A 40,873-nucleotide genomic window follows, 5' to 3' on the forward strand; every position below is an offset into this window, starting at 1 on the left:
CCGTCCGGATGGATGTACGACCCGAAGGGCGTGATGTACCAGCGGTTGTCGTAGTACTGGTCCGCTGCGAACGTGGTCTGCGCAAGGCAGGCGCCATACGGGAGGGCAAGCACGCAGCAAGCTGCGAAGGTGCGTCGGTCGAACATGAAAGCCTCACTTTCTTGACGTTGATGAGAGCCTCAGCCGGAGCCAGTTGAGCTAGGCACCATAGGTGCGGCCACGCCCGCCGGTTCGTACACGCGTAACCGGGCGTATCGGCACCCCGGCGCAGCCACCTTCGGTTTCATTTCTTTCAGCCGAAAGCGGCGCGATTTGCGCAACGGCAACACCGCGGCCCGATCAGGGCGGAGAGATGCCCTCGCCGGACCGCGCTTCAAGGCCTGGAGCAAGCCCTGCGACAACCTCGTCAAGTGGCTGCTGTTCGGCGGCCTGTTCTACCTGCTGCTCCCGTGACGCCGCGCCATCTCGGATCCGGGCGCGAAGTGGCGCACACGCCAGCCGCGCTCGACCCTCACGACTTCAATTCCGCCTCCAGTGCATCGATGAACATCGCCGGCACATCGAAGCCGGTCTGCTCGGTGATCTCCTGGAAGCAGGTCGGGCTGGTGACGTTGATCTCGGTCAGCGAGCCGCCGATCACGTCGAGGCCGATCAGCAGCAAGCCGCGCTGGCTCAGCACCGGCCCGATCGCCTCGGCGATGCGGCGGTCGTCGTCGGTCAGCGGCTGCGCCACGCCCTTGCCGCCGGCCGCGAGGTTGCCGCGCACCTCGGTGCCCTGCGGGATGCGCGCCAGGCTGAAGGGCACGGGGCGGCCGCCGATCACGAGCACGCGCTTGTCGCCCTCGGAGATCTGCGGCACGAAGCGTTGCACCATGATGGTCTCGGCGCCGTTCTTGTTGAGCGTCTCGACGATCGAGCCGAGGTTCAGCGCGTCGCCTTTGACCCGGAAGATGCCCATGCCGCCCATGCCGTCGAGCGGCTTCAGGATGATGTCCTGGTGCTCGGCATGGAAGGCGCGCACGGACGCCGCATCGCGCGTCACCAGCGTCGGCGTGGTGAATTCCGAGAACTCCATGATCGCCAGCTTCTCGGGGTGGTCGCGCAGCGCCCGCGGCTTGTTGACCACGCGGGCGCCTTCGCGCTCGGCCTGCTCGAGCAGGTGGGTGGCGTAGATGTACTCGGCGTCGAAGGGCGGGTCCTTGCGCATCAGCACGACGTCGTAGTCCTTGAGCGGTCGCTCCGCGGCCGGCTCCTCGCGGTACCAGTCGTCGGGATCGCCCGTCAGCACGATCGCACGCGCCATCGCGGTCACCGGCCGGCCGCGCTGCCAGCCCAGGTGGCGCGGCTCGCAGACCGAGAGCGTGTGGCCGCGCCGCTGGGCCTCGCGCATCATCGAGAAGGTGGTGTCCTTGTAGATCTTGAACTGATCCAGCGGGTCGGCAACGAAGAGGATGTGCATGTCAGGAAGTCTTTCCGGTGGCGGGAGCCGAAGCCGTGGAGGAGGATGCCGCGACCGGCCGCTCGGGCGCCGGTTGCTCGTCGAGCCTGATCTTGCAGGCAGGCGCGATGTCCTTGCCGGTGTGGGGTTTGCGGCCGAGTTGCTGGACCCCGAGCGCCAGGGCGCCGGCCACCACGCCCCAGAAGGCCGAGCCGATGCCCGCCAGCGTGACGCCCGAGAGCGTGACCAGGAAGGTGATCAGCGCCGCCTCGCGATGCGATTCGTCGCGCACCGCGGCCGCCAGCCCGCCGCCGATGGTGCCCAGCAGCGCCAGGCCGGCAATGGCGGCGACCAGCTCCTTCGGGAAGGCGGTGAGCAGCCCCGTGACGGCGGCGCCGAACAGGCCGATCACCACGTAGATCGCGCCGCAGCTGACCGCGGCGGTGTAGCGCCGCGCCGGGTCCTCGTGGGCTTCGCGGCCCATGCAGATCGCGGCCGTGATCGCGCTCAGGTTCAGCGCAAAGGCGCCGAAGGGCGCCAGCACCAGCGTGAAGAGGCCGCTGATCGTGATCAGCTTCGACACCGGCAGCTCGTAGCCCGCGGCGCGGATCGCGGCGACGCCCGGCAGGTTCTGCGAGGCCATCGTCACCACGAACAAAGGCAGCGCCAGGCTCACCGCCGCCTGCCAGGTGAAGACCGGCATCGTGAACACCGGCAGCGCGATGCTGAAATGCACCGCTTCCCAGGCCAGTTCGCCGCGCGCCGCCACATAGGCGATCGCGACCCCCAGCGTCAGCGGCACCGCGTAGCGAGGCAACGCGCGCTTGGCCGCAAGGTAGGTGCCGAGCATCAGCAGCACCAGCGGCAGCGCGGTCTGGGCGGCCATGAAGGCCTGCAGGCCGAAGCGCGCCAGCACGCCGGCCAGCAGTGCCGAGGCCAGCGCCATCGGGATCTTGTTCATCACGCGCTCGAACCAGCCGGTGGCGCCGGCCAGGGTCATCAGCAGCGCGCAGACGATGAAGGCGCCGACCGCCTCGTTCATGCTGTAGCCGGCCCCCGCGACCGCCAGCACCGCGGCGCCGGGCGTGCTCCAGGCAATCATCACGGGCTTGCGCCACCACAGCGAGGGCAGCGCCGAGGCCAGGCCCATGCCCAGGCCCAGCGCCCACATCCAGGAGGAAATCATCTCGGGCGTGGCGCCGAAGGCCTGCGCGGCCTGGAACACGATCGCCACGGAACTCGTGAAGCCCACGAGCACCGCGACGAAGCCCGCGGTGAAGGCCGAGAGGCTGAGATCCTTGAAAAAACGCATCGCCGGATTGTGCCGGGATGTTGGCGCACCCTTCCAGGAACACCGCGGAACCGGCTTTGCCGGGCCGCTGGTGTTGCCCCCGGTGGGGGGGCGGCTACACGAAGTGAGCCAACCTTGGGGGCGAGCTAGATCTCTATTTTCGAGCCAAGCTCCACCACGGCGTTGTTCGGAAGTCCAAGGAAGTCCGCCGCCCCGCTCGCGTTGTGGTGCATCTGCGCGAACAGCTTCTCGCGCCAGGGCGCCATGCCGCTGCCCAGCGTCGGGATCACGACGTCGCGCGACAGGAAATAGCTGGTCGCCATCGCCTCGAGCTGGCAGCCGCGCAGGCGCGCGTTCTCGAGTGCCCGCGGCAGGTCGATCTCGTTCTTGAAGCCGTAGTGCACGATCACCTGCCAGCAATGATGGCCCAGCGGCTCCATCTCGATGCGCTTGTCCATCGGGATCCACGGCACCTCGTGGTTGCGCACCGTGACGAACAGGTTCTGGTCGTGCAGCACCTTGTTGTGCTTGAGGTTGTGCAGCAGCGCATTGGGCACCACGCCCGGCTCGGCGGTCATGAAGACCGCCGTGCCGTCGACCCGCGCCGGCGGGCTCACGAAGACCGAGTCGAGGAAGCCGCGCAGGTCGATCGCCTCGGCCAGCTGGGTCTCGCCCATCAGCCTGCGCCCTTCCTTCCAGGTGATCATCAGCATGAAGATCGAGCCGCCGATCAGGAGCGGGAACCATCCGCCTTCGAACAGTTTGAGCAGGTTCGAGGCGAAGAACAGGAAGTCGACCACGAAGAAGGCGCCGGTCGCCGCGATGCACAGGAACAGCGGGTACTTCCAGGCGTAGCGGATCACGAAGAAGGTCAGTACCGTGGTGATCAGCATGTCGGTGGTCACGGCGATGCCATAGGCCGCCGCGAGATTGCTCGACGAGCGGAACATCACGACCGCCAGCACGATCGCGACGAACAACCCCCAGTTGACGAACGGGATGTAGATCTGGCCCGCCGTGCGGACGCTGGTGTGCTCGATGTTCATGCGCGGCAGGTAGCCGAGCTGGATCACCTGGCGCGTGACGCTGAAGGCGCCGGTGATCAGGGCCTGCGAAGCGATCACGGTGGCCGCCGTCGCGAGGAACACCAGCGGCAGCAGCGCCCACTCGGGCGCCATCATGAAGAAGGGGTTCTTGACCGCCAGCGGATTCTCCAGCAGCAGGGCGCCCTGGCCGAAGTAGTTGAGCGTGAGCGCCGGCATGACGACCGAGAACCAGGCGATGCGGATCGGGCGCTTGCCGAAGTGGCCCAGGTCGGCGTAGAGCGCCTCGGCGCCGGTCACGCACAGCACGGTGGCGCCCAGGATGATGAAGCTGGTGCCCGGGTTGTCCCACATGAAGCGCAGCGCGTAATACGGGCTCATCGCCTTGAGGATCTCGGGATGGGTCATGATCTGCGACACGCCGAGCAGCGAGATCGCGAGGAACCAGGCCAGCGTCACCGGGCCGAAGAAGCGGCCGATGCCCGCCGTGCCCCGCTTCTGGACCACGAACAGGCAGAACAGCACGACCAGCGTGATCGGGATCACGTAGTGGCGGAACTGCGGCGACACCACCTCCAGGCCCTCGACCGCCGACAGCACCGAGATCGCCGGCGTGATGACGCCGTCGCCATAGAAGAGCGAGGTGCCGAAGATGCCCACCACCAGCAGCACCTGCCGCAGCCGCGGCTTGTCGACCACCGCCTGCGAGGCCAGCGCGAGCATCGCCACCAGCCCGCCCTCGCCCTCGTTGTCGGCCCTGAGCACCAGCACCACGTATTTCAACGAGACGATCACCGTCAGCGTCCAGAAGAACATCGACAGGATGCCGTAGACGTTCTCGACCGTGAACGGGACGTGACCGTGGCCGAACACCTCCTTGACCGCGTACAGGACGCTCGTGCCGATGTCGCCGTAGACGACACCAATGGCCGCGAGGATCAGCGCAGCGGAGGAGGATTTAGGGGCGGACACGGGCTCGGTGCAAAGGGTCGCGGGCGTGCAGCACGCCGCGCGGCGCATCGGAGGCCCGCTTCGGCCGCTTCGTCGCCTTCCACCCTGTCGTTTGCGTTGTTATGGGGTCGCTATTTTGCCGTTGTAGCGATCGCCTGCAAGCGATAAGCCGGAATCATTCATAAACTTCGGCGTCCGGATCGGTGGCCTCGAGTTCGTAGCTGGCCGCCACCATCGCGAGCCGGCCGATCACGCCATACATGTAGAAGCGGTTGGGCGCGCTCGCGCCGGGCTTGGCGCCGGGTTGCGGTAAGTGCGCACTCTCCGAAAATGCCAGCGGCACGAAGCTGGCACCCGGCAGGTTGAGGTTCTCGTCCGGCTTGCGCTCCGCATGCACCCGGTAGAAGCCGCCGACCACGTAGCGGTCCATCATGTAGACCACCGGCTCGGCGACGCCGTTGTGCACCCGCTCGTTGGTCAGCACGCCTTCCTGGACGATCAGGTCGCCGAGTTCCTGGCCCTCCCTGGAGACGCCCGACTTGCTGGCGCGCGGACGGCGCACCAGGGCTTCGATCTCCTTGGCGTCGCGCACCGTCATGACGCCCAGGCCGGCGGTGCCGTTGTCGGTCTTGACGACCACGAAGGGCTTCTCGTTGATCCCGTATTCCTTGTACTTGCGGCGGACCTTGGTCAGCAGCGCGTCGACGTGGCTGGTCAGCACGTCGATGCCCTGGCCGGTGGCGAAGCTGACGTCGGCGGCCTTGGCGTACATCGGGTTGATGAGCCAGGGGTCGATGCCCAGCAGCTTGCCGAAGCGCTTCGACACTTCCTCATAGCTGTGGAAGTGGTTGCTCTTGCGGCGCACCGACCAGCCCGCGTGCAGCGGCGGCAGCAGGTACTGCTCGTGCAGGTCTTCCAGGATGCCCGGCGTGCCGGCCGACAGGTCGGTGTTGAGCAGGATCGTGCAGGGGTCGAAGTGCTTCAGCCCCAGGCGGCGCTTGCTGCGCACCACCGGCTCCAGGCAGACCGTCTCGCCGTTGGGCAACTCGATCTTCTTCGGCGACTTGATCGCCGGGTCGATCGAGCCCACGCGCACGTTGAGCCCGGCCATGTGGAAGATCCGAACCAGCTGGGCCACGTTGGCCAGGTAGAAGGTGTTGCGTGAATGGTTCTCGGGAATCACCAGCAGGTTGCGCGCCTCGGGGCAGATCTTCTCGATCGCGGCCTGGGCCGCCTGCACCGCCAGCGGCAGCATCTCCTGCGTCAGGTTGTTCCAGCCGCCCGGATAGAGGTTGGTGTCGACCGGCGCCAGCTTGAAGCCGGCATTGCGGATGTCGACCGAGCTGTAGAAGGGCGGCGTGTGCTCCATCCATTCGAGCCGGAACCAGCGCTCGATGGCGGGCGTCGAGTCGAGGACGCGCTGCTCGAGTTCATTGATGGGGCCGGTCAGGGCGGTGACGAGATGGGGGACCATGCGGCGGCCTTGTTGGATTTGTATCTGGAGCTAGCTAGGCGGAATTGTAGATTTTGGGGCTTTGCTTCCAATGACAAGCTTCATATGTGGCTCGCCCCCAGGTTTCCCGGCACTTCGTGTCCGGGCGCCCCCCTGCCGGGGCAACACCAGTGGCCCGGCGAAGCCGGTTCCACGGTGTCTCACCAAGGGGCCCGGCTGCGCCGGCCGGTCGCCCGGGCTAGGTCCGGACTTCGCCTTGCCCCAGGACCACGTACTTGAGAGACGTCAGTCCCTCGATTCCCACCGGGCCGCGCGCATGGAACTTGTCCGTGCTGATGCCGATTTCGGCGCCGAGGCCGAACTCGAAGCCGTCGGCGAAACGGGTGCTGGCGTTGACCATCACGCTGGCCGAATCCACCTCGCGCAGGAAGCGCTGGGCGTTCATGTGGTCGCGCGTGATGATCGCATCCGTGTGGTGGCTCGAGTAGCGGTTGATGTGCGCGATGGCTTCGTCCACGCCCTCGACCACCTTGATGCTGATGACCGCGGCCAGGTATTCCTCGGACCAGTCCGACTCGACCGCGTCGATCACCTTGCCGGCCGGCAGGTGCGCGCTCTCGGCGCGCAGGATGTGCGCGGCCGCCGGGTCGCAGCGCATCTCCACGCCCTTGGCCGCGAAGATCGCGCCGATCTCCGGCAGGAAGGTCTCGGCGATCGAGGAGGCCACCAGCAGGCCTTCGGCCGCGTTGCAGGGGCTGTACTTCTGGGTCTTGGCGTTGTCGACGATCTTCAGCGCCATGTCGAGCTCGGCCGTGTGGTCCACATAGACGTGGCAGTTGCCGTCCAGGTGCTTGATCACCGGCACCCGGGCGTCGCGGCTGATGCGCTCGATCAGCCCCTTGCCGCCACGCGGAATGATGACGTCGACGAACTCGGGCATCGCGATCAACTGGCCGACGGCCTCGCGGTCGGTGGTGCCGACCAGTTGCACCGCATCGATCGGCAGGCCGGCCTCCTCGAGCGATTCGGCCACCAGCCGGGCCAGCGCCTTGTTCGACTCGATCGCCTCCGAGCCGCCGCGCAGGATCGCCGCGTTGCCGCTCTTGATCGCCAGGCTCGCGGCCTCGATGGTCACGTTGGGCCGGCTCTCGTAGATCATGCCGAAGACCCCGATCGGCACTCGCATCTGGCCGACCCGGATGCCGCTGGGCTGCTGTTTCATGCCGATGACCTCGCCGATCACGTCGGACATCGCGGCCAGCTGCTCGCAGCCCTGGGCGACGGTCTCGATGACCTTCGGCGTGAGCCTGAGGCGGTCGACCATCGGCGCCGACAGGCCGGCGCCCACCGCGCGCGCCAGATCCTTCTCATTGGCCTCGGCCAGCGGCTCGCCCGCGGCCCGCAGTCGGCGCGCCAGCGCCTTGAGTGCCTTGTTCTTGGTAGCGGCATCGGCCCGCGCCATCAGGGCCGAGGCCAGCTTGGCCTGCAGCCCGAGCGACTGGACGTACTCGGAGACATTCAACGTATTCATCCCCGGATTGTGCCGCGAGGGCGGAAAGTAGCTCGCCCCCAGGTTGCCCGGCACTTCGTGTCCCGGCGCCCACCCCCTGCCGGGGGCGCTGCGCGCAGCCAAAGAAAACGTACGCAGTCGCCTGTTTATCGGTCACTGGTGTTGCCCACTTGGAGGAAGCGCTACGACGCGCTTCGGAGGGTCATCCCCTGGGTGCGCAGGCCCGGCACAGCATGAATGCCAGCCGCTGCAGCGCCTGCCAGCCATTGGCCGGCCAGTCGGGCTGCTTGAGCCCCTTGACGATGCCGTCGACCAGGTGCGCGGCGCGCAGCATGCGCGCCAGTGCCCGGTCGTCCAAGCGCGGCAGCACCCGCTCGAAGGCACGCTCGCGCGGCCCCCAGATGCGGTTCTCGCGCAGTGCCATCGGCAGCGGCCGGCCGGCCGCCATCGCGTCCTTCACGCGCTTCAGCGCCCGGATGTCCTCGGCCAGCGTGTAGTGCACCAGCACCTCGGCCTCGCCCTCGGCCTGCAGGCCGTCGAGCATGCGCGCCACGCGCTGCGGGTTGCCGGCCAGCACCGCTTCCGACAGCTTGAAGACGTCGTAGCGCGCGACGTTGTTGACCGCGCCCTCGACCTGTTCCCAGCCGAGCTCGCCCTCGGGATGCAGCAGCGCGAGCTTCTGGATCTCCTGGTGCGCGGCCAGCAGGTTGCCCTCCACGCGGTCGGCGAAGAACTGCAGCGTGCGCTGGCCCTCCTCGCCGGCCTTCACGCGCTGGCCCTGCAGAGCAAGCCGTTGCGCGATCCATGGGGGCAGCGCGGCGCGCTCGATGGTCTCGATCTGCAGGCTGACGCCGTGGTTCTCGAGCGCCGCGAACCAGGCGGCGCTGCGGGTCGCCTTGTCCAGCCGCGGCAGCAGCACCAGCGTGAGGGTGCTGTCGTTGCCGGGCGCGGCCTCGGCGATCTGCTGCAGCGCGGCGCTGCCGTCCTTGCCGGGCTTGCCCGAGGGGATGCGGATCTCGACGATCTGGCGGTCGGCGAACAGGCTCAGGGAGCCGCCCGCCGCAAGCACCGCGCTCCAGTCGAAGTGCGCGCCGGCCACGGTGTACGAACTGCGTTCGGTATAGCCCTGGGTGCGCGCCGCGGCGCGGATCGCATCGGCCGCCTCCTGCGCCAGCAGCGGCTCGTCGCCATGGATGGCGTAGAGCGGCGCCACCCGCTTCGCGAGGTGGGCGGAGAGTTGCGAGGTCGCCAGTTGCACGGCGGCTTTCAGAAGGCCTTGATGGCGGCCAGGCGGCGCAGTACTTGCTGGGCGATGTCGCTCTGCATGTCGCGATACAGCAGCTCGGCCTCGCCTTCCTTGGCGAGTGCGGCGGTCTCGTTGTAGGTGATGTCGCGCGACTGCTGGATCTCGGTCGGTCCGAGCAGTTCCTTGCCGCCCTGGCCTCGCACCCTGAAGCGCAGGGTCAGGATCAGTTGCAGTTCGCGCACCTGGCCGTCGGGCGTGGTGGACAGCACGACGTTGTTGCGGCTCTCGCCGAGGAGCTCCAGCACCGCGTCGGCCTTTTCGGCCTGGTCGGCGGGCAACACCTCCACGGTCCCGGCGGCCCTGAGCTGGCGCCGCAGGTAGTTCGAGAACGGGGAATTGCCCATCACGGCAATGCTGTTGAAGGCAAACGTCGGTGCCTTGCGCAATTCGAAGCCGCAGCCCGCCAGGGCCAGGGCTGCCCCGACGGCCAGAAAGCCGCGCCGCGGCAGCGGCGAGCGTCCGATCGCCCGACTCATAGCACCACGTTGACCAGCCGGCCCGGCACCACGATCACGCGCTTGGCGGCCACGCCCGCAGCATGCTGCACGAAGGCCTCGCAGGCGAGCGCGATGTCCTCGATCTCCTGCTTGCTGGCGCCGGCCGGCACCCGCAGCGCGCCGCGCAGCTTGCCGTTGATCTGCAGCATCAGCTCGATCTCGTCCTGTGCGAGCGCGCCGACGTCGACCACCGGCCAGGCGGCGTCGAGCAGCCCACCCTGGTCCTTGTCATAGCCGAGCTCGTGCCAGAGCTGGTGCGTGATGTGCGGCGTCGCCGGGTAGAGGCAGCGCAGCAGGAGCCCGAAGCCCTCGCGCAGCGCCGCGCGGTCGCCCGCATCGGCCGCCGCCGGCTTGAAGCCTTCGAGCGCGTTGAGCAGCTTCATCGCGCCCGACACCACGGTGTTGTACTGCATGCGCTGGTAGTCGTAGTCGATCTGCCGCAGCACGGTGTGCAGCTCGCGCCGCAGGGCCTTGGCCTCCTTGCCGTAGACCGGCGGCTGGGCCGCGTGGCCGGCATCGGCCGCCGCGCCATGCTGCGCGACGCCGAAATTCCAGACCCGGCGCAGGAAGCGGTAGCTGCCCTCGACCGCGGCATCGTTCCACTCCAGGGTGGCCTCGGGCGGCGCGGTGAACATGGTGTAGAGCCGCGCCGTGTCGGCGCCGTACTTCTCGATCAGGTCCTGCGGATCGACGCCGTTGCGCTCGCTCTTGCCCATCTTGCCGACGCCGCCGTAGTCGACCTGCGTGCCGTCGGCCGTGGTGCCGCCGCTGATGCGGCCCTGGGCGTCGAGCACCGGCGTCACCTCGGAGGGCGGGAAGTAGTCCTTGCCGCCCTTCTCGTTGCGCTTGTAGAAGATGTGGTTGAGCACCATGCCCTGCGTCAGCAGCTTGCTGAAGGGCTCGTCGACCTTCACCAGGCCGAGGTCGCGCATCACCTTGGTCCAGAAGCGGGCGTAGAGCAGGTGCAGGATCGCGTGCTCGATGCCCCCGATGTACTGGTCCATCGGCATCCAGTACTTTGCGCCGTCGGCCACCATGGCCTCGTCGTTGGTCGGATCGCAGTAGCGCATGAAGTACCACGAGCTGTCGACGAAGGTATCCATCGTGTCGGTCTCGCGGCGCGATGGCTTGCCGCAGACCGGGCAGACGACGCCGGCATGGAAGCCCTCGTGCTTGGCCAGCGGATTGCCCGAGCCGTCGGGCACGCAGTCGGTCGGCAGCACGACCGGCAGGTCCTTCTCGGGCACCGGCACCGCGCCATGCTCCTCGCAATGGATGATCGGGATCGGCGTGCCCCAGTAGCGCTGGCGGCTCACGCCCCAGTCGCGCAGTCGCCAGGTGGTCTGCATCTCGCCCAGGCCCTTCTGGCCGAGCGCATGGGCCACCGCCTTGACCGCCTCGGCGTAGTGCATGCCGCTGAAGTTGTCGGAGTTGATGGTCACGCCGCGCTGCTTGTCGGCGTACCAGTCCTGCCAGCGGTGGTAGTCGAAGTGCGGCTCGTCGTCGACCAGCACGACCTGGATGATCTCGATGCCGTACTTGTTGGCGAAGGCGAAGTCGCGCTCGTCGTGCGCCGGCACGCCCATCACGGCGCCGTCGCCGTAGCCGATCAGCACGTAGTTGCCGACCCAAACCGGGATCGGCTCCTCGGTGATCGGATGGATCACGGTCAGGCCGGTGGGGACGCCCTTCTTCTCCTGCGTGGCGAGCTCGGCCTCGGTGGTGCCGCCGCCCTTGCATTCGGCGATGAAGGCCGCAACCGCGGGGTTCGACTTCGCGGCGTGCGCGGCCAGCGGGTGCTCCGGCGCCACGGCGCAGAAGGTGACGCCCATGATGGTGTCGGCACGGGTTGTGAAGACGTACATGCGGCCGCCCTGGATCAGCGCGCCCTTCTCGTCCTTGATCTTGTGCGTGAACGCGAAGCGCACGCCTTCGCTCTTGCCGATCCAATTCTCCTGCATCAGCTTGACGCGCTCGGGCCAGCCCGGCAGCTTGTGCTGGGTGTGCTCGAGCAGTTCTTCGGCGTAGTCGCTGATCTTGAGGTAATAGCCCGGGATCTCGCGCCGCTCCACGGTGGCGCCGGTGCGCCAGCCCTTGCCGTCGATCACCTGCTCGTTGGCCAGCACGGTCTGGTCGACCGGGTCCCAGTTGACGACCTGCGTCTTGCGATAGGCGATGCCCTTCTCGAGCATCTTGAGGAACAGCCACTGGTTCCACTTGTAGTAGCTCGGATCGCAGGTCGCGATCTCGCGGCTCCAGTCGATCGCCAGCCCCATGGCCTGCAGCTGGCCCTTCATGTAGCCGATGTTCTCGTAGGTCCACTTGGCCGGCGGCACGCCGTTCTTGAGTGCCGCGTTCTCGGCCGGCAGGCCGAAGGCGTCCCAGCCCATCGGCATCAGGACGTTGTAACCGCTCATGCGCAGGTAGCGCGTGAGCATGTCGTTGATGGTGTAGTTGCGCACGTGGCCCATGTGCAGCTTGCCGCTGGGGTAGGGCAGCATCGAACAGGCGTAGTACTTCTTCTTGCGCGCGTCCTCGGTCACGCGGTAGGCGTCGGCCGCGTTCCAGTGGGCCTGGGCGGCGGACTCGACGTCGGCGGGTTTGTAGCTGGGGTTCATTGGCACTCTTGGCACTCGGCAACGGCCCGGCGCCAGGCGGCCGGGGGAATGGGATTATCGCGGTTGCGGGGATGGCCCAGTTCTCGCATGCCACAATGTTTTCGAACCCGAGAGGCAGGCATGGTCAATGACTGGTGGCGGGGCGCGGCGATCTACCAGATCTACCCGCGCAGCTTCATGGACAGCAACGGCGACGGCATCGGCGACCTGCCGGGCATCACCGCCCGGCTCGACCACGTGGCCGAACTGGGGGCGGACGCGATCTGGATCTCGCCTTTCTTCCGGTCGCCGATGAAGGATTTCGGCTACGACGTGTCCGACTACCGGTCGGTCGACCCGATGTTCGGCACCCTGGACGACTTCGACGCCCTGCTGGCGCGGGCTCACGCGCTCGGCCTCAGGCTGATCATCGACCAGGTGCTCTCCCACACCTCCGACCAGCACGCCTGGTTCACGGCCAGCCGCGCCAGCCGCACGAATCCGCAGGCCGACTGGTATGTCTGGGCCGACCCGAAGCCCGACGGCACGCCGCCCAACAACTGGCTGTCGGTGTTCGGCGGCACGGCCTGGCAGTGGGACTCGCGTCGGCGCCAGTACTACCTGCACAGCTTCCTGGCCGAGCAGCCCGACCTCAATTTCCACTGCCCGGCGGTGCGGGACGCGCTGCTCGACGAGGTGCGCTTCTGGTGCGAGCGAGGCGTCGACGGCTTCCGCTTCGACGCCTGCAACCACCAGTTCCACGATGCGCAATTGCGCGACAACCCGCCGGCCGGCGGCGGCGCCGTGAGCACGGTGCGCGCCGACAACCCCTATGCGATGCAGCAGCACCTGCACGACAAGAGCCAGCCCGAGAACCTGCTGTTCCTCGAGCGGCTGCGCCGCCTGCTCGACGGCTACGGCGCGGTCGCGCTGGGCGAGGTCGGCGACGAGAACGCGCCGCCCGTGATGGCCCGCTACACCGAGCGCGGCAAGCGGCTGCACCTGGCCTACAGCTTCAGCCTGCTGACCAGCGAGCACAGTGCGCGCCACCTGCGGGAGCAGGTCGAGGCGCTGGACAGCGCGCTGGCGGCCACCGACGGCTGGGGCTGCTGGGCGGTCTCGAACCACGACGTCCCGCGGGTCGCCAGCCGCTGGAACACCAGCGGCTCGGCCGATACCCGGCGCGATCGGCTGTGGCTGGCGCTGCTGCTGTCGCTGCGCGGGAGCGCCAGCATCTACCAGGGCGAGGAACTCGGCCTGCCCGAGGCGGAGGTGCCGTTCGAGCGGCTGCAGGATCCGTACGGGCTCGCCTTCTGGCCCGAATTCAAGGGCCGCGACGGCTGCCGCACCCCGATACCGTGGCTGGCCGGCCAGGCGCACGCGGGCTTCACGGACGGCCAGCCCTGGCTGCCGGTGTCCGAGACCCACCTGCCGCTGGCGATCGACCGCCAGGCCGGCGATCCGCAGTCGATGCTCGCCTTCAGCCGTGCGCTGCTGCACTGGCGCCGCGGCCAGCCGCTGCTGCGCACCGGCGCCATCAGGTTCCTCGACGCGCCGGAGCCGCTCCTGTGGTTCGAGCGCCGCGATGGCGACCGGGCGCTGCAGGCGGTGTTCAACCTCTCGGACGAACCGGCCGTGCTGGCCCTGCACCAGCCGCTCGCGGCGCCGGCCGGGTCGCCGTTCGACGGCGCGCGGCTCGATGGGCGCACACTCTCGCTGCCACCGTTCGGCGTCTTCTTCGGAGAACCACGCGATGCTGCCTGAAGCCGAAGTCCGCGCCCTGATGCGGGCCGAGCACGGCGATCCCTTCGCCGTGCTCGGCCCGCACCAGGACGACGAGGGCCTGTGGGTGCGGGCGCTGCTGCCGGGCGCGCAGGCCGTGGCGGTGCTGCACTCGGGCTCGGGCTGGCCGCTGGCCCAGCTCGACCGCCAGGGCGACAGCGACCTGTTCGCGGCCCTGGTCCCGGCCTCGGAGGCCCGGCTCGGCTATCGCCTCGAGGTCGACTGGGGCTCGCACGGCTCGATGCTCGAGGATCCTTACCGCTTTCCGCCGGTGCTCGGCGCCACCGACGTCTGGCTGCTGGCCGAGGGCACGCACCTGCGGCCCTTCGAGCAACTCGGCGCCCACCTGCGCGAGATCGAGGGGGTGCGCGGCGTCGCGTTCGCGGTCTGGGCGCCGAATGCACGCCGGGTCTCGGTGGTCGGCGACTTCAACCAATGGGACGGCCGGCGCCACATGATGCGGCTGCGCCGCGAGTGCGGCGTCTGGGAGATCTTCGCGCCCCAGGTGGCACCGGGCGACGCCTACGAGTTCGAGATCCTGTCGGCCGAGGGCCAGGTGCTGCGCAAGACCGACCCCTTCGGATTCTCGGCCCGCCTGCGGCCCGATACCGCCTGCGTCGTGCAACCGCTGCCGACGCCGGTGCCGCTCCCGCCCGGACGCGCCGAAGCCAATGCGCGCGATGCGCCGGTCAGCATCTACGAGGTTCACCTGGGCTCGTGGCGGCGCAAGAACGGCCATGAATGGCTCGACTACCGCGAGCTAGCCGCGACGCTGGTGCCCTACGCGCGCGACATGGGCTTCACTCATATCGAGCTGCTGCCGGTCAGCGAGCATCCCTTCGACGGCTCCTGGGGCTACCAGCCGATCGGGCTCTATGCGCCGACCTCGCGCTTCGGCACGCCGGGAGATTTCCGCGCCTTCGTCGAGGCCGCGCATGCGGCGGGGCTGGGCGTGATCCTCGACTGGGTGCCGGCGCACTTCCCGACCGACGCGCACGGCCTCGCGGGCTTCGACGGCACCGCGCTCTACGAATACGCCGACCCGCGCGAGGGCTTCCACAACGACTGGCAGACGCTGATCTTCAACTACGCCCGGGTCGAGGTGCGCAACTACCTGGTCGGCAACGCGCTCTACTGGCTCGAGCGCTACGGCATCGACGGCCTGCGGGTCGATGCGGTGGCCTCGATGCTCTACCGCGACTACAGCCGCAAGCCCGGCGAATGGGTACCCAACGCCGAGGGCGGGCGCGAGAACCTCGAGGCGATCGAGTTCCTGCGCCGCATGAACCGCGTGGTCGGCGTCGAGCGTCCAGGAGCCGTCACCATCGCCGAGGAGTCGACCAGCTTCCCCGGCGTCACGCAACCGCCGGAGCACGGCGGCCTCGGCTTCCACTACAAATGGAACATGGGCTGGATGAACGACACGCTGGCCTACACCGGCATCAACCCGATCTACCGCAAGCATCATCACCAGAAGATCACCTTCGGCCTGATGTACGCCCACAGCGAGAACTTCGTGCTGCCGCTCTCGCACGACGAGGTGGTGCACGGCAAGGGTTCGATGCTCGGGCGCATGCCGGGCGACAGCTGGCAGAAGTTCGCCGGGCTGCGCAACCTCTACGGCTACCTCTGGGCCTATCCCGGCAAGAAGCTGCTGTTCATGGGCGGCGAGTTCGCGCAGGACGCCGAATGGAATGCCGACCAGAGCCTCGACTGGCACCTGCTGGAGCAGGCGCCGCACCAGGGCGTCCGGCGGCTGGTGCGCGACCTCAACAACGTGTACCGCCACTACCCGGCGCTGCATGAGCTCGACTGCGAGGCCGTCGGCTTCGAATGGATCTGCCACAGCGACGCCGACCAGTCGGTGTTCTCCTTCGTCCGGCGGGCGCGCGACGGCAGCTTCGTGGTGGTGGCGTGCAATTTCACGCCGGTGCCGCGGATCGGCTACCGGCTCGGGCTGCCGGCGGCCGGCAGCTACCGGGAGATCATCAACACCGACAACCACGTCTACGGCGGCAGCGGGGTGGGGAACGGCGTGATCGCGAGCGAACCGGTGCCCTGGCACGGGCAGGCGCAGTCGGCCGGGATGTCGATGCCCCCGCTGGCGACCGTGATGTGGGTCCTGGAGTGAGCGACGGCAGCCCCTACCCCCTGGGCGCCACCCCGGGCCCCGACGGCGTCAACTTCGCGCTGGTCGCCCCCAACGCCGCCGCCGTCGAGCTATGCCTCTTCGACGCCACCGGCGAGCACGAGCAGCAGCGCCTCGCCCTGCGCAGCCGGACCGACGGCGTCTGGCACATGCGCCTTGCCGGCGCCCGCCCGGGCCTGGTCTACGGCTGGCGCGTCCACGGCCCGTGGTCGCCGCACGAGGGCCTGCGCTTCAACCCGGCCAAGCTGCTGCTCGACCCCTATGCCCGCGAGGTGGTCGGCCGCTATGGCGGCGAAGACCTGTTCCTCGGCCACGACCCCGGGCAGCCGGCGCAGCGCGACCGCCGCGACAACGCCGCCGTCGCGCTCAAGGCCTGTGTCACCGCGCCGCTGCCGCCGTCGGGCCCCGCGCGGCGGCCGCGCGTCGCCGCAGGCGACCGCGTGCTTTACGAACTGCACGTGCGCGGCCAGACCCGGCGCCACCCCATGGTGCCCGCCGCCCTGCGCGGCAGCTACGCCGGCCTGGCCGAGCCGGCCGTGCTGGACCACCTCCAGCGGCTCGGCGTCACCACGCTGAACCTGATGCCGGTGCAGCACCGGGCCGACGAGTCGCGGCTGCTCGCACAAGGCCTCAGCAACTACTGGGGCTACAGCCCGATCGGCTGGTCGGCGCCCGAGACGCGCTATTGGAGCGGGCGCCCCGGCACCACGCCCTCGACCGAATTCCGGGCCATGGCCGACGCGGTCCACGCCCGCGGCCTGGAACTGGTGATCGACGTGGTCTTCAACCACAGCGGCGAAACCGACGAACTGGGGCCGACGCTGAGCCTGCGCGGCATCGACAACGCGCTCTACTACCACCTGCGGCCGGACGACCGCGCGCTGTACGAGAACTGGACCGGCTGCGGCAACTGCCTGAACCTGGCCGAGCCGCGGGTGGTGCAGCTGGTGATGGACAGCCTGCGCCACTGGGTCACCGAACTCGGGGTCGACGGTTTCCGCTTCGACCTGGCGCCGATCCTGGCGCGCCGCAGCGGCGGCGAATTCGACCCGCGGGCCCCGCTGCTGGCCTGCATGGCCCAGGATCCGGTGCTGGCGCGCACGCTGCTGATCGCCGAGCCGTGGGACATCGGGCCGGGCGGCTACCGGCTCGGCCAGTTCCCGCCCGGCTGGCTCGAATGGAACGACCGCTTCCGCGACACCCAGCGCGGCCTCTGGCTGCATCGCAGCGCGCGCCTCGGCGCGTTCGCCCAGCGCTTCACCGGCTCGAGCGACGAATTCGCCCACCACGGCCGAAGCCCGACCGCCAGCGTCAACTTCGTCACCGCCCACGACGGCTTCACGCTGCGCGACCTGCTCAGCTACAACGAGCGCCACAACCTCGCCAACGGCGAGGGCAACCGCGACGGCCACGGCCACAACCTGAGCCGCAACTGCGGCGTCGAAGGCGAGACCGATGATCCGGCCGTGCTGGCCGAGCGACATCGGCTGCAGCGCGTGCTGCTGGCGGCGCTGCTGCTCGCGCAGGGCACGCCGATGCTGTTGGCCGGCGACGAGCTCGACCACACGCAGCGCGGCAACAACAACGCCTATTGCCAGGACAACGACACCACCTGGCTGGACTGGCGCCGCGACGACGGCGGCCTGGCCGCCTTCGTCGGCCGGGTGCTGGCCCTGCGCCGCGAAGCCGAGCCGCTGCGCAGCACGCGCTGGTGGCCGGCCGTCCCCGAGCCAGGCGCCGCCGCGCTGCGCTGGCTGGCGCCCGAAGGCCACGCGATGACCCCCATCGACTGGGAGCGCGGCGACCGGCATGCGCTGGCGATCCTTTTCGAAGCCGCGACACCGGCCGCAAGCTGGCTGGTTCTGGTCAACGCCGAAGAGGCCGAGGTCGACTTCAGGCTGCCGCCCGGACGCTGGCTGGGCCGGCTGGCGAGCGAGGCCAAGGACGGCACCCCGCCCGCCTCGCCGCTCGGCGAGACCCAGAGACTGCCGCCCGGCAGCCTCTGGGTGGCGAAAAACAGCGCGGCCGGAACAGCGCCGGAGTGCTAGGCTGGATTCACCGGAAGAAAACCAACGGAGGCTCAAGATGGCGGACATCTCGCAACCGACCCTGCAGGCCCATCAACTCGTGCGCCGCACCATCGCCCTGGTGCTGGCGGGCGGACGCGGGTCGCGGCTCAAGCAGCTCACCGACCGCCGCGCCAAACCGGCGGTCTATTTCGGCGGCAAGTTCCGCATCATCGATTTCGCGCTCTCCAACTGCCTCAACTCGGGCATCCGGCGGATGGCGGTCGTCACGCAATACAAATCGCATTCGCTGATGCGCCACCTGCAGCGCGGCTGGAGCTTCCTGCGCGCCGAGCTGAACGAGATGGTCGACGTGTTGCCGGCCCAGCAGCGCGTCGGCGACGAGCACTGGTACCGCGGCACGGCCGATGCCGTCTACCAGAACCTCGACATCATCCAGACCCGTTCGACGCCGCACGACTACGTGGTCGTGCTGGCCGGCGACCATGTCTACAAGATGGACTACTCGATCATGCTGACCGACCACGTGGCCAGCGGCCGCGGCTGCACGGTCGGCTGCATCGAGGTGCCGCGGATGGAGGCGACGGCCTTCGGCGTGATGGCGATCGACGACGAGCGCAAGATCACCGCCTTCCTCGAAAAGCCGGCCGATCCACCGGCCATGCCCGGGAATCCCGACATCGCGCTGGCCAGCATGGGCATCTACGTCTTCGATTCCGAGTACCTCTACCGGCTGCTCGAGGAGGACAGCGCCAACCCCCATTCCAGCCACGATTTCGGCAAGGACATCATCCCGCGCGCGGTCGCCGAGGGCCGCGCCCTGGCGCATCCCTTCGCCATGTCCTGCGTGACCCGGGCCCGCCGCGGCGGCGGGGACGCCCACGCCTATTGGCGCGACGTGGGCACGATTGATGCATTCTGGGCAGCCAACCTGGACCTTGCCTCGATCACCCCGGAGCTCGACATCTATGACACCGACTGGCCAATCTGGACCTACCAGCGGCAGCTGCCGCCGGCCAAGTTCGTGCTCGATCGCGACGGCAAGCATGGCATGACGGTCAACACCATCATCTCGGGCGGCTGCATCGTGTCGGGCTCCAAGGTCAGCAGCTCGGTGCTGTTCTCGGGCGTGCGGGTGCATTCCTTCTGCGAGATCAACGAGGCGGTGCTGCTGCCGGACGTGGAGATCGGCCGCGGTTGCCGGCTCCACCGGGTGGTGATCGACCGCGCCTGCGTGCTCCCCGAGGAGATGGTGATCGGCGAGGATCCGGCGGCCGACGCCGCGCGCTTCGAGCGCACCGAGGGCGGCGTGGTGCTGGTCACGCGCGAGATGCTCAAGCGCCTGCAATGAAGATCCTCCAGGTCAGCGCCGAGCTCTTTCCCCTGCTCAAGACCGGCGGGCTGGCCGACATCGCGGGCGCGATGCCGCTGGCGCTGAAGGCAGCCGGCCAGGACGCGCGGGTGCTGTTGCCGGGCTTCCCGGCGATCGTCGCCGGTGTCGCCGACACGGCGCCGGTGGCGGGGTTCAGGGCGCCCTGGGGCGAGCCTGCGCTGCTGCTGCTCGGCCGCATCGCGACCCCCGGGGCACCGGACATCCCTGCCTACCTGATCGACGCGCCGTCGCTCTACGACCGCCCAGGCAATCCCTATGAGGACCCGCGCCACCAGCCCTATGGCGACAACCACCGGCGCTTCGCGCTGCTCGGCTGGGTCGCCGCGCAACTCGCGCAGGGGCTCGACGCCGCCTGGCGGCCCGAGATCGTGCATGCGCACGACTGGCACGCCGCGCTGGCGCCGGCCTACATGGCCTTCGCGCCGCCCACGGGCGGCCCGCGTGTCGGCAGCGTGTTCACGGTCCACAACCTGGCCTTCCAGGGGCTGTTCGCAGCCTCCCATTTCGCCGAACTCGGCCTGCCGGCCCCGGCCTTCTCGATCGACGGGCTCGAATACCACGGCCAGCTCTCGTTCATGAAAGGCGGCCTGTGCTTCGCCGATCGCCTCACGACCGTCAGCCCCACCTACGCGCGGGAGATCCAGACCCCCGCGCAGGGCTGCGGACTCGACGGCCTGCTGCGCAGCCGCTCCGGCGTGCTTTCCGGCATCCTCAACGCCGTCGACGACCAGGTCTGGAACCCGGCCACGGACGCCCTGATCCCGCACCGCTACGACCCGCTGCGGCTGGCCGGCAAGGCCCGTTGCAAGGCGGCGCTGCAGGACGAACTGGGCCTGGCGCCGCTCGCCGACGCGCCGCTGTTCGTGGTGGTGAGCCGGTTGACCGAGCAAAAGGGCCTGCACCTCGTGCTCGGCGGCCTCGACGCGCTGCTGGCGCAGGGCGGCCAACTGGCCTTGCTCGGCAGCGGCGACGCCGTGCTGGAGACGGCCTTCCGCGAGCGCGCGGCGGCCGCGCCGCGATCGGTCAGCGTCTCCGTGGGCTACAACGAATCGCTGGCGCACCGGCTGTTCGGCGGCGGCGACGTCACGCTGGTGCCCTCGTTGTTCGAGCCCTGCGGCCTGACCCAGATGTACGGCCTCAAGTACGGCAGCCTGCCGCTGGTGCACCGTGTCGGCGGACTGGCCGACACGGTGGTCGACGCCACGCTGGAGGACATGGCCGACGGCACGGCCACCGGTTTCTCGTTCGTGGACTTCGACGCCGACAGCTACGCCCGCGCGGTCCGCCGCGCCTTCGCGCTCTACCGGCGGCCGTCCGACTGGCGCGCGGTGCGCGCCAGCGCGATGGGACGGCCCGCAGACTGGGGCAGCGCCGCCGCGCGCTACCTCGCCATCTACGCCGAAGCCCTGGCCTGATGCCGCTCCACCCACGCCACACCGCCCCATGACCCTCGAAGACTTCAAGTACGACCATCCCGATCGCGACGTCGCGGCCTTCAAGCGCGCGGTCGCCAACAAGCTGATCTACGCGGTCGGCAAGGACCCGGTCGCGGCCAGCCTCGACGACTGGCTGCACGCGACCGCACTGGCGGTGCGCGACCAGGTGGTGGAGCGCTGGATGGCGACCACGCGCGCGATCTATGCGCAGCGGCTCAAGCGCATCTACTACCTGTCGATGGAATTCCTGATCGGGCGCACCTTCACCAACGCGCTGCTGGCGCTGGAGCTGCAGGACACCGTGAAGCAGGCGCTGGCCGACTTCGGCGTCGACATCGAAGCGCTGGCCGAGCGCGAGCCCGACGCCGCCCTGGGCAATGGCGGCCTCGGCCGGCTCGCGGCCTGCTTCCTCGACTCGATGGCCACGCTCGGCGTGCCGGGCCTGGGCTACGGCATCCGCTACGAGTACGGGATGTTCCGCCAGCGCATCGTCGACGGCCAGCAGGTCGAGACGCCCGACTACTGGCTCACGCGCGGCAACCCGTGGGAATTCCAGCGCCCCGAAGTCACCTACCGCGTGCGCTTCGGCGGCCACGTGCAGCGGCGCGACGGCAAGGGCGCGCCCTATGGCGCCGCCAACTGGATCGACACCCACGACGTGCTGGCGGTGGCCTACGACACCATCATCCCGGGCTATGGCACCCAGGCCACCAACACGCTGCGCCTGTGGTCGGCGCGGGCCACCGAGGAGATCGACCTGTCGGCCTTCAACCGCGGCAACTACATGGAGGCGGTGGAAAGCAAGAACCATTCGGAGAACGTCTCGCGCGTGCTCTACCCCGACGACTCCACGCCCTCGGGCCGCGAGCTGCGGCTGCACCAGGAATACTTCTTCGTCAGCGCCAGCGTGCAGGACCTGCTCAGGCGCTACCTGCGCAACCACACCGACTTCGACGCCCTGCCCGACCAGGTCGGCATCCACCTCAACGACACCCATCCGGTGCTGGCGGTGCCCGAACTGATGCGGCTGCTGATCGACGACCATGGTCTGCCGTGGGACACCGCCTGGGCCCACACCCAGAAGGTCTTCAGCTACACCAACCACACGCTGATGCACGAGGCGCTGGAGACCTGGCCGGTCGAGATGTTCGGGCGCATCCTGCCGCGCCACCTGCAGATCCTGTTCGACATGAACGCGCGCTTTCTCGCCGGCGTGACCCAGGCGCACGGCCACGACGTCGAGCTGCTGCGGCGGCTGTCGCTGATCGACGAATCGGGCGAGCGGCGCGTGCGCATGGCCTACGTGGCGGTGCTCGCGAGCCATTCGATCAACGGCGTCTCGGGGCTGCACTCGGAGCTCATGAAGCAGTCGATCTTTGCCGATTTCAACAAGCTCTTTCCCGAGCGCTTCAACAACAAGACCAACGGCGTGACGCCGCGCCGCTGGCTGGCGCAGGCGAATCCGCCGCTGGCCCGCCTGCTCGACACGCGCATCGGCCGCGGGTGGCGGCGCGATCTGACGCAACTGGAGGCGCTGCGGCCGATGGCGCAGCAGCCGGCCTTCGTGCGCGCCTTCCGGCACGCCAAGCGCGAAAACAAGCTGCGGCTGGCCAACTGGATCGGCGAGCACATGCGCATCGACGTCGACACCGACGCGCTGTTCGACGTCCAGGTCAAGCGCATGCACGAGTACAAGCGCCAATTGCTCAACGTGCTGCACGTGGTCACGCGCTACCACCGCATCCTTGCGGCGCCGGACGCGAGCCATGTGCCGCGCGTGGTGGTGTTCGCCGGCAAGGCGGCCTCGGCCTACCAGATGGCCAAGCTGGTGATCCGGCTGATCAACGACGTGGCCAAGGTGATCAATGCCGACGAGCGCGTCGACAAGCTGCTGAAGGTGGTGTTCGTGCCGAACTACAGCGTGAGCCTGGCCGAGGTGATCATGCCGGCGGCCGACCTGTCGGAACAGATCTCCACCGCCGGCACCGAGGCCTCGGGCACCGGCAACATGAAGTTCGCGCTCAACGGCGCGCTGACCATCGGCACGCTCGACGGCGCCAACGTCGAGATGCGCGAGGCGGTCGGACCGGAGAACTTCTTCATCTTCGGCAACACCACGCCCGAGGTCGCCCACATCCGCGCCAGCGGCTACCAGCCGCGGCAGTTCTACGAGGCCGACCCGGAATTGCAGCGCACGCTCGACAGCATCCGCGACGGCCTGTTCTCGCCCACCGAGCCGTCGCGCTACCAGCAGATCTTCGACGCCCTGGTGAGCTGGGGCGACCACTACCTGCTGCTGGCCGACTATGCGAGCTATGTGGTGGCGCAGGACCAGGTCGATGCGCTGTACCGCGACGCCGACGCCTGGACCCGGATGGCGATCCTCAACGTGGCGGGCATGGGGGCCTTCTCGTCCGACCGCACGATCGCGCAGTACGCCCACGAGATCTGGCACACCCGGCCGGTGAGCCTGTGAGCTCGCCCCAGGTCAAGGCTTGTTGGGAGGGGCTTCGGTGACGAAGCCGATGCGGCTGAGGCCGGCCTTGTTCGCGATGCCCATCAGCTCGACCACCTTGCCGTAGGGCACGGTCTGGTCGGCGCGCAGCTGGACCTCGGTGTCACGGCTGTCCGCCGCGGCCTTGGCCAGGCCGGCGGCCAACTCGTCATTGGTCACCGGCTTTTCGTTCAGATACACCTTGCCGGCCGCATCGACCACCAGGCTGACGAACCGGGGCGTGTCGTTGGGCTGGCCGGCATCGGTGCGCGGCAGGTCGAGCTTGATCGAGCTCGCCATCAGCGGCGCGGTGATGATGAAGATCACCAGCAGCACCAGCATCACGTCGACCAGCGGCGTGACGTTGATGTCGGACAGCGGACGCTGGCCGCCGGCGCCGGTCGAGCGCCCGCCGCTGGCGGTGCTTCCGAGCGAGGTGCGACCGAAGGCCATGCCGGGCTCCGGCGCTATGCAGGCATCGGCCGCGCCGGCGGCAGCGGCGTCTCGCGCGGTGCCGGCTCGCCGAGCATGCCGAGCAGGTCGTGGGCGAAGCCCTCGAGTTCGGCCTCGATGCGGCCGACCACGCGGCCGAAGACGTTGTAGGCCAGCACGGCGGGAATGGCGACCGCCAGGCCGAAGGCGGTCATGATCAGCGCCTCGCCGACCGGACCGGCGACCTTGTCGATGGTGAAGCCGCCGGTCTCCGCCGCGATACCCACCAGCGCGCCGTAGATGCCCCAGACCGTGCCGAGCAACCCGACGAACGGGGCGGTGGCGCCGACCGTGGCCAGCAGGATCTGGCCGGCCTGCAGCCGCCGCAGCGCCGCATGCAGCGCGTCGCGCAGCACCCGCGTGAGACGCTGCGTGCGGTCGACCTTGCCACCCAGCGTGGAACCTTCCACCTGCAGGGCCAGCCGGTTGACCGCCCGCACCGCCGGCAGTACCAGCGCGGCGCGGTCGAAGGGCTGCAGGCGCGCTTCCGCATCCTGCAGGGAGGCCGACTGCCAGAAAGCCGCGATGCCGCGCACCACGTCACGGGTACCGCCGCGCAGCAGCCAGGCTTTCCAGAGGATCACGACCCAGCTCGACACCGACATGGCGAACAGCAGCGCCGCCACCGACCGGCTGACGCCGTCGCCATGCGTGAGCAGCGCCAGGACGCTCACCAGGCAACCTCCGTGCTGCGCACTGCGGTGCGAGCTTGCTTGGGGCGGCCCGGCGCGGCGCTCATGCGGGGGCGGTCAGCGCAGACCCAGCACGTCGAACATGTCGAACAGGCCGGCTTGCTTCCCGGCCAGGAAGCGCACCGCGCGCAGGCTGCCCTGCGCGTAGGTCGCGCGGCTGGCCGACTTGTGGGTGATCTCGATGCGCTCGCCGGTGCCGGCGAAGAGCACGGTGTGGTCGCCCACGATGTCGCCGCCGCGGATGGCCGAGAAGCCGATGGTCGAGGGGTCGCGCTCGCCGGTGATGCCCTCGCGGGCGTAGACCGCGCATTCCTTGAGGTCGCGGCCCAGCGCGTCGGCGATCACCTCGCCCATCTTGAGCGCCGTGCCCGAAGGCGCGTCGACCTTGTGGCGGTGGTGGGCCTCGATGATTTCGATGTCGTAGCCGGTGGACAGCGCCTTGGCGGCCATTTCGAGCAGCTTGAAGGTGACGTTGACGCCGACGCTCATGTTGGGCGCCATCATGATCGCGATGTCCTTGGCGGCGTCGGCGATCTCGGCCTTCTGCGCATCGCTGAAGCCGGTGGTACCGATCACCATCTGCACGCCGAGCTCGCGGCAGGCGGCCAGGTGCGCCAGGGTGCCTTCGGGGCGCGTGAAGTCGATCAGCACCTGCGCATCCGCCAGGCCCGTGCGCAGCTCGGACACGATGGGCACGCCGCTCGTGAAACCGAGGAAGGCGGCGGCGTCGCGGCCGATCGCATCGCTGCCGGCGACATCGAGCGCGCCGGCCAGCCGGCAGTCGTGGGCCTCGCGCACGGCCTCGATCAGGATGTGGCCCATGCGCCCGGAAGCGCCCGCAATCGCGATGCGCCGCAGGGGGGGAGTAGCAACGGAGGAGTCGGTCACGCGTTTCAGCCTCTGGGAATGCGGGAAAACGGGAAAGAACGAGCGGGCCGGACGTTCCGGCCGGGGCGCCCGTTCAGCGCGTCGATTCGAGCGGCGGGTAGACCGCCGGCAGCGGCGGCTGCGACTGCGTCGCTGGGGCCGGCTCGCCGTCCGCCGGTTTTTCCTTGGACGGGTCGAACTTCTTGAGCTGGTCGTCGGTCGCCTCGAGCTTCGGCACCGAACCGCGGCGCTTGCGGGTGTCGAGCTGGGCGACGAACTCTTCCTCGCTCGGCATCGGGTCGCCTTCGAAGCGCTCGAGCACCTCGCCGTTGAAGAACAAGGTCAGGCGGCGCTGCTGGGCCTCGACGCCCTGGCGCCGGATCGTGAACACGTAGTCCCAGCGATTGGAATGGAAAACGTCGGTCAGCAGCGAGGTACCGAGGACTTCGCGCACCTGCTGGCGCGACATGCCGGGCTTGAGCGCCTCGACCTGCTCCTTGGACACGAAATTGCCCTGGACCACCTCGACCTTGTAGGGCGTCACGGCGTTCAGGGCGCCGCGCGCACTGTCACCGACGCTGCTGCAGGCGCCGAGACCCAAAGTCGCAGCGACGGCGCCAACGAGCAGCCAATGGCGGCGTTGTGGAATGGCAGGCATGGGGAAAGGGTTGGGCGATATGATCGAATCATTGTAGCGGCTGGCCCCCGGCGGGCCTCTCCCGCCAGGCCGGCGGAGGAACGACCCATGGGCAACATCGACGAATTGAAGAACACCGGCCTCAAGGCCACCCTGCCGCGCCTGAAGATCCTCGAGATCTTCCAGAACGGCAGCCAGCGCCACATGACCGCGGAAGACGTCTTCCGCGTGCTGCTGAACGACCATTCCGACATCGGCCTGGCCACCGTATACCGCGTGCTGACGCAGTTCGAGCAGGCCGGGATCCTCGAGCGCAGCCACTTCGAGAGCGGCAAGGCGGTCTACGAACTCAACGAGGGCAAACACCACGACCACTTGGTGTGCACCTCCTGCGGCAAGGTCGAGGAGTTCTATGACGCCGAGATCGAACGCCGCCAGCAGATGATCGCCAAGGACAAGGGCTGGATCCTGCAGGACCACGCGATGTCCCTGTACGGCCTCTGCGCCGACTGCGTAGGCAAGAGGTAACCCCCCAGGTTGCCCGGCACTTCGTGTCCGGGCGCCCACCCCCCTGCTGGGGGCGCAGTCAGCGGCCCGGCGAAGCCGGTTCCGCGACTGCCCACGAACAGGCGCGCTGCGCGCCGCCGACGAACAACCACAGCGCCAGTATTCACCGGCCGGCGAAGCCAGGCCCGTTGGTGAAACACCGCGGAACCGGCTTTGCCGGGCCGCTGGTGTTGCCCCCGGTAGGGGGTGGGCGGGCTACACGAAGTGAGCCCAACCTGGGGGCGAGCTAGTCAGTCATCACTTGCGCTTTCCATGGCCTTGTGGTGACGCGCCACGAAATCCGCATAGGTGTCGATGCCGCGCAGCTGCAGGATCGAGTTGCGCACCGCGGCCTCGACCAGCACCGCGATGTTGCGACCGGCCACGACCTGGATGATCACCTTGCGCACCGGGATTCCCAGCACGTCCTGCGTCAGCGGCGCCGAGGGCATGCGCTCGTAGTCGCGCTCGAAACTGTCGCGCCGCACCAGGTGCACGATCAGCTTGAGCCGCATCTTCCGGCGTACCGCGGTCTCGCCAAAGATCGCCCGGATGTCGAGCAGGCCGATGCCGCGCACTTCGAGCAGGTTCTGCAGCAGTTCGGGGCAGCGCCCTTCCAGCGTGGTCTGATTGATGCGGTAGAGGTCGACCGCGTCGTCGGCCACCAGGCCATTGCCGCGCGAGATCAGCTCCAGGCCAAGTTCGCTCTTGCCGAGCCCCGACTCGCCCGTGATCATCACGCCCAGGCCCAGGATGTCCATGAAGACGCCATGCATCGAGGTCCGCTCGGCAAAGTGCTTCGAGAGGTAGGCGCGCAGCAGGTCGATCACGAAAGCCGAGGATTCGCGGGTGGCGAACAGCGGCAGCTGGGCCCGCTCGCAGATCGACAGCAGCTCGTCGGGCGCCGCCTGGCCGTCGGCCAGCACCAGCATCGGCGGCTCCAGCGTGACGATCCGCGCGATGCGCCGGGCGCAATCCTGCGGCGTGCCGCGCATCAGGTAGGCAACCTCGCGGGCGCCGAGGATCTGCACGCGGTAGGGGTGGATGTAATTGAGGTAGCCGACCAGGTCGGCGGCCGACTGGGCCCGGCTGATGACGTCGGGGTCGAACTGCCGCTCCGAGGCGCCCAGGCCCGCGAGCCACTCCCAGCGCAGCGAGCCGCGGAATTCCTCGAACATCGCATCGGCGCTGATGACGGTCGGCTTCATCTCCGAAACCGCCCGGCGCCGATGAGCTTCAGGCCACCTGTGCGGACTGCCATCCGGCGATCAGGGCATGCAGGGCCGCCGCATCCGTGCTCGACTTGATCTGCTCGCGCAGACCGGCGTCACTGAGCAGTTCGGCAATTTCCGACAGTATCTCCAGATGTTTCTGGGTCGCAGCTTCCGGCACGAGCAGGAAGATGAGCAGCACCACGGGTTGTTCGTCCGGGGCATCGAAGCCGATCGCGTTGGCCAGCTGGAACACCGCGGCCATCGGCGACTTGAGGCCCTTGATCCGGCCGTGCGGGATGGCCACGCCGTGGCCGAGGCCGGTGGAGCCCAGGCGCTCGCGCGCAAACAGGCTGTCGGTGATCAGGGCGCGCCCGAGACCGTGCAGGTTCTCGAACAGGAGCCCTGCTTCTTCGAAAGCACGCTTCTTGCTAGTGGCGTCGACGCTCACGAGCACTTGAGCGGGCGGCAGGATGGACGCGAGTCGGTTCATGTTGGGGCGGGGGCGATTATGCACCCACCCCGCAAAAAGCAAAGGGCCGCCCAAGGGCGGCCCGCAAGAGTATTTGCCCGAACAGCGGAACTACATCACGCGCTTGGGTGCTTCGTGGTGGTGATCCTGCAGGCGATCCTTGTGGCGCACGACCTGCCGGTCGAGCTTGTCGACCAGGTCGTCGACGGCAGCGTAGAGATCAGCGTGGCTCGACTCCGCGAACATGTCGTTGCCCTTGACGTGGATATTGCATTCGGCCCGTTGCCGGCGCTCTTTTTCCTTCTGCTTTTCCACCGTGAGAATCACCTTGACATCGACCACCTGGTCGAAATGCCGGGTGATCCGGTCCAGCTTGCTCGTAACGTAGTTGCGCAAAGCAGGTGTGACGTCGAGGTGATGACCGCTGATCGTCAGATTCATGAATGACCTCCTGGAATTGACGGTTGGGGAAATAGCCGCGCCCCTTGTAAAGAGACGTAGCCGGGGGAAACGAGAAGGGAATGAAGGCAGGGGAGAGAAGGGGAGAGAGAGGGGGAAAGGAGAGAGGGAGAGGAGAGGCTTCGGTTCACTATGCCCATGCTGTCATCGAAATGCAATCCTTCCGCACCCCAGGAAAGGGGCATTTCCCATGACGGAATTCTCACGCTATCGAATTGATAGCCCCCAGCCCCGATGAGCCCTGCCCTACAGGCCGGCGAAGCCCGGCCCGTTGGTGAAACACCGCGGAACCGGCTCCGCCGGGCCGCTGGTGTTGCCCCCGGTAGGGGGTGGGCGCCCGGACACGAAGTGCCGGGCAACCTGGGGGCGAGTCACCATTTCTCCCGCATCCGGCTCAGCAGGTCGATGGCGGCGGCCGGCGCCGGCACATGCGGCGCGCGCTCGGGCGGCGGCGGCCAGGTCTGCCGCTCGAAGCGCTGGGCATCGGCCGCCGGGATGAAGCGCGTGCGGCCCGCGTACAGGTGGCGGTCGCCGCGCGCGGCCTGCTGCGTGACGTAGAAGCGCTGCGGCACCAGCAGGTGCAGGTGGTCGCGGGCGCGGGTCATCGCGACATAGAGCAGCCGGCGCTCCTCCTCGAGCTCGTGGGCGCCCTGCGCCACGTCGGCCGGGATGCAGCCATCGACCACGTTGAGCACGTGGACGGAGCTCCACTCCTGCCCCTTGGCCGAATGGATGGTCGAGAGGATCAGGTAGTCCTCGTCGAGCAGCGGCGGTCCGGGCCGGTCGCTGGTGGCTTCGGGCGGGTCCAGCGTGAGTTCGGTCAGGAAGCGCTCGCGCGAGGCGTAGCCGGCGGCCAGCCGCGCGAGTTGCTCGACGTCGCCGCGGCGCGGGCCGGCATCGTCGTGCAGCCGCTCCAGGTGCGGGATGTACCACTGCAGCGCAAGATCCATGTCGGCCGGCCAGGCCAGCGCGGGATCGCGCAGGGCAGCGTAGATGGCGGCGAAGCGGGCCCATTCGACCTGCGCCGCGGCCGGCGGCACGAAGGCCTGCACGGCGGCGCCGGGATCGGCGGCCTCCGCCATCGCGTCGAGCAGGCGCGCCGAGGTGACCGGGCCGATGCCAGGGATCATCTGCGTGACGCGGAAGCCGGCCATGCGGCCGCGCGGGTTCTGCGCGAAGCGCAGCACCGCAAGCAGATCCTTCACGTGGGCGGCCTCGAGGAACTTGAGGCCGCCGTACTTCACGAAAGGAATGTTGCGCCGCGCCAGTTCCAGTTCGAGCGCGGCGCTGTGGCTCGAGGTGCGGAACAGCACCGCCTGCGACTTCAGCGCGAGGCCGCCCTCGCGGTGCGCGAGCACGCGCTCGGCGACGAAGCGCGCCTGCTGGGCCTCGTCGGGCACCAGCACCAGCTGCGGGCGTCCGGCCGAGGGCTTGTCGGTCCAGAGGGTCTTGGCATGGCGTTCGGCGGCGGCCGCGATCACGGCGTTGGACACATCGAGGATCGGCTGCGTCGAACGGTAGTTGCGCTCCAGCGTGACGACGCGCGCAGGCTGGCTGAACTGCTGCGGGAAGTCGAGGATGTTGCGCACGGTGGCGCCGCGGAACGAGTAGATCGACTGCGCGTCGTCCCCCACCACGGTCAGGCCGCGCCCGTCCGGCTTGAGGGCGCGCAGGATGGCGGCCTGCAGCAGGTTGGTGTCCTGGTACTCGTCGACCAGCACGTGGTCGAAACGCTGGCCGACCTGTGCCGCCAGCGCGGGCTCGGCCACCATGGCGGACCAGTACAGCAGCAGGTCGTCGTAGTCGAGCACCTGTTGCTGCTGCTTGGCCTCGACATAGGCGCCGAACAGCTTCCTCAGTTCGCTCTCCCATTCGGCGCACCAGGGAAAGGCTTGCTTCAGCACCTCGGCGAGCACCCCACAGGTGTTGACGGTGCGCGAATAGATCGAGAGGCAGGTTCCCTTCTGCGGAAAGCGCCGGGCCATGGAGGACAGGCCGATGTCGTGACGCACCAGCCCCATCAGGTCCTCGGCATCGCCGCGGTCGTGGATCGTGAAGTTCTCGCTCAAGCCGATCTGCGCCGCGTACTCGCGCAGCAGCCGTGCGCCGATGCCATGGAAGGTGCCGGCCCAGGGCAGCGCCGGCGGTGTCTGCGAAGCCAGGCCGAGTACGCGCACCAGCACCTGGCCCGCGCGGCGCTCCATCTCCTGCGCGGCCCGGCGCGAAAAGGTCAGGAGCAGGATGCGCTGCGGGTCGGCGCCGCCGGCGATCAGGTGCGCCACGCGGTGCGCGAGCGTGCTGGTCTTGCCCGAGCCCGCGCCGGCGATCACGAGCAGCGGCCGAGGGTCCTGCTGCGCCGGTTCGAGCGCGGCGTCGACGCCGTGCAGCACCGCGGCGCGCTGCGCGTCGTTGAGCTTCGCGAGCGCCTCCGCCAGCCGTTCGGCCTGGCTCGCGGCGCCGGGGGAAAGGGGTGTCGCAACGCGCTGCATCGCCGCAACTGTACTGTATGTCCGTCCAGTTTCAGGCCGGAGCCGTCACAACCCGGATGACATAATCGCGCCTCGCTGCAACCGGAGACTCCCGCATGGAAATCGACCCGTCTCGGCAGCTTTCACTTCCCCTCTGACGCGTCGTCGGCGAGGGAATTGAAAGCGCCCACACCCCTCGCCCAACCGCCAGACATTTCACGGGAGTGAGCCATGCTCAACATCTTCACGCTTGCCAACGGCCGCCTCGTCCAGGAAGAGATCGAGGCCCTCGAAGAGCTTTCCAAGTTCCAGCCGATCTGGGTCGATCTCGAATCGCCCACGGTCGAGGAAAAGCGCTGGATCAAGCAGTACTACGGCCTGTCGATCCCCGAGGACGCGATGGACGAGGACATCGAGGAGTCGGCGCGCTTCTACGAGGAAGACAACGGCGAACTCCACATCCGCAGCGACTTCCTGATCGACGACGACGAGAACCCGCGTTCGGTGCGCGTGGCTTTCATCCTCAACCAGCACAACGCCGAGCTGCGCAGCTGCGGCGTGCTGTTCTCGATCCACGACGAGGACGTGCCGGTGTTCCGCCTGCTGCGCATGCGCGCGCGGCGGGCGCCGGGGCTCATCGAAGACGCCAAGGAAGTGCTGCTGAAGCTGTTCGACGCCGATGCCGAGTACTCGGCCGACACGCTCGAGAACATCTATGACGAACTCGAGTCGGCGGGCAAGAAGGTACTGTCGGGCAACGTCAGCGACGAGCTGGCCGGCGAGGTGCTGGGCCTGATCGCGCGCCAGGAGGACCTGAACGGGCGCATCCGCCGCAACGTGATGGACACGCGCCGCGCCGTCAGCTTCATGATGCGCAGCCGCATGCTGAATGCCGAGCAGTTCGAGGAGGCGCGGCAGATCCTGCGCGACATCGAGTCGCTCGACAACCACACGGCCTTCCTGTTCGAGAAGATCAACTTCCTGATGGCCGCGACCGTCGGCTTCATCAACATCAACCAGAACAAGACCATCAAGATCTTCTCGGTCGCAAGCGTGGCGCTGCTGCCGCCGACGCTGATCGCGAGCGTGTACGGCATGAACTTCAAGTTCATGCCCGAGCTCGACTGGGGCTATGGCTACGGCTTCGCGATCGTGCTGATGATGGCCAGCGCGCTGGTCCCGATGTGGTACTTCCGCCGGCGCGGCTGGTTGAAGTGACCACCCCGTTGCTTGCTCGCTCCGTGTAGCCGCCTCCCCCTCAAGGGGCGCACCCAGCGGCCCGGCAGAGCCGGTGCCGCGGGAGCCCCCGAACAGAGTGGCCCGGGGGGCCTGGTTCTTATTGCGCCGGCAGCGTTGCCAGCCAGGCATCGACCAGCGCCAGGCTGTAGCGGCTCGCGACCGCCGAGACGAAGCGCGTGAAATCGCCGTGCGCCTCGTCGTCGGCGCGATCGGAGATGGTGCGCACCGCCGCGAAGGGCACGCCGTAGTCGTGGCACACCTGGGCCACCGCGGCACCCTCCATCTCGACCGCCAGCGCGTCGGGCAGGTCGCGGCGAAGCACGGCGCTTTCGGCCGCGGTGGAGACGAAGCGGTCGCCGCTCACCAGCAGCCCCCGATGCACCCTCGGCGCCGCCAGGCCGAAGTCCTCGACCACCTGCGGCCCCAGCAGGCCCACCGGGTCGCGCAGCACCTCGGCGGCCGCCGCCGCGAGCGCATCGCCGATCGCGGTGTCGACCGCGAAACGGGCGTGGCCGGTCAGCGGCACTTCGTACCTCGGGAAGATCGGCGAGGCGTCGAGGTCGTGCTGGAGCAGCTTGGTGGCGACCACCACGTCGCCCACCCGGACGCCCGGCGCCAACCCGCCGGCGACGCCGGTGAAGACGATCGCGCGCACCTTGAAGCGCTCGAGCAGCACCGTGGCCGTGAGAGCCGCCGCGACCTTGCCGATGCGCGACAGCACCGCGACCACCGGCTGCCCGTGCAGGTGCCCGACCCAGAAGTCGCGCCCCGCCACCTGCACGCGCTGCTCGTCGGGCATCTGCGCGAGCAGTGCACCGAGCTCCTCGTGCATCGCGGCGACCACGGCGATCGTCATTGCTTGATATCGACTCCATAGAAAGTGTGGCGGCCGAAGGGACTGAGCTTGAAGTCGACCACTTCCTTGCGCACCGGCTTCAGCTGCACCGCATGCGCGATCGTGAACCAGGGCGCCTGCTCCTTGAAGATCACCTGCGCCTTCTTGTAGAGCGCCTCGCGCTCGGCCTGCTTGGGGACGTTCTTGGCCTTCACGACCAGCTCCTCGTAGGGCTGGTAGCAGAACTTGGCCACATTGCTGCCGTTCGACTGCGCCGAGGCGCAGCCCAGCAGGGTGTACATGAAGTTGTCCGGATCGCCATTGTCACCCGTCCAGCCCAGCATGCCCATCTGGTGCTCGCCAGCCTGCATGCGCTTCCTGTATTCGCCCCATTCGAAAGACTTGATCTCGGCCTTGACGCCGACCTTCGCGAGATCGGCCTGCATCAGCTCGGCGATGCGCTTGGCATTCGGGTTGTAGGGCCGCTGCACAGGCATCGCCCACAGGTCGGTGGTGAAGCCTTCGGGATAGCCGGCCTGCGCGAGCAGCTTCTTGGCGGCCTCGGGGTCGTAGGGGTCGTCCTTGATGGCATCGTTGTAGGACCACATGGTCGGCGGGATCGGGTTCTTGGCGGCAACGCCGGTCGTCAGGTAGACGCCGTCGATGATGGCCTTCTTGTTGATCGCCATGTTGAGCGCCTTGCGCACGCGCACGTCGTCGAAGGGCTTCTTCTGCGTGTTGTAGGCCAGGTAGCCGACGTTGAGCCCGGCCTGCTCGAGCACCTGCACGTTCGGGTCCTTGCGGATCGCGTCGAGGTCGGCCGGGTTCGGGTAGGGCATCACGTGGCATTCGCCCTTCTGCAGCTTGGCCCAGCGCACCGAGGCGTCGGGCGTGATCGCGAAGATCAGATCGTCGATCTTGGCCTTGCCGCCCCAGTACTGCGGGAAGGCCTTGAAGCGCACGATCGCGTCCTTCTGGTACTGCACCAGGTAGAACGGGCCGGTGCCGATCGGGTCCTGGTCGATCTTCTCGGGCGTGCCGGCCTTGAGCATCGCGATCGCGTATTCCTTCGACTGGATGCCGGCGTAGGGCATCGCCAGGTTGGCCAGGAACGGCGCCTCGGGCTTGTTCAGCACGAACTTCACGGTGTAGTCGTCGACGCGGTCGATCGACTTCAGCAGCTTGGGCATGCCCATGTCGTTGAAGTAGGAGTGGTTCGGGCTCGTGACCTTGAAGTAGGGGTCGTTGTCCTTCCACTGCCGCTCCATCATGAAGATGACGTCGTCGGCGTTGAAGTCGCGCGTCGGCTTGAAGCTCTTGGCCGTGTTGTGCCACTTCACGCCGCGGCGCAGCTTGAAGGTGTACTCGGTGCCGTCGGGCGAGATGGTCCAGCTCTCGGCCAGGCCGGGCACGACCTTGGTGGTGCCGCGCTCGAACTCGACCAGGTTGTTGTAGACCTGCGTGGTGGCGTCGAAGGAAGTACCCGTGGTGTTCACCGCCGCGTAGAAGTTCTCGGGGCTGCCCTCGGAGCAGTAGACCAGCGTCTTGGCCGACGCGGCGCCGCAGGCGAGCGCGACGGCCGCCGGTGCCAGCAGCGTGGCCGCGCGCAGGCGACGCGAGAGGTGGGAGGTGATGGGCATGTCGTTCGACTCCTTCAGGGTTGAGGCCGCGCGAACGCGGGCGGGGACACATCGGCAGGCAGGAACTTCTCGGCATGGTGGCAGGCCACCATGCGCTCGTCGAGCAGCCGCGGCAGCGGCCGCTCCGTGCGGCAGCGCTCGGTGGCGTGGCTGCAGCGCGTGTTGAAGACGCAGCCCGGCGGCGGCGCCAGCGGCGAGGGCAGCTCGCCCTTGAGCACGATGCGCTCAGCCGCAAGGCCGGGCGTCGAGGCCAGCAGCGCTTGCGTGTAAGGATGCAGCGGCCGCGCGAAGATGCGCGCCTTGGGGCCCTGCTCGACCGCATGGCCGAGGTACATCACCAGCACTTCGTGCGCGATGTGGCGCACCACGCCGAGGTCGTGCGAGATGAAGAGGTAGGACAGCCCCAGCTCGGCCTGCAGGTCGGCCAGCAGGTTCAGCACCTGGGCCTGGATCGAGACGTCCAGCGCCGACACCGGCTCGTCGGCCACCAGCAGCCGCGGGTCGAGCATCAGCGCGCGCGCGATCGCGATGCGCTGGCGCTGGCCGCCCGAGAACATGTGCGGGTAGCGGTTGGCGTACTCGGGCCGCAGGCCGACGCGGGCCAGCATGTCGCGCGCCCGGGTGGCGCGCTCCGCCTTGCCGAGCGTGGTGTTGATCGCCAGCGGATCTTCGAGCACGGTGGAGATCTTCTTGCGCGGATTGAGCGAGCCGTAAGGGTTCTGGAACACCAGTTGCACCGCCTGGCGCAGTTCGCGCCGGCGCTCGTGCGGCGGATCGACCGCATCGTGGCCCACCAGGCGCAGCGACCCCGCAGTGGGTTTCTCGATCAGCGCCACCATGCGCGCGAGCGTGGATTTGCCGCAGCCCGATTCGCCGACCACCGCCAGCGTGCGGCCGCGCTCGATGCGAAACGAGATGTTGCCGACCGCCTGCAGTTGCGCCGGCGCGCGGAACAGGCCGCGGCGCACCGCGTACACGCGCTGCAGGTCCTGGGCTTCGGCCACGACTTCCGTCATCTCACGAACTCGACAACGTGGGCGCCATCGCGCGCCAGGGCATCGTCGCGCTGCGGATCACCGAGCGCGTAGTGGCAGCGCACCTGCCCGCCCATCCAGTCGCGCAGCAGAGGCCGCACCGCACGCGAATGCGCGGTCGCGTAGTCGCAGCGCGGCGCAAAGAGGCAGCCGGCGGGCCGGTCGTGCACGCCCGGCACCACGCCGGCGATGGTGGCGAGTCGCCCTGCGCCGGCCGTGCGCTCCGGCAGCGCCGCCAGAAGCGCCGCGGTGTAGGGATGCTGCGGCGCCGCGAACAGCTCGGCCACGCCGCGCTCCTCCATCACCTGGCCCGCATACATCACGGCCACGCGCTGCGCCATCTCGCTGACCACGCCCATGTTGTGCGTGATCAGCACCAGGCCCATGCCGCGCTCCTTCTGCAGGCTGCGCAGCAGGTCGAGGATCTGGGCCTGGATCGTGACGTCGAGCGCGGTGGTCGGTTCATCGGCGATCAGCAGCTTGGGATCGCAGGCGATCGCCATCGCGATCATCACGCGCTGGTTCATGCCGCCCGAGAGCTGGTGCGGATAGCTGCCGAGGCGGGTGGAGGCGGCCGGGATGCCGACCTGCTCGAGCAGGCCGGTGGCGCGCTTCTTCGCCTCGCGCTTGTCGAGGTGCAGGTGCAGGCGCAGCGTTTCCATCAGCTGCCAGCCGATGGTGAAACACGGGTTGAGGCTGGTCGTCGGCTCCTGGAAGATCATCGCCACGTCCTTGCCGACCAGCCCGCGGCGCGCCTGGTCCGAAATGCCCAGCAGGTCGTGGCCGGCGAAGCGCAGGTGCTGCGCGCGCACGCGGCCGGGCCAGCCGATCAGGCCCATCAGCGCCATCATCGTGACGCTCTTGCCCGAGCCCGATTCGCCGACGATGCCGAGCACCTCGCCCTGCTCCAGGCGCAGGCTCACGCCGTCGACGGCGTGCAGCGTCCCGCCCTGCGTGGGAAACTCCACGTGGAGGTCGCGGATGTCGAGCAGGGGCATTGCCTTGGGGCCTTCAGCGTTTGAGTTTCGGGTCGAGCGCGTCGCGCAAGCCGTCGCCCAGCAGGTTGAACGCCAGCACCGCCGCGAGGATCGCGAGGCCCGGGAACGTGACGACCCACCAGGCCCGGAGGACGAACTCGCGCGCATCGGCCAGCATCGTTCCCCACTCGGGCGAGGGCGGCTGCGCGCCGAGGCCCAGGAAGCCCAGCGCGGCGGCGTCGAGGATGGCGGTCGAGACGCCCAGCGAAGCCTGCACGATCAGCGGCGCGGCGCAGTTGGGCAGCACCTCGCGGAACATCAGCCGCAGCGTGCCGGCGCCGCTCACGCGTGCCGCCGTGACGTAATCGCGCGCGACCTCGGAGATGACCGCGGCGCGCGTGATGCGCACGTAGTGCGGCAGCACGACCACCGCGACCGCCAGCATGGCGTTGATCAGGCCGGGGCCGAGGATGGCGACGATCACGATCGCGAGCAGCAGGCTCGGCAGCGTCAGCACCACGTCCATGAGCCGCATGATCGCGATCTCCAGCACGCCGCGGAAGAAGCCCGCGATCAGGCCCAGCGCGATGCCGACCGCGGCCGAGAGCGCCACCACCGCGACACCGATCGAAAGCGACAGCCGGGCGCCGAACATGAGGCGCGACAGGATGTCGCGGCCGATCGCATCGGTGCCCAGCAGGTGTGTGACCGAACCGCCCTCCTGCCAGGCCGGCGGCCGCAGGAAGGCGGTGCTGTCGGTCTGGTTGGGCGCATGCGGCGCCAGCCAGGGCGCGAGCAGCGCCACCCCGAGCAGCAGCACGATCACGCCCAGGCCGATCACCGCGCCGCGGTTGGCCGAGAACGAAGCCCAGAACTCCCGCCAGGGTCCTGGCGGCGCGGCGCTCGGTGCGGCAGGAACGATGGCTGCGGTCATCGCGCCTGGCGGATGCGGGGGTTGATGAAACCGTAGGCCACGTCGACCCCGACGTTGACCAGCATCACGATGACGCCGAGCAGCAGCATGCCGCCCTGCAGCACCGGGTAGTCGCGCCGGCCGATGGCCTCGATCAGCCACTTGCCGACGCCGGGCCAGGAGAAGATGGTTTCGGTCAGGATGGCGCCGGTGAACAGCACGCCGACCTGCAGCCCGATCACCGTGACCACCGGGATCAGCGCGTTGCGCAGCGCATGCACCGCCACCACGCGCAGCGGCGCGAGGCCCTTGGCGCGCGCGGTGCGGATGTAGTCCTCGCCCAGCACTTCGAGCATGGCCGAGCGCGTCATGCGCGCGATGACGGCCAGCGTGTTGGTGCCCAGCACCACCGCCGGCAGGATCAGGTGCTGCAGCGCGGAGACGAAAGCGCCCTTCTCATCCGACAGCAGCGAGTCGACCAGCAGGAAGCCGGTGACGGGCTCGATGAAGTACTGCACCGAGATCCGGCCCGACACCGGCGTCCAGCCCAGCTGGACCGAGAAGAACAGGATCAGCAGCAGGCCCCACCAGAAGATCGGCATCGAGTAGCCGGTCAGCGAGGTCGCCATCACGCCGTGGTCGAACAGCGAGTTGCGCTTGACGGCCGCCAGGATGCCGGCCGGGATGCCGAGCAGCAGCGCGAACAGGATCGCGCACAGCGCCAGCTCGACCGTGGCCGGGAACAGCGCCAGGAACTCGCTCATCACGGGCTCCTGGGTGATGACCGATTTGCCGAGGTCGCCGTGCAGCACCCGGCCGATGTAGATGCCGTACTGCGTGAAGAGCGGCTTGTCGAGCCCGTAGTCCTTGAGCAGCGCCGCGTGGCGGACCGGGTCGATGCCGCGCTCGCCGGCCAGCGTCTCGATCGGGTCGCCCGGGACCAGCCGGATCAGGAAGAACGCGAGCAGGGTCATGCCGATGAAGGTCGGCACGAGCAGGCTCGCGCGGGTCAGGATGAATCTGAACATTCATCCCCAATATGCAAGAGCGATGCCGGGTCGGGTCCCCGGCGGAACCCTTACTTCTTGGCGTCGCGCAGCTCGCGGCGCAGAATCTTGCCCACCGGCGTCTTGGGCAGGTCGGTGCGGAACTCGATCACCCGGGGCTGCTTGTAGCCGGTCAGGTTGGCGCGGCAGTGGGCCCGTACGTCGGCTTCGGTGAGCGCCGGGTCCTTCTTGACGATCACCAGCTTCACGGCCTCGCCGGTCTTCTCGTCGGTGATGCCCACGGCCGCGCACTCGAGCACGCCCGGCATCTGCGCGACCACGTCCTCGATCTCGTTCGGGTACACGTTGAAGCCCGAGACCACGATCATGTCCTTCTTGCGGTCCACGATCTTGAAGTAGCCGCGATCGTCGGCGATCGCGATGTCGCCGGTCTTGAAGTAACCGTCGGGCGTCATGACCTTGACGGTCTCGTCCGGCCGCTGCCAGTAGCCGGCCATGACCTGCGGGCCCTTCACCGCGAGCTCGCCCGGCTGGCCCGGCGGCACTTCATGGCCGTCGTCGTCGAGCAGCTTCACGTCGGTGCTCGGCAACGGCACGCCGATGGTGGCGGTGTAGGCGGTGCTGGTGGTCGGGTTGCAGGTGACCGACGGCGAGGTCTCCGAAAGGCCATAGCCCTCGCAGATCGGGCAGCCGGTCTTCTCGAGCCAGAGCTTGGCCACGGCGCCCTGCACCGCCATGCCGCCGCCGACCGAAACCTTGAGGTTCTTCCAGTTGACGGTGTCGAAGTCGGGATGGTTCGCAAGGCCGTTGAACAGCGTGTTGACCGCCGGGAAGCTGTGGAAGGTGTGCTTCGACAGCTCCTTCAGCACCGCCGCGAGGTCGCGCGGATTCGGGATCAGGATCAGCTTGCCGCCGGTGCGCATGCTGAGCATCATGTTCACCGTGAACGCGAAGATGTGATAGAGCGGCAGGGCGCAGACGCTGGTCGGCTGCTCGTTGGCCGGCACCTTCAGCATCACGGGTTCGTTCCAGGCCTCGGACTGCAGCACGTTGGCGATCACGTTGCGGTTCAGCAGCACCGCGCCCTTCGAGACGCCGGTGGTGCCGCCCGTGTATTGCAGCACCGCGACGTCGTCGGGGCCGAGCGTCGGCGCCTGCAAGGTGCGCGATGCGCCCTTGTCGATCGCGTCGTTGAAGCGCACCGCGCCCGGCAGGCTGTAGGCGGGCACCATCTTCTTGACGTTGCGCACCACGTAGTTGACGAGCGCGCCCTTCAGGAAGCCCAGCCGGTCGCCCATCGAGGCCAGCACGATGTGCCTGACCTGTGTGGCGCCCAGGCACTGCTGCAGCGTGGTGCCGAAGTTTTCCATCAGGACGATCGCGGTCGTGCCCGAATCCTTCAGCTGGTGTTCCAGTTCACGCGGCGTGTACAGCGGATTGACGTTGACCACGATCAACCCGGCGCGCAGGGCCCCGGCCACCGAGATCGGATACTGCGGGCAGTTCGGCATCATGATCGCGACCCGGTCGCCCTTCACGAGGCCCAGCCCCTGCAGGTAGCAGGCGAAGGCGCGGCTCTGCTGGTCCACCTCGGCGTAGCTCACGTCCTTGCCCATGAAGCTGTAGGCCGTGCGGTCGGCGTACTTGGTGAAGCTTTCCTGCATCAGCGCCACCAGCGAAGCGTAGCGCGAGGCATCGATGTCGGCGGGTACGCCTTGCGGATAGCTGCCGAGCCAGGGGCGATCAGTCACAGTGAGTCTCCAGAGCGAAATCTTGTTGGGAAATCTGCCGCCATCGTAACTTGAGGTTCGAATGCGGCACGGGCCGCGACATGGCGCGGCCCGTGGTCTTCGTGCGGAGCGACCCGACTACTCGATCGCCTTGGCCATGTCCTCGACCACCTTCTTGGCATCGCCGAAGACCATCATGGTCTTGTCCATGTAGAACAGCTCGTTGTCCAGCCCGGCGTAGCCCGCGGCCATGCTGCGCTTGTTCACGATCACCGTCTTGGCCTTGT

Annotated in this window: 33 protein-coding genes; 9 read left to right on the top strand and 24 right to left on the bottom strand. The window is 68.6% G+C overall.

Features of this window, described 5'->3' with window-relative positions; translation table 11 throughout:
- The first annotated feature begins 312 nt into the window (after positions 1 to 312).
- The gene (locus AB4Z46_RS31810) at positions 313 to 453 is read left to right on the top strand and encodes a hypothetical protein (protein ID WP_442287557.1); all 141 of its coding nucleotides are present in this window, start codon (positions 313 to 315) and stop codon (positions 451 to 453) included.
- Positions 454 to 511: 58 nt separating this feature from the next.
- Here the strand turns inward: AB4Z46_RS31810 and gshB are convergent, their stop codons facing one another.
- The 8 genes from gshB to leuS form a co-directional block, all read right to left on the bottom strand.
- On the bottom strand, positions 512 to 1,459 hold the full coding sequence (gshB, locus tag AB4Z46_RS31815) for a glutathione synthase (protein WP_442287558.1): 948 nt from the start codon (positions 1,457 to 1,459) through the stop codon (positions 512 to 514).
- 1 nt (position 1,460) lies between these two features.
- Positions 1,461 to 2,750, bottom strand: a complete 1,290-nt coding sequence (locus AB4Z46_RS31820) for a benzoate/H(+) symporter BenE family transporter (RefSeq protein WP_442287559.1) — start codon at positions 2,748 to 2,750, stop codon at positions 1,461 to 1,463.
- Positions 2,751 to 2,875: 125 nt separating this feature from the next.
- On the bottom strand, positions 2,876 to 4,744 hold the full coding sequence (locus tag AB4Z46_RS31825) for a potassium transporter Kup (RefSeq protein WP_442287560.1): 1,869 nt from the start codon (positions 4,742 to 4,744) through the stop codon (positions 2,876 to 2,878).
- A 154-nt stretch (positions 4,745 to 4,898) separates the two neighbouring features.
- The gene (gshA, locus tag AB4Z46_RS31830) at positions 4,899 to 6,197 is read right to left on the bottom strand and encodes a glutamate--cysteine ligase (protein ID WP_442287561.1); all 1,299 of its coding nucleotides are present in this window, start codon (positions 6,195 to 6,197) and stop codon (positions 4,899 to 4,901) included.
- Between the two features lie 217 nt (positions 6,198 to 6,414).
- On the bottom strand, positions 6,415 to 7,707 hold the full coding sequence (locus tag AB4Z46_RS31835) for a glutamate-5-semialdehyde dehydrogenase (RefSeq protein WP_442287562.1): 1,293 nt from the start codon (positions 7,705 to 7,707) through the stop codon (positions 6,415 to 6,417).
- A gap of 181 nt (positions 7,708 to 7,888) precedes the next feature.
- Positions 7,889 to 8,944: a DNA polymerase III subunit delta gene (holA, locus tag AB4Z46_RS31840; protein WP_442287563.1), complete on the bottom strand. Its 1,056-nt coding sequence runs from the start codon at positions 8,942 to 8,944 to the stop codon at positions 7,889 to 7,891.
- Positions 8,945 to 8,952: 8 nt separating this feature from the next.
- Complete coding sequence (locus tag AB4Z46_RS31845) at positions 8,953 to 9,468, bottom strand: LPS-assembly lipoprotein LptE (protein ID WP_442287564.1); 516 nt, start codon at positions 9,466 to 9,468, stop codon at positions 8,953 to 8,955.
- Entirely contained in the window at positions 9,465 to 12,107 is a 2,643-nt protein-coding gene (gene leuS / locus AB4Z46_RS31850; RefSeq protein WP_442287565.1) for a leucine--tRNA ligase, read from the bottom strand. The genes AB4Z46_RS31845 and leuS overlap by 4 nt, the downstream gene beginning before the upstream one ends.
- Positions 12,108 to 12,227: 120 nt before the next feature.
- Between leuS and AB4Z46_RS31855 the strand changes: the two genes are divergently transcribed.
- From AB4Z46_RS31855 to AB4Z46_RS31880, 6 genes are read left to right on the top strand one after another with little or no spacing between them, the layout of a single operon-like run.
- Entirely contained in the window at positions 12,228 to 13,850 is a 1,623-nt protein-coding gene (locus tag AB4Z46_RS31855; RefSeq protein WP_442287566.1) for an alpha-glucosidase, read from the top strand.
- The gene (gene glgB, locus AB4Z46_RS31860; RefSeq protein WP_442287567.1) at positions 13,840 to 15,999 is read left to right on the top strand and encodes a 1,4-alpha-glucan branching protein GlgB; all 2,160 of its coding nucleotides are present in this window, start codon (positions 13,840 to 13,842) and stop codon (positions 15,997 to 15,999) included. Before AB4Z46_RS31855 ends, glgB begins: the two co-directional genes overlap by 11 nt.
- Positions 15,996 to 18,065, top strand: coding sequence for a glycogen debranching protein GlgX (gene glgX, locus AB4Z46_RS31865; RefSeq protein WP_442287568.1), 2,070 nt, complete (start codon positions 15,996 to 15,998; stop codon positions 18,063 to 18,065). The genes glgB and glgX overlap by 4 nt, the downstream gene beginning before the upstream one ends.
- Before the next feature lie 37 nt (positions 18,066 to 18,102).
- Complete coding sequence (gene glgC / locus AB4Z46_RS31870) at positions 18,103 to 19,395, top strand: glucose-1-phosphate adenylyltransferase (RefSeq protein WP_442287569.1); 1,293 nt, start codon at positions 18,103 to 18,105, stop codon at positions 19,393 to 19,395.
- A complete protein-coding gene (glgA, locus tag AB4Z46_RS31875) occupies positions 19,392 to 20,852 on the top strand; it encodes a glycogen synthase GlgA (protein WP_442287570.1) in 1,461 nt (486 codons plus the stop codon). The genes glgC and glgA overlap by 4 nt, the downstream gene beginning before the upstream one ends.
- A 28-nt stretch (positions 20,853 to 20,880) precedes the next feature.
- The gene (locus tag AB4Z46_RS31880) at positions 20,881 to 23,349 is read left to right on the top strand and encodes a glycogen/starch/alpha-glucan phosphorylase (protein WP_442287571.1); all 2,469 of its coding nucleotides are present in this window, start codon (positions 20,881 to 20,883) and stop codon (positions 23,347 to 23,349) included.
- A gap of 12 nt (positions 23,350 to 23,361) precedes the next feature.
- Here the strand turns inward: AB4Z46_RS31880 and AB4Z46_RS31885 are convergent, their stop codons facing one another.
- The 4 genes from AB4Z46_RS31885 to AB4Z46_RS31900 all read right to left on the bottom strand — a co-directional run bounded on the left by AB4Z46_RS31885 (position 23,362) and on the right by AB4Z46_RS31900 (position 26,076).
- Positions 23,362 to 23,820, bottom strand: a complete 459-nt coding sequence (locus AB4Z46_RS31885) for an ExbD/TolR family protein (protein WP_442287572.1) — start codon at positions 23,818 to 23,820, stop codon at positions 23,362 to 23,364.
- Between the two features lie 14 nt (positions 23,821 to 23,834).
- Positions 23,835 to 24,533, bottom strand: coding sequence for a MotA/TolQ/ExbB proton channel family protein (locus AB4Z46_RS31890; RefSeq protein WP_442287573.1), 699 nt, complete (start codon positions 24,531 to 24,533; stop codon positions 23,835 to 23,837).
- A 75-nt stretch (positions 24,534 to 24,608) separates the two neighbouring features.
- Positions 24,609 to 25,409: a 4-hydroxy-tetrahydrodipicolinate reductase gene (gene dapB, locus AB4Z46_RS31895; protein ID WP_442287588.1), complete on the bottom strand. Its 801-nt coding sequence runs from the start codon at positions 25,407 to 25,409 to the stop codon at positions 24,609 to 24,611.
- A gap of 103 nt (positions 25,410 to 25,512) precedes the next feature.
- Positions 25,513 to 26,076 (bottom strand): outer membrane protein assembly factor BamE, encoded by a 564-nt coding sequence (locus tag AB4Z46_RS31900; protein WP_442287574.1) that lies wholly within the window; start codon positions 26,074 to 26,076, stop codon positions 25,513 to 25,515.
- Positions 26,077 to 26,163: 87 nt separating this feature from the next.
- Between AB4Z46_RS31900 and fur the strand changes: the two genes are divergently transcribed.
- Positions 26,164 to 26,583 carry a ferric iron uptake transcriptional regulator gene (gene fur, locus AB4Z46_RS31905; protein WP_442287575.1) on the top strand — a complete coding sequence of 140 codons (420 nt, stop codon included), beginning with the start codon at positions 26,164 to 26,166 and terminating at the stop codon, positions 26,581 to 26,583.
- Positions 26,584 to 26,852: 269 nt separating this feature from the next.
- Here fur and hprK read toward each other — a convergent pair whose 3' ends face one another.
- The 4 genes from hprK to AB4Z46_RS31925 form a co-directional block, all read right to left on the bottom strand.
- Positions 26,853 to 27,809: an HPr(Ser) kinase/phosphatase gene (hprK, locus tag AB4Z46_RS31910; protein ID WP_442287576.1), complete on the bottom strand. Its 957-nt coding sequence runs from the start codon at positions 27,807 to 27,809 to the stop codon at positions 26,853 to 26,855.
- Positions 27,810 to 27,837: 28 nt separating this feature from the next.
- Complete coding sequence (locus AB4Z46_RS31915) at positions 27,838 to 28,305, bottom strand: PTS sugar transporter subunit IIA (protein WP_442287577.1); 468 nt, start codon at positions 28,303 to 28,305, stop codon at positions 27,838 to 27,840.
- Between the two features lie 90 nt (positions 28,306 to 28,395).
- The gene (hpf, locus tag AB4Z46_RS31920; RefSeq protein ID WP_442287578.1) at positions 28,396 to 28,725 is read right to left on the bottom strand and encodes a ribosome hibernation-promoting factor, HPF/YfiA family; all 330 of its coding nucleotides are present in this window, start codon (positions 28,723 to 28,725) and stop codon (positions 28,396 to 28,398) included.
- A gap of 389 nt (positions 28,726 to 29,114) precedes the next feature.
- A complete protein-coding gene (locus AB4Z46_RS31925; protein WP_442287579.1) occupies positions 29,115 to 31,232 on the bottom strand; it encodes an ATP-dependent helicase in 2,118 nt (705 codons plus the stop codon).
- A gap of 210 nt (positions 31,233 to 31,442) precedes the next feature.
- Between AB4Z46_RS31925 and corA the strand changes: the two genes are divergently transcribed.
- The gene (gene corA / locus AB4Z46_RS31930) at positions 31,443 to 32,429 is read left to right on the top strand and encodes a magnesium/cobalt transporter CorA (RefSeq protein ID WP_442287580.1); all 987 of its coding nucleotides are present in this window, start codon (positions 31,443 to 31,445) and stop codon (positions 32,427 to 32,429) included.
- Between the two features lie 118 nt (positions 32,430 to 32,547).
- Here corA and AB4Z46_RS31935 read toward each other — a convergent pair whose 3' ends face one another.
- From AB4Z46_RS31935 to AB4Z46_RS31970, 8 genes are all read right to left on the bottom strand, one after another.
- Complete coding sequence (locus tag AB4Z46_RS31935; RefSeq protein ID WP_442287581.1) at positions 32,548 to 33,306, bottom strand: 5'-methylthioadenosine/adenosylhomocysteine nucleosidase; 759 nt, start codon at positions 33,304 to 33,306, stop codon at positions 32,548 to 32,550.
- Positions 33,303 to 34,925 (bottom strand): ABC transporter substrate-binding protein, encoded by a 1,623-nt coding sequence (locus AB4Z46_RS31940; protein WP_442287582.1) that lies wholly within the window; start codon positions 34,923 to 34,925, stop codon positions 33,303 to 33,305. Before AB4Z46_RS31940 ends, AB4Z46_RS31935 begins: the two co-directional genes overlap by 4 nt.
- Positions 34,926 to 34,939: 14 nt before the next feature.
- Positions 34,940 to 35,941: a dipeptide ABC transporter ATP-binding protein gene (locus tag AB4Z46_RS31945; RefSeq protein WP_442287583.1), complete on the bottom strand. Its 1,002-nt coding sequence runs from the start codon at positions 35,939 to 35,941 to the stop codon at positions 34,940 to 34,942.
- Entirely contained in the window at positions 35,938 to 36,957 is a 1,020-nt protein-coding gene (locus tag AB4Z46_RS31950; protein ID WP_442287584.1) for an ABC transporter ATP-binding protein, read from the bottom strand. Before AB4Z46_RS31950 ends, AB4Z46_RS31945 begins: the two co-directional genes overlap by 4 nt.
- A gap of 13 nt (positions 36,958 to 36,970) precedes the next feature.
- The gene (locus AB4Z46_RS31955) at positions 36,971 to 37,870 is read right to left on the bottom strand and encodes an ABC transporter permease subunit (RefSeq protein ID WP_442287585.1); all 900 of its coding nucleotides are present in this window, start codon (positions 37,868 to 37,870) and stop codon (positions 36,971 to 36,973) included.
- On the bottom strand, positions 37,867 to 38,877 hold the full coding sequence (locus tag AB4Z46_RS31960; RefSeq protein WP_442287586.1) for an ABC transporter permease subunit: 1,011 nt from the start codon (positions 38,875 to 38,877) through the stop codon (positions 37,867 to 37,869). The genes AB4Z46_RS31955 and AB4Z46_RS31960 overlap by 4 nt, the downstream gene beginning before the upstream one ends.
- Positions 38,878 to 38,927: 50 nt before the next feature.
- Positions 38,928 to 40,607, bottom strand: coding sequence for a long-chain-fatty-acid--CoA ligase (locus AB4Z46_RS31965; protein ID WP_442287587.1), 1,680 nt, complete (start codon positions 40,605 to 40,607; stop codon positions 38,928 to 38,930).
- 117 nt (positions 40,608 to 40,724) lie between these two features.
- Positions 40,725 to 40,873: NAD(P)(+) transhydrogenase (Re/Si-specific) subunit beta (locus tag AB4Z46_RS31970; RefSeq protein ID WP_442287589.1), on the bottom strand; the 149-nt coding region annotated here is incomplete at its 5' end.

Origin of the sequence: Variovorax sp. M-6 (assembly GCF_052114385.1) — a bacterium.
In the GTDB taxonomy this organism is placed as follows: Bacteria; Pseudomonadota; Gammaproteobacteria; order Burkholderiales; family Burkholderiaceae_C; genus Variovorax.

Bases quoted from the DNA above. Each gene is read 5' to 3' on its own strand.
- AB4Z46_RS31935 (WP_442287581.1), bottom strand. From the start codon at position 33,306: ATGACGATCGCCGTGGTCGCCGCGATGCACGAGGAGCTCGGTGCACTG.
- AB4Z46_RS31915 (WP_442287577.1), bottom strand. From the start codon at position 28,305: ATGAACCGACTCGCGTCCATCCTGCCGCCCGCTCAAGTGCTCGTGAGC.
- glgA (WP_442287570.1), top strand. From the start codon at position 19,392: ATGAAGATCCTCCAGGTCAGCGCCGAGCTCTTTCCCCTGCTCAAGACC.
- AB4Z46_RS31880 (WP_442287571.1), top strand. From the start codon at position 20,881: ATGACCCTCGAAGACTTCAAGTACGACCATCCCGATCGCGACGTCGCG.
- hprK (WP_442287576.1), bottom strand. From the start codon at position 27,809: ATGAAGCCGACCGTCATCAGCGCCGATGCGATGTTCGAGGAATTCCGC.
- gshB (WP_442287558.1), bottom strand. From the start codon at position 1,459: ATGCACATCCTCTTCGTTGCCGACCCGCTGGATCAGTTCAAGATCTAC.
- gshA (WP_442287561.1), bottom strand. From the start codon at position 6,197: ATGGTCCCCCATCTCGTCACCGCCCTGACCGGCCCCATCAATGAACTC.
- glgB (WP_442287567.1), top strand. From the start codon at position 13,840: ATGCTGCCTGAAGCCGAAGTCCGCGCCCTGATGCGGGCCGAGCACGGC.
- AB4Z46_RS31925 (WP_442287579.1), bottom strand. From the start codon at position 31,232: ATGCAGCGCGTTGCGACACCCCTTTCCCCCGGCGCCGCGAGCCAGGCC.
- AB4Z46_RS31820 (WP_442287559.1), bottom strand. From the start codon at position 2,750: ATGCGTTTTTTCAAGGATCTCAGCCTCTCGGCCTTCACCGCGGGCTTC.
- AB4Z46_RS31950 (WP_442287584.1), bottom strand. From the start codon at position 36,957: ATGCCCCTGCTCGACATCCGCGACCTCCACGTGGAGTTTCCCACGCAG.
- corA (WP_442287580.1), top strand. From the start codon at position 31,443: ATGCTCAACATCTTCACGCTTGCCAACGGCCGCCTCGTCCAGGAAGAG.
- AB4Z46_RS31835 (WP_442287562.1), bottom strand. From the start codon at position 7,707: ATGAATACGTTGAATGTCTCCGAGTACGTCCAGTCGCTCGGGCTGCAG.
- hpf (WP_442287578.1), bottom strand. From the start codon at position 28,725: ATGAATCTGACGATCAGCGGTCATCACCTCGACGTCACACCTGCTTTG.
- AB4Z46_RS31885 (WP_442287572.1), bottom strand. From the start codon at position 23,820: ATGGCCTTCGGTCGCACCTCGCTCGGAAGCACCGCCAGCGGCGGGCGC.
- AB4Z46_RS31945 (WP_442287583.1), bottom strand. From the start codon at position 35,941: ATGACGGAAGTCGTGGCCGAAGCCCAGGACCTGCAGCGCGTGTACGCG.
- AB4Z46_RS31940 (WP_442287582.1), bottom strand. From the start codon at position 34,925: ATGCCCATCACCTCCCACCTCTCGCGTCGCCTGCGCGCGGCCACGCTG.
- AB4Z46_RS31900 (WP_442287574.1), bottom strand. From the start codon at position 26,076: ATGCCTGCCATTCCACAACGCCGCCATTGGCTGCTCGTTGGCGCCGTC.
- AB4Z46_RS31855 (WP_442287566.1), top strand. From the start codon at position 12,228: ATGGTCAATGACTGGTGGCGGGGCGCGGCGATCTACCAGATCTACCCG.
- AB4Z46_RS31960 (WP_442287586.1), bottom strand. From the start codon at position 38,877: ATGTTCAGATTCATCCTGACCCGCGCGAGCCTGCTCGTGCCGACCTTC.
- leuS (WP_442287565.1), bottom strand. From the start codon at position 12,107: ATGAACCCCAGCTACAAACCCGCCGACGTCGAGTCCGCCGCCCAGGCC.
- glgC (WP_442287569.1), top strand. From the start codon at position 18,103: ATGGCGGACATCTCGCAACCGACCCTGCAGGCCCATCAACTCGTGCGC.
- AB4Z46_RS31845 (WP_442287564.1), bottom strand. From the start codon at position 9,468: ATGAGTCGGGCGATCGGACGCTCGCCGCTGCCGCGGCGCGGCTTTCTG.
- AB4Z46_RS31955 (WP_442287585.1), bottom strand. From the start codon at position 37,870: ATGACCGCAGCCATCGTTCCTGCCGCACCGAGCGCCGCGCCGCCAGGA.
- fur (WP_442287575.1), top strand. From the start codon at position 26,164: ATGGGCAACATCGACGAATTGAAGAACACCGGCCTCAAGGCCACCCTG.